Source organism: Shewanella xiamenensis, assembly GCF_024971755.1.
GTDB lineage: Bacteria > Pseudomonadota > Gammaproteobacteria > Enterobacterales > Shewanellaceae > Shewanella > Shewanella xiamenensis.
Genome location: NZ_CP079718.1, coordinates 4,325,359 through 4,382,327, shown reverse-complemented (window position 1 = coordinate 4,382,327; position 56,969 = coordinate 4,325,359). Strand labels below are relative to the sequence as shown.

The following is a 56,969-nucleotide window of genomic DNA, read 5'->3' as shown; positions in this document are numbered from 1 at the left end:
ATGTGATAGTGCTCAGCGCCGAAGAGAGTCCTGTGGGTAGACTTTATGTCTACAAAAACGATCAATTGCTGGTACAGGAGCCTGTGATTAAGGCGCTATAGCTTTATTGGTCATTCGCTTAAGGCAATTCCCTGATGCGAATGCCATCGAGGTTGCCTGTAGCTGTCTTTTATCAACACCGGATTTAGGTTTGTTGTGATGATTAATCCCGCCAAAATCGTCGTTTTCGGCACTGCCATAGTGCTGTTGTTTTTACTCACTGAATGTCGCCAAAAAGAGCAAATTCCCCTGTGCGGCCATGTCGAAGGTACGCCAATCGATACTAGCTTTGATGGCGGCCTAGACAATAACGACCGCACTCTGGCATCAACTAACTGCTTAAAAATAAAAGCACTTTACGATAAAAGTGATCGCCAAACTAAATGGTTTAGCAGTTCGCCTTCTATCGCGGTGATGAACGCCTTGGGTTACTTAAAACAAGATGATGCCGACAACAGTGGCGATTCCTATGCGATGACATTTTATGTAAAGGAGGAATTTGTGTTTGGCCCAAGCCAAGGAGAATATGCGCAGTTTCGTCAAGACGGTAAGGGCGTTATCTTACCCGGCACCGAAGCGGCCAAGGGCAATGAGGCCAAGATTGGTGTTAACGGTCAGTTTGACCGCTGGTGCCAAAAATTGGCTTCACTCGAGTTTGCAGGTAAAGACAATTGGCGCAGGCCAACAGAGCAGGAGTTAAACACTCTCTATGGGTACGGCGAGAGTCGCGCAGCCTATCAACGTGCGCAGTGGAGTTCGACGATTGACTCTTGGTCTAGCACTGTCAATGAGACCCAATTCGTGGCCGGCATTATCTCGGTCGCCCCTAGCGGCTATAGTTCTCGCAGTTATGCCAATAGTGCCAACTATGCCGTTTGTGTCGCCGCATTTTGAATACTAAAGAGAGCTTGAATAAGCTCTCTTCTCGTCTCATTTAATCAGCCTTATTTAATCAACTTAATCAGCGCCTTAAATCGGTCGCCTTGGGCCTCGTGTTGCAGTTCAAATAACAGTGACTCCACATTGGTCAGCGTGGCTCCCTTGGCGGTCATCATTTGAATGCCCAGTTGTTTATTGTCAACGCTGCGGGAAGAAACGGCATCGGCGACGACATGCACTGAGTAGTGCTGATCGAGCAGATCACGGCAAGTCTGGTATACGCAAACATGGGTTTCTATCCCCGCGAGCAACACCTGTTTCCGCCGAGTTTGGGTTAACGCATTAGCAAATTCATCACAATACCAACCACTAAAGTGTTGCTTGGCAATGGGCGAGCCCGTTTTTTCGAGTAAGATTTTTAACTCTTCAGTGGTCGAGCCTAGTTTGGCGGGTAATTGTTCGAGCCAAAGGATAGGAATTTCAAACAGCTGCGCGCCTTGGATGAGTGTACTCAACTGCTGATGAAGCTTGGCTGAGTTGTCCATAATCTGAGCGAGCTTTCCCTGCACATCGACGATAACGAGTACACATTCTTCGGGTTTTAACATCGGGTATTCCTTCTGCGCGGGTGGAATAAAGGCATCGTTTAGCGATTGCTCTGCTTATTTTGTGAATTGTTTGTTTTTTGCACTGTTAGTAAACCCTAATTGAGCAGCCTCACCAATAGGGCAAAAGTCGAATATGCCGTGCACTTAAATTGCTCACTAAAAGAGTGCGCTGCTCCAACGCTTGCACAAGTCTGGTGCATTTTTAATCGGTTAATTCAAGTGTATTCTTTATTATTTCTTTTAAATCAATTGATTAAAATTCTGGCCTAATGATTGAATTATCTTGGCTACAAGTTAATAACAATCGCGTTTTTTTGGAGGTCAGGATGAAACTAGTCAGCGCTATCATCAAGCCATTTAAATTGGATGATGTCCGTGAAGCTATCGCCGGAATTGGTATTGAGGGGATGACGGTGACCGAGGTTAAAGGTTTTGGCCGTCAAAAGGGGCACACAGAGTTGTACCGTGGCGCTGAGTATCAGGTGGATTTTTTGCCAAAAGTAAAACTAGAAATTGCCACTAAAGCAGAAAATCTCGACATGCTGATTGAGGCGATTACCACTGCGGCTCATACGGGAAAAATTGGTGACGGCAAGATTTTCGTTATCGACTTAGAACATGCCATCCGTATTCGTACGGGTGAACTCGACACTGAAGCGCTATAGGGGGCGGAAGATGGAAGAACTAACAAAATTAGGCGTGACAGTCTCTGAACTGCGCTTTGCACTCGACACCTTTTATTTTTTGATTTCTGGCGCCTTAGTTATGTGGATGGCAGCGGGTTTTGCCATGCTCGAAGCTGGCCTAGTACGCTCTAAAAATACCACCGAAATTTTAACTAAAAACGTGGTGTTATATGCGATTGCCTGTGTGATGTACCTATTGGTTGGCTACAACATTATGTATGTCGACAATGCTGAAGGTGGCTGTTTGCCTTCACTCGGTACGCTGATTGGCTCACAAGCTAGCGATGCTAACCATGCCTTGGAATCTGACTTCTTCTTCCAAGTAGTGTTTGTAGCAACGGCGATGTCGATTGTCTCTGGCGCCGTCGCTGAACGGATGAAGTTATGGGCTTTCCTGTTCTTCTCCGTGGTGATGACAGGCATTATCTATCCTGTTGAAGGCTACTGGACTTGGGGTAAAGGCTTTATCTCTAGCTTGGGCTTTGTTGACTTTGCAGGTAGCGGGATTGTGCACATGACAGGTGCTGCGGCGGCTATCGCTGGGGTGTTACTGCTCGGTGCTCGTAAGGGCAAATATGGCCCTAACGGCCAAGTCAACCCAATCCCAGGCTCTAACCTGCCAATGGCGACCTTAGGGATGTTTATTCTGTGGATGGGCTGGTTTGGTTTCAACGGTGGCTCACAATTAATGGTCTCAGATGCGGCCAACGCTAGCTCTGTCGCTAAAGTTTTCGTAAACACCAACACCGCGGCTGCTTTTGGTGCTATTTCTGCCCTCGTTGTGTGCAAAATGATTTGGGGTAAAGCAGATTTGACCATGATCCTCAACGGTATTCTGGCGGGCTTAGTGGCAATTACCGCCGATCCGCTGTCGCCTTCACTGCTGATGGCGGGTGTGATTGGCCTTGTTGCCGGTGGCTTAGTGGTGTTCTCTATCGTCGGTTTGGACAGAATTAAGATTGATGACCCAGTCGGCGCAATCTCTGTACACGGCGTAGCGGGTTTCCTCGGTTTAATGTGTGTGCCGTTATCAAATGCCGACGCTACTATCACGGCGCAATTAACGGGTGCAGCGATTATCTTCGCATGGGTATTTAGCGCGTCGTTTGCGGTGTGGTTTGTACTGAAGATGACCATGGGTATCCGTGTTTCTGAGGAAGAAGAATATAACGGTATGGATGCATCTGACTGTGGTATCGATGCTTACCCAGAGTTTGTAACTGTAAAAAGTGCGGGCTAACTCGCGCTGATACACTTGATGCCTCTAAGGGATAAGAGGATAGTAAAGCAGAGCCAAGTGCTCTGCTTTTTTTATGGGTCTTCGATTCTACTTGCACCGCAACAAGGAGCTAACGATGCGCTTAATCTCGGATCTCACCGCACCACTTAGACGTACCTGTTTGCTCGGGATGATGCTGAGTGCTCTCTTAGCCTTGCCCACTTTTGCGGGGCAAGTTGTGGTGACTCGCTCGGATAAGCCTTTCGATGCTTTTGCTGTTCGCGACCAAGTCCTGAAAGATTATGAATGGCAGGAGTCTTTGAGAAGACAGGAGCAAATTCAAATTCTGCAAGCCTTGCCCCTTGGGTGTATCGTGCAGATGCAGCCATACCGTTACTTTCGCTGTGGCCAAGATAACTATCGTCCTTACCGTTATCAGCAGCAGGATGTGTATATCAAGGTTGACCCTCCGGCGCAGCGTTAACTCTCAAACTGCCGCAATCCTATGCGACAGGTCGTTATTTTTTGTAACCATTTAATGACGTCTTTTTGGCCAAGTGTAATAAGCTCAAATAGGAGCCTTATGGTCTGGGGGACGTATCATGATACAACTGCGCACCATCTCTAGCGGTATATTCTGCTCATTATTAATTTTACTATTATGGGGTTGCAGCTCGACAGCTCCCAAACCTAGTGATAATGAGATAGATGCCCTGTTTGCCGATTCGTTGTTTACACCGGTTAATAATATTCCTCGCGTCGAGGATATTTTTAGTCTTCCGCCCTCTGTTGTAGCTGATGTCCGGCGTGCCTACGATCGCTATAGCTTCTCGACGAAAAATCCCGTCGCGGTGCACGAATGGTTAGCCAGTTATATCAATGCTAACCAAGATGGTGGCCACAGCGACTTTCACTATCAAGATAATCTGACTCAAACCGCCAGCGAAACCTACGCCCAGCGTGCGGGGAATTGCATGTCGTTGGTGGTGATGACATCGGCGCTAGCGGATATTTTTAAGATTGGCACTGAGTTTCAGGATATTGCGATTGAACCCGTATGGGACAAACAGGGCGAGTTTTATCTGATCAATGGCCATGTCAATCTGCGCTTGCTACCCGCTTCAAGCGTGCATGCGGTTTATGTGTCGACCCATGCCATTTTGGTCGACTTTATGCCCGAGCGCGCCCTGCGAGGCTACAACAAAGTGCAAATCAATCGCCAGACCTTAACGACTATGTTTTACAACAATATGGCCGCCGAATCTTTAGTCGAAGGCGATTTAGACCGCGCCTATGCGCTGATTAAAGCGGGCTTAAAATCTGGACACTTTATCTCTGCACTCAACACCTTAGCCGTGATTTATCGCCACAAGGGCGATGAGCAACGTGCAGAGCAAGTTTATCGCTACGCCCTTAAGTTTGATGCTAGCGATATGACGACCCTCTATAACTTAGCGGTGATCTTAGGTGAACAGGGGCGTTTAGATGAGTGGGCACAGATCCATAAAGTGCTTGAATTAGCGCGCATTCGTAACCCTTATTACTACTATGATATGGGCGAGCAGGCCTACGATGAGCATCAATACCGTGAGGCGCTCGCTTGGTATCAAAGGGCGGTTGATAAGGCCGATTATCGCCATGAGTTTTTCTTTGGTCTGTCACGCACCTATTGGGCGCTGGGTGATGAAAAACGCGCTAAACAGAATATGGAAAAGGCGGTGGCACTTAGCCGCGAAGCCACCGATAAGCATCGTTATCAGGCCAAGTTACAGGCCATGCAGCAACACTAAATTCTTAACTCAACCTCCTTTGTTTGTGCTTAATACCTGATAAAGGAGGTTTTTTATTTCCGCTTTCATCACCGCTTGCTTCCAACCCCAACACTTGCTTGGCTTTAGTTTGCATATCACATTGAAATATTTGGATTTGTATTTTTTAAAAATATGTTAAAACAAGATGTTATAGCTGATTTTTTGAAATGGAGACAACTTGGTTGCATTAGCGGCGCAGACTGGATAAATTGAATTCAGTATTGCAGTCGAGATCCCTATTGCAGCGATAAAAATAGCCTAAACACGAGAGTTGGAGCAGTAAATTATGTATTACCAAAATGATGACGTTCGCATTAATGAAGTCAAAGAGTTACTTCCACCGATTGCGATTCTTGAACGATTTCCTGCTTCCGAAAACGCTGCTGCAACTGTGTTTAACGCCCGCCAAAGCATCCATAACATTCTCGCTCGTCAAGATGATCGTTTGTTAGTCGTTATTGGCCCTTGCTCTATTCATGATCCTAAAGCTGCATTGGAATATGGCCAGCGACTGGTTGCGCTCAGAGAACGTTATCAAGATCAGCTCGAAGTGGTGATGCGTGTTTATTTTGAAAAGCCGCGTACCACAGTGGGTTGGAAGGGGCTCATCAACGATCCTTATATGGATAACAGCTTCAAACTGAACGATGGTTTGCGTACCGCGCGTAAACTCTTGGTCGATTTGAATGACTCTGGCATGCCGACCGCGGGTGAGTTTCTCGATATGATTACCCCGCAGTATGTGGCGGATATGATGTGTTGGGGCGCTATTGGTGCTCGCACTACGGAATCACAAGTACATCGCGAGTTGGCCTCGGGGTTATCTTGTCCAGTAGGCTTTAAAAATGGTACCGACGGCACGATTAAGGTGGCGATTGATGCCATTGGCGCCGCGAATGCGCCGCACCACTTTTTATCGGTAACTAAATTTGGCCATTCGGCGATTGTGTCGACCAAAGGTAATCCTGATTGTCATATCATTTTGCGTGGCGGCCGTGAGCCAAATTATAGCGCAGGCCATGTGGCGCAAATCAGCGAGCAGTTGAAAAAGGCTAAGCTAGTCGACAACATCATGATCGACTTTAGCCACGCCAACAGCAGTAAACAATATCAACGTCAAATGCAGGTTGCGAACGAGGTTGCTGAGCAAATAGCGGCGGGTAATAAGGCAATTTTCGGTGTGATGGTTGAAAGTCACTTAGTCGAGGGACGCCAAGATCTGATCGAAGGTCAAGCCTTATGTTATGGTCAGAGTGTCACCGATGCCTGTATTGGCTGGGAAGATACGGAACGTTTGTTAGCGGTGTTAAATCAGAGTGTAATTGAGCGTCGTCAGCGCGATTAATACGCTTAAAGATCAAAAACAAAGGCGCTATCCCAGCGCCTTTATTTTTATTATTTTTTGCTCATTTCGGCTAAATATTCGTTCGCTTTGGCTAAGCTACCAAAAGCGGCAATCAGGTTATTTCGGCCTTTGTCCTGAATTTCTGGATTCCCTGACTCGATCATCATCCACACCCAAGTTTGGATCAGTGGTAACGGCGGGTATTGAACTTTGGCTGAATCCAACATAAAACATCCTTCGATCTTGATTTATTTGAGTTATCTTAGTGTTATCGCAAAACGAGTACAGAGCATATTGCTTCACTCGCCGCTGCGGCCAGAGGTTTGCAAATCCTGCTGCTAGTGAACTTAAGTCCATGGGGCATTTTGGGTAAAACCGACAAAATAATCAACACTCCAATCCATGTTATCGCAGCCTATTTTAGCGTTCATTATTCGGATAAAACCTTGCAACTATGGCATTTCTTATCGTTAATAAGCCCTTAGTGATTTCTCCTAGGGTAAGTCGTTAGTGTGACATTTTTATATCGAGGCACTTCTATGCGGATATCTAATTAAAGACGTCTCATTACTTCAGTACCGGCAGCTGGTATAAGTGGTAATTGTGCCAAGTGATAAGTGGTTTGTCTGTCAGAAAAATCTGATTGATTTTATTAAAACTTTATCCTTTGATTCACTTTATTATTCGCCATGCTGTTACAATTGACCGACTTAGGCAAAGGTTTAGATATATGCGTCCAACACTGTACTTTGAAGGTCCCATCGATAAGCTCAATTGGCATGTGATTAAATTGCTCTGGCCCTATTTGCTTGAATATAAGGGGCGGGTGGCATTGGCTATGTCTTGCCTTATTGTTGCTAAGCTTGCTAGTGTCGGTTTGCCGTTTATTCTCAAAGATATAGTCGATACTTTAGATGTTAATAAAACAGCGCAGGCCTTGAGTGTGCCTATCGGCTTAGTATTGGCCTATGGCGCAGTACGACTGTTAACTGCCATTACAGGGGAAATTCGCGATACCTTATTTGGTCGAGTAACAGAGCGGGCTATTCGGCGTTTAGGCCTTGCGGTGTTTGATCACCTACATCGACTCGATTTGGATTTTCACCTAGAGCGACGCACGGGCGGTTTATCGCGAGACATTGAACGTGGCACCAGTGGCGTGAGCTTTTTGATGCGTTTTATGGTGTTTAACATAGTGCCGACGCTGTTAGAAATTGCCATGGTCATTGGCATTTTCTTTTTTAATTATGGACTTGCCTTTGCCGCTATCACCTTTACCTCCGTGATGGCCTACATTTGGTTTTCGGTCATTGCTACCGAGTGGCGTACCGAATATGTGCGCGATGCCGCCAAGGCCGACTCCCTCTCTAATACCCGCGCTATCGACAGCCTGCTGAATTATGAAACCGTGAAGTATTTTAATAACGAGAAATATGAATCTGATAGATACGATCAGGCTCTAGAACAATGGGAAGTCGCTAAGCGTAAGAATCGTTTATCGCTTTTTGCCCTCAACGGCGGGCAGGCGCTGATTATTGCCTTAGCGATGACGGCGATGATGGCGTTAGCGGCTTATAAAGTGACCAACAATGAAATGACCATAGGTGACTTTGTGCTGATCAATGCTTTTATGATGCAGCTCTTTATGCCGCTAAACTTCTTGGGATTTGTCTACCGTGAGATCCGTGGCGCTTTAGCCAATATCGAGCGGATGTTCAGTTTGCTGGATAAACACCCTAGTATTATAGATAAACCCGATGCATTAGATTTTCACCCTTCCCGTGGCGAGCTCAGTTTTGAGCAGGTCAGTTTTAACTATGATGACAGACCCATACTGCGTAATGTTAGTTTTAAAGTTGCAGCGGGTAAAAAGGTCGCTGTGGTTGGGGATAGCGGTGCGGGAAAATCCACATTAATCAAACTATTGTTCCGCTTTTACGATGTAGAGCAAGGACGTATTTTGATTGATGGACACGACATTCGCCTGTTAACACAAGATGCGCTTCGCAGAGCGATTGCGATAGTGCCACAAGATACAGTGTTATTTAATGATTCTTTAGTTGAGAACATTCGTTATGGTCGCCCTGATGCGAGTGATGATGAAGTGCGCGATGCTATTAAACTCGCTCATTTAGAAGATTTTATTGCTTCACTTTCACAGGGTTGGGATACCAAAGTGGGTGAGCGGGGATTAAAACTTTCAGGTGGCGAGAAACAACGAGTTGCGATTGCTCGCGCGATCTTAAAAGGATCGCCAGTGTTAGTATTTGATGAGGCGACTTCATCCCTCGATAGTCGCTCCGAACAGGCTATTTTAACGGCCCTTCGCGAGGTGGCCAAAGGACACACCAGCTTAGTGGTTGCACATCGATTATCGACTATTGTTGATGCTGATCAGATTGTTGTTTTAAGCAAAGGCGAAATTGTTGAGCAGGGACATCATACAGCATTATTAGCCCAGGACGGCCTTTACGCTAAGTTGTGGCGGATACAAAATGAGCAACAACAGCTCTTGGTGTAATTATCAAAAGCGTTTGCTGTAAGTCTAATAGCGTTGCGACAATTCAGTTTTTATTCAGCTAAGGCTCTCTATACTCGAATCCAAGCAAATAATCATAAGAGGTGCTTGGCATGGAAAATATGGCATTAAGAGTCAATATTGAAGGCAGAGAAGAGAAAGTCAGCACAGACTGGTTTGCGATTATGGCAACGCTTCAAAAGCGCGGTGTAGATTATGATTCGCTACAACGAATTCATGCTGAGCTCAATGCAGGTCTGAAAGTGACAACAAGACGGTTAACGCTGGCCAAACTGAATCTAGATATGGGACTGGCTGGGATTATTCGTGGAACGAATGAATATAACGCTGATATTCATGGTGTTTGTTAAGCAGAATCACGAGAGAAATAATAGGATATATAAAATTATATCCCCTTGGGTTTTCCAGCCTTCCAACCTTCACACAGCAGATTGAATTTATTGGTCGAGTCGTCAATTCGTTTCAGACGAATGACTTGACCTTCACGAAAACACAACAGCTCGCCTTCGATCTCTGTTAAGCGATTACAGCTCTTACAGCTTGTGCTGGCAGTTTTGCTGTCAGACATTTGGCTTACAAAGCTAGATTTCACAGTGTTTCCTTAACAATAAATATAAAATGGTTTAATTCAATGCGTGTATCACGGATTTTACTCCTTTTGTGATACACATTCAAATTAGTTATTGCTGAATTAACTTTAGATGAAAGTCGTATGTTATGCACTGGAAATTTATTAATTATTGATTGATATGGGAATAATATTTATCCAGTGAAACCGACAAGCCACTTTCAAGTACAATCCGCACATGGGAAGGTTTGAGCTGCCTTGGTTCTGTTACCCCACATGCATGGGCTATTAGCGCCAAGTCGTGGTGTAGATTATGGTTATAATTGGCAACTCGGTTAGATTTGTCTTTTGGATCAAGTCCTTGCTGAAGTTTTTTATTGTGTGTGGTAATTCCAGTGGGACAAGTATCCTTGTTGCATTGCAATGCTTGAATACAGCCTAAGGCGAACATATTCCCACGGGCTGAGGCGATAAAGTCAGCGCCTAAGGCGAGCGCCCAAGCGACCCGTGAAGGGACGATGAGTTTACCAGAGGCGATCACTTTGATACGTTTACGCAATCCACGTTGAATCAATACATTAACCAAAATAGGTAGACTTTCTTTTAGCGGTAGGCCAACACAATCCATTAAAGGTTGCGGCGCGGCACCTGTTCCACCATCGGCGCTATCTAAGGTAAAAAAGTCTGGAGCAGATGCTTCTCCACGACGTTCAATTTCATCGCAAAAATCCTCAAGCCATGTTACGTCGCCGAGTACGGCTTTTATTCCTGTGGGTTTACCCGTGACTTCGCGCACTCTGGCAGTCATATCCAGAATATCGCCAACATTTTTAAACTCGATATGACCGTTGGGACTGATGGAATCTTGTCCCTGTGGAATACCGCGAATATGGGCGATTTCCTCTGTCACTTTTACGCCAGGTAGGATGCCACCTTTACCGGGTTTTGCGCCTTGACTCATTTTGATTTCAAACATTTTGACTTGAGGGTGCGCCGCAATTGTTTTGAGTTTGTTATCGTCTAAATGGCCGTGCTCGTTACGAACGCCATATTTGGCGGTGCCGATTTGAAAGACTAAATCACAGCCGCCCTTTAAATGATAAGGGCTTAAACCGCCTTCACCTGTATTTAACCAACAACCTGCCTGCGCCGCACCATGGGATAAGGCGGTGATAGCGGGGCGGGACAGGGCGCCAAAGCTCATGGCAGAGATGTGGCAAATGGTATTAGTGGTGTAAGGTTCGCGGCAATCGGCGCCAATAGTCAGCGGATGAATGGGTGTAATGTCCTCATCTTGGGTCGGAAAGGCGGTATTCATAAACATAATCGTACCAGTCGTGTCCAAGGGCCGGGTCGAGCCAAATGCTATCGTTCTATCGACATTTTTAGCCGCTCTATATACCCAGCTTCGTTCTGCGCGGTTAAAGGGGAGTTCTTCCCTGTCCTGGGCAAAAAAGTATTGTCTGAAAAATTCACCTTGTTTCTCAAATAAATATCTAAAACGACCAATCACAGGATAGTTATGGCGTACTGCCTGTTTGGTTTGCAATTTGTCAGCAAAGTACATGTAGACAATGGCTAGAGCGCCAAAACCGATAATGATTAAAAACAGCCCAGATAAGAGATCTAGTCCCCACATAAACCAATTCAATTCGTGCATCTTGTTATCCTCTATTCATTGCCGTAGCGGGTGGAGATCAAGCTGGCAGGTTGTCCATCATTAATGGAAAGTAAAAACAACTGGCTGTAATCATCTTCACTGATGTTGGTAATTTCAGGGCCACCGAGAGCCTTGATGATAAGTGGCACGGTGTTGGAGTGCCCTGCAATTAAGCTGTTACCTTTAACCGCATGTACTTGTTCCACAATATGTTGGATATGGGTTTCGAGAGGTTTTTTTGCCTCGAGCACAGTAATCGGTAAATGCCGCTCCGTTGAAATCGGTAATAAGGTTTGCTGAGTCCTTTGATATTGGGTCGCAATCAGCTGTGAAATGGGGGTACGTTTTAAGGCGCTGATAAGCGCCTGAGCACGTATATTGCCACTGGCTGAAAGGGGAGGATCGCCTGCGGGCTCATCAGCTTTTTCTGCATGTCTTACGATAATGATTAATCGATTATCGGCAATAGCTTGATTGATCGGACTAAGTCCAATGCTGGCGAAGAATAGCAGACTTATCAGTAATGATTGTATTAGCGTTCCTGAATTGAAACCGATTCTTCGATTATGCCGCAAAAAACCATGTACATACTGGGCGGTTGCCATGCCTTATATCCTTATTTTATGGGCGTGTGCAAGAGTGGGGTTAGGATGGTATTGAATAAACAAACCTATTCTCTATTTGTATCATCGCATTAAGTATGAATGGTACTGCAATTTATAAAATTGCTAAAGTTGCTCAAATTTTGGTCGATAATTAAGTCTCCCCAAGTTGAGTGGACTAGCATCATGGAAATCAATAACCCTGCACAGGTACAGAGTACTTCTTCGACCCACAGTAAATATGCTGAAAACGCGGCAAATAGTGATAAGACGAAAAATGTGGATGCCACCTCTAAACAGACGGCGCAGCAAACCAGTAAGCAGTTAATGAATCAAGCGATTCTATCTGCGCAGGAAGATGTAAGCCTAAAGTCGGGTGATCAATCTATGACTTTGCTTTATCGCGCAGCAATCGAAGCGATAAACAAAGAGTTAGCCCCTTCTATGGGCGAGAACGCGATTCAAACCGCCTATGATAACGGTGTCGATACATCCCCCGAGGCCACTGCCGATCGTATTGTGAGTTTCGCGACGCAATTTTTTAGTGTTCATCAGCAGCAAAATTCGAATATGAGTTTTGACGAACAGCTCGACAGCTTTATGACCATCATTGGTGGCGCTATCGATAATGGCTTTAAAGAGGCGAGGGATATTTTATCTGGTCTTAAAGTGCTGCAGGGCGACATTGCCGATGGTGTGGATAAAACCTATGGGCTTGTCCAAGAAGGATTACAGGCCTTTAGGGACAGTTTTAATAAAAAATCAAATGAGACTCAAGCAACTAACACTTAATTTAATCTTGCATATCTTAACTCTTAAGCCCCTTACGATAAGGGGTTTTTGTTGTGTGAATAACCGTCTATGCTAGGAGCCTATTTAACGTTTTGCTTGAGGGCGAGTTATGTGGACTAGGGGACGCGTTATTGAACGTATTGATTGGAACGACAAGTTATTTTCACTGCGGATAGCGGCCGAGTTAGCTCCCTTTATTCCCGGTCAATTTATTAAACTCAGTCAACTGCAAGATGATAAGCGTATCGCTAGAGCTTATTCCCTTGTTAATTCTCCCGATAAACCCAATGCCGAGATTTTGGCTGTTGCTGTAGAGGATGGCCAGTTATCCCCACAATTACAGAATCTTACCATCGGTGATGAAATAGACATCACTCCAACGGCAACGGGTTTTATGACCTTAGATGAGATCCCAAAGGGAGAATTACAAGGTCGGCATTTATGGTTTTTAGCCACAGGTACGGCCATCGGGCCATTCTTATCCATGCTGGATACCGCCGAACCTTGGCAGCGTTTTGAGAAGATCGTACTTGTCTATGGCGTGCGCGAAGCTAAAGATTTAGCCTACCTCGATAAACTAAAGGCTTATTCGATGCAATATCCAGATCAGTTTATCCTGTGTTTAACTGTGACCCGTGAAAAGCTTGATGACGCATTGCAATGTCGTATCCCCGATGGCTTAGTCTCGGGTGAAATCGAGCGAAAAGTCGGATTAACCTTAAGTGCGGCGGATTCCCAGGTGATGATTTGCGGTAATCCTGGGATGATTAGTGGCGCCCAAGCGGCATTGCTTGATAAGGGGCTCTCGAAAAATTTACGCCGTGCTCCTGGGCAAATTACCGTAGAAAAATATTGGTAATAATGCGAGTGTTTAGTATCCGTTACCAAAGTATTCGTTGCTTTATAGTTGTCATTTAGAAGGATTTTTTGATGAAGTTGCTCTGCTCCCTTGCGTCACCCTATGCTCGCTGTGTTCGTAGCTTAATCAGTTATTTAGGGATTAAAGATATTGAAGAAGTCCTCGTTAATCCAATGGAAAATACGGCACAGTTGCTTGATGTAAATCCGTTAGGTCAAATTCCTTGCCTGATCACGAATGATGGCGTGCCTATTTTCGATAGCGAAGTGATTATGCGTTATCTGGACGCAGAATTAGGTTCACAGGAAATGTTTGGCGGTCAACCTTATAACTGGGTATTGCAGTGCCAGTACTCGATGATCAAGGGATTAATTGATAGCGCGGTGAAGTTGCGCCAAGAGCAAATGCGTGAAGATGAGGGGGTGAGATCAGCTTTTTGGACATCACGTTTTGAGCAGGCTCTGCTGCGTGGGTTGATGCAGATGGAGCATCAGAGCGTGATTACTCAAGCAACCATACAAGCACCACAGTTAGCGTTAATCTGTTTGTTGGATTATATGGATTTCAGACACCCTGAACTCGATTGGCGTAAAGTTGCTCCAGCGACTGCGATCTGGTTTAGCGAAATGCGTGATTTACCTGCGTTTGTAGATACTCGCCCACAATAAATATTGTCAATGGTCGGTTAAGCGCCGGCCTTTAGGCTTATCTCGGCGATTATGTTCACCAAATGCGCCGAAGAGCTCTTTAGTCATGCCGTAGTCAACTCGGCGATCGTTACCAGCTTGGCGCCTATCGTCATAGTGTTTATAGTGGCACTGACATTGGCTTTGGGTGCAGCCTTTCATTGGAATTTCAGGCGCTTCTTTTGACAGGAAGCGTTTTCCTTTAATTGCATCGACCTGTTTGCAGCAATTAGCTTCGTTTTCAATACTCACGCAGTGGAAGGCATTCAATATCGTCGTTCCGTGCTTTGCTTGTTTTGCCGAACTCGTGGTTTTGGCAAACGACTTGTGCTGCTTTTGACTATTTTGGTAGGTCATAAATATCACTAGTCCAAGAATAGTAATGAAGAGTAGTAGCATGCTAAACATAATACCTCCCAACTATTTTTAAAAATTAAGATTCAGTTTAGTTTGGTTTGAGATAATTCGCCTTTTTATATCTTAATTTCATTAAAAACAAAAAGTTATACTAACTATTGCTCTCCTCAAGTCGATCAATTACTCTTGCGAAACTGATAACTATTATCATTTTTAATCTAAGAACGACTCACGTTTGACGTCATCATTTTGAGGAGAAATCGCGAATGAAATGGGTAACTTGTGCCGCTTTAATTGGGTTAATATCGGTTGCACAGTCTGCACATGCGGATGAAAAATTAACGGTTTATTCCTATCGTCAAGCATTTTTGGTTGAGCCCATCTTGAAGCGCTTTACTGAAGAAACAGGCATTGGCGTGAATGTGGTGTTTGCCAAAGACGGGATTGCCGAACGTATCGCCCGTGAAGGTCGCTTATCGCCCGCCGATCTAGTGTTAACTTCAGATTTTTCTCGTTTGGTCGAATTAGTCGAAAAAGATCTGACTTCTCCCGTGAAAAGTGAGCAGCTCAATAGCAATATTCCTGCGCAATACCGCGATCCGGATGGGCAATGGTATGCCTTGACGATGCGTGTTCGTAACCTCTATACGGCAAAAGATCGCTTAGGCCCACAAGCGATTAGTTATGAAGAACTCGCCGATCCTAAATACAAAGGTAAGATTTGTACTCGCAGCGGTAAGCATCCTTACAACATCGCCTTGGTGGCTTCGATGATTGCTCATCACGGTGAGGCGGACACGAAAACGTGGCTACAGGGCGTGAAAACTAACTTAGCCCGCAAGCCTCAAGGTAACGATCGCGGACAGGTTCAAGCGGTAAAAGAAGGCCTATGTGATATCGCGATTGGTAACAGCTACTACTATGGCAATATGCTGCAAGATCCGGAGCAAAAGAGCTGGGCTGAAGCTGTTGTGATTAATTTCCCGAATCAGGCTGACCGCGGTGCCCATGTCAACGTTTCTGGTATGGTGCTTACTCGCCACGCGCCGAATAAAGACAATGCTATCAAGTTGATGGAATTCCTCTCTGGCGATGTGGCGCAAAAAGCCTATGCCGAAGTGAATATGGAATATCCAGTAAAAGCCGATGTTGCACCTTCAACCTTAGTGGCCTCTTGGGGCGAGTTTAAATCTGATAAGTTGCCGATTTTCAAGCTGGCCGAATATCACCAAGCAGCAGTGAAATTGTTAGATGAAGTGCAGTTTGACCTCTAGTTAGGCAGTTAAATCGATAAGTGCGCCATTAATTGGCGCACTTGTTTAAAGGAGCCACATGATTTTAGGATTAGCCAGAAGCTGGTCGCTTACTGGTTATGCCATAGCTGTGCTACTGGTGTTACCCCTCGTTGCGTTATTTCTTCAAGCGGCTCAGCCCGATGAGGCCGTTTTTGGTCATCTACTTTCTACTGTATTACCGACATACATTACTAATAGCTTATGGTTGATTCTGTGGGTGAGTATTGGCTCACTGTTGCTGGCGTTGCCCTGCGCTTGGTTAATGGCGCGCTGTGAATTTGTCTGTAGACGGTATTTGCAATGGGCTTTGTTATTGCCTTTGGCCATGCCAGCCTACATTGTTGCCTACGTGTATACGGATTTATTTGATTACGCCGGCCCAGTACAAAGGAGTTTGCGCGCGCTCTTTGGTTGGAGCTCTCCGCAGGATTACTTTTTCCCTGATATTCGCACCTTAGGTGGCGCTGCGTGTGTGTTATCGCTGGTGTTATTTCCCTATATTTATCTGTTAGCGCGTACCGCGTTTATGGAGCAATCCTTAAGCTTGGCGCATGCATCAAGGATCATGGGCTGCTCGCCGTGGCAGAGTTTTTGGCGCTTATCTTTGCCGATGGCAAGGCCCGCTTTGGCCGTGGGTGTGGCATTAGTGGCGATGGAAACCGCAGCGGATTTTGCAACGGTTAACTATTTTGCCGTGCCAACCTTAACGACAGCCGTATATGACACTTGGTTGGGCTATGGCAATTTAACCGCCGCGGCAAAGCTCTCGGCCATTATCCTGCTGGTGGTGTTTAGCTTGATTGGCGTTGAGCGTTTTGCTCGCCGTAAGCAGCAGTTATTCCAAAAACAGTCCCGCATTCAAGTGAGCGATTTATATCGGCTCTCACCGATGCAAACCCTGTTTGCCCTCGGTTATTGCATCACCTTGTTACTGCTGGCCTTTGTGCTGCCAAGCGGCATTTTACTCTCCTACGCTATCGGTTATTTTGAGCAGAGCTGGGATTCGATTTTCTGGCAATTGAGCGTGAATAGTTTGAGCCTCGCGCTCATTACTAGCCTAGTGTGCTGCGCGATTGCATTGATATTGATGTTTATTCGCCGTGTGAGCCCAAGGACGAGTGATGCATTGCCATCGCGCTTGGCTTCAACTGGCTATGCTTTACCCGGAACGGTACTTGCCATTGGTGTATTGGTGCCATTAACCCTGCTGGACTTTGCGATTAACGACGTCGCCGATTGGTTGGGGATGGCAGGCCCTGGGCTCTTGCTCACTGGCAGTACGGTTGCGCTGGTTTTTGCTTTTTGTGTGCGCTTTGTGGCCATTGCGATTGGCAGTGTTGAGACTAGCTATAAACGCATCTCGCCCTCATTAGACATGGTGAGTCTAACTCTTGGGCAAAGCCCTCGACGTTTGCTCCAAAGAGTGCATTTACCGCTACTCACCAAAGGCTTATTTGCTGGGGCGTTGTTGGTATTTATCGAAAGCATGAAAGAATTACCGGCGGCATTGTTGCTGCGTCCCATAGGTTTTGAGAATCTCGCCACCTATGTCTTCCAGTTTGTCTCAGACGAAAAGCTTGAACATGGCGCCTTGCCTGCCATTGTGATTGTGCTCGTGGGCTTGGTCCCGCTGATTTATTTAAACCGTTCTTTGGAGCAAGATAGCCGATGACCAGTACGCTCAATCTTCATCAAGTCCATAGTGATTATCAGGGCCAACAGATACTCAAAGGCTTAGATTTGACCCTGGCACAGGGGGAAATTCTTGCGCTGCTCGGCCCAAGTGGCTGCGGCAAAACCACCTTGCTGAGGGCAGTGGCAGGATTGCAGGCGATTAGCCAAGGTGAGATCCAAATCAATGGCAAGACGGTCAGCGGCGAAGGGCAATTTGTGCCGAGTGAGCAACGGGGCATAGGGATGATTTTCCAAGACTATGCTTTGTTCCCGCATTTGACCGTCGCCGAGAATATTCTCTTTGGTGTGGCAAAATTAACGCCAGCGCAGCGCAAGGCGCGGTTAGATGACATGCTCGCCCTGGTAAAACTTGAAGGCTTAGCCAAGCGTTATCCCCATGAGTTGTCAGGTGGTCAGCAGCAGCGGGTGTCGATTGCCCGCGCATTAGCCTATGAGCCGCAATTACTGTTACTCGATGAGCCATTTTCGAATATCGATGCACAGGTGCGCCACAGCATGATGGCGGAGATCCGCAGCATTCTAAAGCAGCGTAATGTTAGTGCGGTTTTTGTTACCCATAGCAAAGATGAGGCCTTTGTGTTTGCCGATACCTTGGCCATTTTTAATCAAGGTGTGATAGTACAACATGGCCGAGCGGAAGACTTATATGCCGCACCAAATAGCCGCTATGTGGCTGATTTTCTCGGCAGTGGTAACTATTTACCCGCCGAGGTTGTTGATGGCCACCGTGTTGTCACTCCCATTGGTGAGCTGCGAAGCCTCACGCCCTTGTCAAAGTCTAATGCCTTTAATGGCCAAGTGTTTTTGCGGCCACAGCAATTGGCGCTCAGTGCTGATGATGCAGGCGTTGGGACGATTACCGAGCGGCGCTTCCTCGGCGCATTTTGCCATTATTGGGTGAAAGTGGAGGCGGCATCCCACGCTTATTATGTCGAAGTGCGTAGTCAAATCATGCAGTTCAATGTCGGCCAACGAGTGGGTTTAAGCACTGAGCCGCATTCTCTCGTGTTATTCGAATCTTAGTTTAAGTGCTGTGGCGTCATCGCAATCCGTCAGTTGCGCAAAGACGGTGACATTTTTGCTTACGTTTAACTTGAGCAAAAAATGTCTCGTTTGCTGATATTTTCAACCTTCCTTGTTACCTTAATTCCTCCAGCCTTGGAGGAATTATGATAAAAACAATAAAATCAATTTGTACCTTAGTCACAGTGGCGACAGCAATGTCGTCCTCGGGAGTGTTGGCCATGGATAGGATCACAGGTAAAGCCTTTGCGACGCGCTCAGAAGTGTATGCTACCCAAGGAATGGCGGCCACCAGTCAACCGCTGGCGACACAGGTCGCGATTGATGTATTAAAGCAGGGCGGTAGCGCCGTCGATGCGGCCATTGCAGCTAATGCCATGCTGGGCTTAGTCGAGCCGACTGGTTCAGGTATCGGTGGTGATTTATTTGCCATTGTTTGGAGCGCGAAAGATAAAAAACTGTATGGCCTTAATGCCTCCGGTCGCAGCCCCAAATCCTTAACGCTAGAGAAGCTTAAATCACTCGGATTAGACTATTTACCGCCATTAGGGCCGCTACCCGTATCGGTACCTGGGGCCGTGGATGGTTGGTACGAACTGCACGATAAATTTGGCAAGCTGCCGATGGCCGATAATTTAGCGCCAGCGATTCGTTATGCCCGCGAAGGTTTCCCTGTCTCCGAGTTGATTTCCTATTACCTTGAGGGCAGCAGTAAAAAGCTCGCTCAATTCCCCGGTTTTAAAGAAACCTATATGCCTAATGGCAAAATGCCTGCGGTGGGCGAAATCTTCAAAAATCCTGCACTGGCAAACACCTATGAGAAAATTGCTAAAGGCGGCCGCGATGCCTTCTACAAGGGTGACATTGCCAAAAGTATTGATAAATACATCAAGGCTCAAGGTGGCTATTTAAGTTATGAAGACTTAGCCAGCCATACCAGTGACTGGATTGAACCCGTATCGGTCAACTACCGTGGTTACGATGTGTGGGAGTTGCCGCCAAATGGGCAGGGGATTGCCGCGCTACAGATCTTAAAGACCATGGAACCCTTCGATGTCGCCGCCATGGGCTTTAATAGTCCCGAATATGTGCACTTATTTGTAGAGGCCAAAAAACTCGCCTTTGCCGATCGCGCGAAATTTTATGCCGATATGGCCTTTAACAAGGTGCCTGTAAAAGAGTTGATCTCGCAGCAGTATAATTACGATCGCGCCAAGTTAATTGATTTAAACAAGGCGGCTAAGAGTGTCGATGCGGGCAATCCTGCGCTGCAACATGGGGATACTGTGTACCTCACTACCGCGGATAAAGACGGCAACATGGTGTCGCTGATCCAGAGTAACTACCGCGGCATGGGCTCAGGTATGACGCCGCCGGATCTCGGCTTTGTGCTGCAAGATCGCGGGCAGATGTTCGATCTCACCGAAGGTCGATTTAACACCTATGCGCCGGGTAAGCGGCCCTTCCATACCATTATTCCCGCCTTTGTGACCAAAGACGGTAAACCTTGGCTCAGTTTTGGGGTGATGGGCGGCGCAACACAGCCGCAAATGCATGCGCAGATTATTATCAATCTGATTGATTTTAAAATGAACTTGCAAGAAGCGGGTGATGCCCCCAGAATTTTACACTCAGGTTCGACTGAGCCTACGGGGGAGATAATGAATGACGGTGGCTATGTGAGCCTTGAATCAGGCTTCCCCGTTGAAACTCGCCGTGAGCTGATGAAGAAAGGCCATGTGCTTCGCGATGTTCTCGGTGATTTCGGTGGCTATCAAGCCATTGGCTTTAATGCAGAAACGGGCGTTTACCGCGGTGCATCAGAAAGCCGAAAGGATGGTTATGCCGCAGGATATTAACGCATCACTCGTTTTGCTCTACTGAAGCGAATGCAGAATAGACAAAATTGACGAGGCGTAATGGCCTCGTCAATTTTTATATTTCAGCCTCAAAAGGCCTTTACATCACAAAGACGGACAAACTGTGCGTTACTTAATGTCATTTTCAGGTAAAGTTGCGGATAATATTGCCGAAAATGAATCGACAACAGGGTGATAACCAGATGGATATTCAAAATATGCCGCGTGAACAGTTGGGTGTGTGTGCAGAGGGAAACTTACATAGCGTCTATTTGATGTTTAATGCGAGCGACAACGATAACGTTGAATCGCAATTGCGTCCCTGTATTGCCAACGTTGCGCAGTATATTTATGAGTTGACGGATCAGTATTCCGACAGTGCATTCAATGGTTTTGTGGCCATAGGCGCCAACTATTGGGACAGTCTCTATCCCGATGCTCGCCCCGAAATGCTTAAGCCTTTCCCGGCGATGCAGGCGGGTAACCGCGAGGCGCCTGCGATCGAATACGACCTGTTTGTGCATCTTCGTTGCGATCGTTACGACATTTTGCATTTAGTTGCCAACGAAATCAGCCAAATGTTCGAAGACTTAGTCGAGTTAGTCGAAGAGGAACGCGGCTTTAGATTTATGGATAGTCGCGACTTAACAGGCTTTGTCGATGGCACCGAAAACCCGAAAGGGCGTCATCGCCAAGAGGTCGCCTTGGTTGGGGATGAAGATCCTGAATTTAAGGGCGGCAGCTATATTCACGTACAAAAGTACGCCCACAACTTGAGTAAGTGGCATAGATTACCGCTTAAAAAGCAAGAAGATATTATCGGTCGTACCAAGCAAGACAACATCGAATACGAGTCGGAAGATAAGCCATTAACCAGCCATATCAAGCGGGTAAACCTCAAGGATGAAAACGGCAAGTCCATCGAGATTTTGCGCCAGAGCATGCCTTACGGCTCGCTCAAAGAACAAGGTTTGATGTTTATTTCAACCTGCCGCACGCCGGATCACTTCGAGAAGATGCTCCATAGCATGGTGTTTGGCGATGGTGCGGGTAATCACGACCACTTGATGCACTTCACCAGCGCATTGACGGGTTCTTCTTTCTTCGCCCCAAGCTTAGATTTTTTGATGCAATTCGATAATTAACCCTTAGCAAATCGCGACTAAACGCACTGAGCCTTAAAACCTCAGTGCGTTTTTGTTTGTGGGCTTAGCTCGCCGCTGTCCACTTATTGATATCGAGCTGCCATTGCTGAGCGGTAAAATCGATAAAGGCGCGCACTAGCGCTTGTTGGTAGCTGCGAGATAAGTACACGGCCCAAAGGGTTTGCCCAGGTGCCGTGTATTCGGGGAGCACTTCTTGCAGTTGACCGCTGGCCAGATATTGATTAGCTAAGTCACAGGGCAAGTAGGCAATGCCATGCCCACGCAATGCGGCGCTAACCAGCACTCCCATTTCATTGGCCATCAGATTCCCCATAGGTTTAATCAGCTCACTCTGTTGCTCCTTGAGTAGCTGCCAATGTTGCTGCGAACTATGGATAAGGCAATTATGGCTGATCAGATCGTTAGAGACGGTTAACGGCTCGGCTTGAGCCAAGTAACTGGGCGCGGCGCACAGCACAGCATCTATGCTCATCAATTTACGGGCAATCAAATTCTCATCGGGCTGCTCGGTATAGCGCAGTGCCACGTCCACCCGCTCATCCACTAATTGAGCAAAACTATCCGACATTAACAGCTGAATATTGACCTTAGGGTGCAATTTTATAAAGCGATCGACCACATCAAACAGTCTGTGCTGCCCAAGTCCGACGGGTGTGGCAATACGAATGCTGCCGACTAATTCAGTGTTATGACTATGGGCGCGGCTTTCCATTGCGGCGACTTCACTCAGCACCCGCTGACAATATTGCAGGGCTTCTTCACCCTGTAGAGTGAGGCTAACGCTGCGGGTGGTGCGGTGTAGCAGGCGTAAACTGAGCCACTGCTCAATTTCTTGAATATGGCGAGAAACCTGTAAACGACTGAGATCGAGGTGTTCTGCGGCCTTAGTAAAGCTGCCACAGTTAGCCACTTCGATAAAGCTACGCATAGCGGCGATTTTATCCATATATAATTACACCAATTAGTATCTCAATCTGAAACAATCCTGCTCATTTATCGATATTTATCACGCTAAGTATCGCAAGTAAACTGGTCTCAATTTAAATCAGCAGTGAGACTTATCAAATGAAAATTGCAGTATTAGGTGCATCGGGTTGGATTGGCGGAACCATTTTAAATGAAGCCTTAAGCCGTGGTCATGACGTCGTTGCCTTAGTGCGTGACCCAAGCAAGCTTGGTGAAACGGCGGCAGAAGTGCGTAGTGTTGACCTGATTCAGCCATTAACCGCTGAAACCTTTGCAGGCGTGGATGTGTTAATTGCTTCAGTGGGCGGCCGCGCCGAGCAGAATCACGGCTTAGTGGCGAAAACAGTTAATAATCTATTAGCCGTATTGCCACAGGCTAAAGTGCCACGTTTATTGTGGGTCGGTGGGGCAGGTAGTCTAGAAGTGGCACCGGGAGTAACTTTGGTTTCAAGCCCAGATTTCCCGTCTGCCTATAAGGATGAAGCTCTGGCTCAAGGTGAAGCATTAAAGGCATTTCGCGCCGCCAACACCACTGTTAACTGGACTTTTGTCAGCCCAGCGGCAGAGATCTACCCTGGTGCAAGCGAAGGCTCTTACCGTTTAGGTGGCGATAGTTTCTTTACCGATGCAAATGGCCGTAGCCGGATTTCGGTGAGTGATTACGCCAAAGCCATGCTCGATGAAGCAGAAAAAGCGGCGCATCCCAATCAAAGGATCAGTGTGGCTTACTAAAGCTGAGGAGATTCGGCTAAATACTGTAACGTAAGTGGGACACAAGCCCTGAAATTAGGGTAATCCTGGACTGAAAAGCGTACAGTGGAAATAGAACAGGTCAGCAAGCTGACCTGTTTTTTTATTCTGCGTAGTTGAATAAAGATTTGATGGTTTCCAAGGTATCGGCGATATCTTGAATGCTAGATGGACAAATAAAGATCGTATCGTCACCCGCAATGGTTCCCAAAATCCCTTCAGGTTTACCGATGGAGTCTAACAAACGAGCAATTAATTGTGCGGCGCCTGGGCTAGTGCGGACAACAATCATCGCTTGGTTATGGTCAACATCGAGTACTAAATTCTTTAACGGGCTGCCCGCAGTGGGCACGCCTAATTCGGCAGGTAAGCAATAAACCATCTCCTGCTTAGCGTTGCGAGTGCGCACGGCACCGAACTTGCTGAGCATACGAGACACTTTAGATTGGTTTATATTAGTAAAGCCTTCTGCTTGCAAGGCGGTGACGATTTCACTCTGGGAGCCAAAGCGCTCCTCTTTTAAAATCGCCTTAAAAATTCTAACAAGGTCATCCTGATTCTTGGTCGTTTGCATAGTCTTATTCTTTATTCAAAAAAACAGGCTTATTCTGAATAGTTTTGGTTAAACTGTCAACAAATAACCACAATGACTGAATAAAAATGCAATTAACTCAATTTATGCTAATTCATTTATAAATGTATTTGTTGAACTAGAGTAAATATTCAACATTGCAACGCGCTGTTTTAGTAAATCTTTGAATCAACGACTAAGGGATAATTGAAATTAGCGTGACATTCCAGTAATGTGACGCCAACGCAAATTAGATCCATGTCACAATATCCGAGAAATAACGGAGATAACTATGAAAGTTGCTGTACTTGGTGCTGCTGGTGGTATCGGCCAGGCTCTTGCCCTACTGTTAAAAACTCAATTACCTGCGGGTTCTCAACTGTCTCTATACGATATCGCACCGGTAACTCCGGGTGTTGCGGTTGACTTGAGTCATATCCCAACTGCGGTTGAAATTAAAGGTTTTGCTGGTGAAGATCCAACGCCTGCCCTCGTGGGTGCTGACGTTGTGCTTATCTCTGCTGGTGTTGCACGTAAGCCTGGTATGGATCGTTCAGATCTGTTCAATATCAACGCAGGTATCGTTCGCAACCTGATCGAGAAAGTGGCTGTTACTTGCCCTAAAGCGCTCGTGGGTATTATCACTAACCCAGTAAACACTACAGTTGCTATTGCTGCTGAAGTGCTGAAAAAAGCAGGTGTTTACGATAAGAACCGTTTATTCGGCGTGACCACTCTGGACGTTATCCGTTCTGAGACTTTCATCGCTGAATTAAAAGGCTTAAACGTTGCTGACGTTAAAATCAACGTGATCGGTGGCCACAGTGGCGTGACTATTCTGCCATTACTGTCTCAAGTTGAAGGAGTGACTTTCTCTGATGAAGAAGTAGCTTCTTTAACTAAACGTATTCAAAACGCGGGTACTGAAGTGGTTGAAGCTAAAGCCGGTGGCGGCAGCGCGACGCTCTCTATGGGTCAAGCGGCATGCCGTTTCGGTATGTCTCTGGTTCGTGGTCTGCAAGGCGAAGCTAACATCGTTGAATGTGCTTACGTTGACGGCGGCAGCGAGCACGCTGAATTCTTCGCTCAACCAGTATTGTTAGGCAAAAACGGTATCGAAAAAGTACTGCCTTACGGTGAAGTGAGCGCATTCGAAGCTAACGCCCGTGATTCTATGTTAGATACGCTGAAAGGCGATATCAAACTAGGCGTTGATTTCGTTAAGTAATTCTTCTGAATTATGAGAAAACGGAGCCGAATGGCTCCGTTTTTTTATGCTTTAAACTTTGTTCTCTAAACAGGGGTTCTTAATCTTGAGTCTCGCTATTTAGGCAGTTGGCATTGGCTGTCACAGCGAGCTTTACCCGTCAGTAGATAGGAAATACGGTATCTGTGCTTGGCGAATCTCAGGTAGCACCAATCCGCAATAGGTTTGATAAGCGGTAAGCGTAGCACTTGTACCCAAGGGCGAGTGCCTGTGAGCGCCCATGCTTTGCAAGTGACATCGAGCCCGAGCAGCACTTGGCCGGAGGCGGTTTCGCCATGGAGAATGGTATTGGCGTAGTCTTTATCGATATAGCTGAATCTTGAGCTGAAATTGTCAGCATTAAGATCCACCAGTTCAATTCTGTCGTGGGGATCGCGCGCTTTGAGTTGGCGCATTTCGGCGCTACATAATGGGCAATTGCCATCGTAAAAAATCCGCAGTTCCATTAGGTCTACCTCTTACTGTGTGTCCCTGAGTATACGCAGTTGTCAGGCATTTAGATCGACATGTTTACGGTTTTAATTGTTATACACTCTTGGCTAGAGGCATTAAGCTATTGCGATGAGTGACGTGATTGTGTGATTACGTGATTGTGCGATTAACAATCTGCCAAATGCGTTTGCTTTTAATCAGTGCTTGGCAAATAACAGGATGGATATGACAGCTCCCATTATTATCACTGGCGTGGGTAAACGTATTGGTTACGCCCTCGCGAAACACTTGCTCGCCCAAGGGCACAAGGTGATTGGCACTTACCGCAGCCATTATCCCAGCATTGATGAGTTGCAGTCTTTGGGCACGACCTTAATCCAATGCGATTTTTACGATAATGCGCAGCTCCAAACCCTGATTGAGCAATTGAGCCAATACCCCAAAATCCGCGCCATTATCCATAATGCCTCTGACTGGCTGCCAGACAACAGCCCAAGCCTTGCCCCCCGTGAGGTGATGCAGCGCATGATGCAGGTGCATGTGAGCGTACCCTATCAAATGAACTTGGCGTTAGCCCCGCAGCTACAAGCGGGAGCCGAGGGCGAGATTGGCGCCAGCGATATTATCCATTTCACTGACTATGTGGCCGAAAAGGGCAGTGCCAAGCACATGGCTTATGCGGCCAGTAAAGCAGCACTAGATAATTTAACCTTATCTTTTGCGGCTAAATTAGCGCCCGAGGTCAAAGTGAATGCGATTGCTCCGGCGATGATCCTTTTTAATCCAAGTGATGATGAAGCCTATCGGCAAAAGACCTTAGCCAAGGCCATTTTGCCCAAAGAAGCTGGAAATCAAGAGATTATCGCCTTGGTGGATTATCTATTGGCGAGCCGCTATGTCACTGGGCGTAGCCACAATGTCGATGGTGGGCGGCATTTAAGGTAAAAAAGAATCTAGATTTTAGGTTCTAGGTCCTAGAATCTAGTTATCTAGCACCTAGCACCTTCTTTATTCAAAACTCCCATACTCGACTTGGGGTGATGATAGCGGGCAAGGGCACATCCCAATGTTCGCATGGCAGGCTCGGTACTTGTTGGCAATCATGGGCATACCCCATGGGCAGTGGTTTGCCTTTGCTGTGCCAATTAGCTAGCGTTCTGTCGTAATAGCCGCCGCCCATGCCCATACGATTACCTTGAATATCAAAGGCAACGAGCGGGGTGATCACCACATCGAGTCGCTCAATCGGCATAACGTTACGCACATCTAGCCGTGGCTCTAAAATACCGAATTGATTCGGTAGCATTACCGAGTCGTCGTGGTAATGCAAAAACAATAATTGCCCAGCATTAAAGGGGTGCAGCCGTGGCAAATAGGTTTGAATCCGCTGTTGCCAAAGCGCTTCGATAAGCGGAGCGGTTGCCAGTTCGCCATCGTGGGTGAGGTAAAGCGCGACATGCTGTGCCTTCAGCGCGCTGAGCTTTTCGAGCATTCGCTGACATGCGGCAAGGCTTGCCTCGGTTTGCACCTCTGTCGAAAGCGAGCGGCGGGCTAAACGGATTTGTTTGCGTACTTCGGCGCGGCTGAGAGTTGGGCTTAGATTTATACTTAGTGACTTGGCGTCAATTTCAGGCTGAGTGCCATGTGGCCCCTTGACTGTTGAGGCCGAAGAGTTCGAGACAGGTGAAGTGATAGACATAAATAAGATGCTCCCCAGAATGCCGCTACCGGTGTAGCCCTTGAACCGTAGGTTCAAGGCGGGTAAATGATTACCTCCTAAGGCTTCTCGGTACGAGCCGAGCATGCTCAATGTCAGTAAAGCATTCACCCTGAGATCAAAATTATCGGCACAGGGACATTACCAGTTGGCCTGCATCCCAGGGAGCAAAAACGGTATTGAATCGCTAATCGTTTGGCTTAAAAAAGTATAGGCCAGTTAGCCATTCACTGTGCAACTCTTCTCAGATAGATGGTGCTTGGCACCGAGTGCACAGTCTAAAACTATTTGGTTGAACGCTCAACTAAGGCGTTTTCCAAGGTTGACTGCAACAGGCTGATGCGGTCATCCATTTGTTTCATATAATGCTTATTCTTTTGCTTTTCTTGGTACAACTCGTGGCCAATATTCAGCGCCGCCATAATGGCAATTTCTTCGCGGCTTAAGCTATTAGTGCGATTTTTTAGGGTGGTGAGTTGCTGCTCAACCCCTTGAGCCACAATACGTAGGGCATCTTCCTGACCTTTCGGACAGGCGATAGAGTAGGTGCGCCCCAGCAGGGTGATTTCAACTGCACTGTTACTCATTCGAAGATGATCCTTTCGTTGGCATCGATAGGGCGGACTATATAGGGCTGATATTAAAAGTGCAAGGTAAGCCGCTGATGGATTGCACATTCGCCGTTTTGTTTGCTGCTTGTGTGAGCAGTTGCCGGAATTTTTATCTTCAACCCTAAGAATGCCGGATCAGAGTTGGTTCAAGTCTTTAACTCTGCTAGCATTGCTGCTGGAAAATTCTGATTGGAATCTGATATGGCGACCCCTCCTTCGTTACGTATCGAAAGCTTAAAAATAGCCCTCGATGCGGCTGAAATTGGTCAGCATCCCGTGGAAGTTCACGGTGCTCTTGTGGGTTTAATCTGCGGTGGTGTAGAGCAAACCGGTGATTTGTGGATTAAACCGTTATTTGACCTGATGAACGATGGTCAGCCTTTGCCCGCACCTTTACACCAATTGGTGTGTGAGTTGTTCCAAGACTCGGTTGCCCGTTTGAGTGACTTTGATTTTGGTTTTATGCCATTGCTTCCCGAAGAGGAAGAATCCCTCAGTCACAGAGTTGAGGCGCTATCGCTTTGGACGCAAAGCTTTTTAACGGGCATTGCGATTATCCAGCCTAAGCTCAATAAAGCCTCCGCCGAAGTGCGTGAAGTGATTAAAGATCTGGCCGATATCGCCCAAGTGGAATTCGATGTGACCGACGATGAAGAGTCGGAAACCGCCTATATTGAATTGCTGGAATTTGTGCGCATTGCTGCGATTTTGTGTTACTCCGAGTTTGGCCCAGAGCCGAGCCACGAAGAGAGTGACGATGCCGCGGTGATCCATTAATCCCTAAAAGAGAAAGGCGGAGCGATTCCGCCTTTTATTGTTTTTCAAATCTAACATCCTGATGGCGAAACGCTTTTAGCCATGCCATAGCTTGAATGAGAACCCCATGACGGTAGCAGAGCACATGGATAATTCAGTTCAAAATGTCGATATTGCCATTGTCGGTGGCGCCATGGCGGGTGCGACCCTCGCGTTAGCTTTGGCTCGTTTGTCTGGTACTGAAAAACCGTTATCAATTGCCTTAATCGAGGCGCATCTTCCCGATAACAATCATCCCGGTTTTGACGCCCGTTCTATCGCCATTGCCCATGGTTCCATCTTCGAGTTATCCCGTTTAGGTTTATGGCCGAAATTGGCGCATTTAGGCACGGCGATTAAAGATATCCATGTGTCCGATCGCGGCCACTTTGGCATGACGGAACTCAACGCTAGTCAGTTCCATTTAGATGCGCTGGGGCAAGTGGTCGAGCTGGAAAGGGTCGGCCAAGTGCTGTTTAGCGAGCTTAACAAAACTCAGGTTAAGCTCTATTGCCCAGCCAAACTGTCAGCGTTAATTCCCGATATCGACAGCCACACGTTGGTGCTGGATTCCGGCGAGCGGATTTGCGCCAAGCTGGTGGTCGCCGCCGATGGCTTGCAGTCTAAGGTACGTAGCAGTTTTAATCTGCCCATTACCCAAGTGGCGTTTGAACAAACTGCGATTATCGCCAATCTACAAACCGATAAGCCGCATCAGCACTGGGCCTACGAACGATTTACCGAGACTGGCCCACTGGCGTTATTGCCGATGGCAGATAGCCAAGGTCTACCGCGTTTGTCCCTCGTCTGGGCACTCGATAATCACCGCGCGCAAGGGATGCTCACCGCGCCTAAAGCTGAGTTTTTAGCTGAGTTGCAGCAAGCCTTTGGCTATCGCGCCGGCCAGTTTATCGATGTCAGCGAGCGCCATGCTTATCCGTTAAACCTGTCCTACATGCCAAGGCCGATTCACCATAGATGCGTATTTATTGGTAATGCGGCGCAGACACTACACCCGATTGCGGGGCAGGGATTTAACTTGGGCCTTCGGGATGTCGTCAGTCTGCTCGATGTGCTGCAACTAGCGCTGGCGCAGGGTGAGGATATCGGTGGTGTCGCCGTCACCCATGGCTATTTGCAGGCCCGTGAGGCGGATAGAAACAGCACTATTCGCAATATTGAATTTTTAGTCCGTGGCTTCTCTAACCAATACTGGCCCTTGGCCCTTGGGCGTAATCTGGGATTGCGGCTGTTGTCTTGGTTCCCGCCACTGAAAACCCCCGTCGCTCAAAAAGCGATGGGCTGGAAATAATCATTACTGGTATCGCAACGCGAAAAGGATGTACCCATGTTAAGTTCACAAGCCTATGACATTGCCATTGTGGGTGGCGGCATGGTGGGACTCGCCACCGCGATAGGATTGGCACAGGCCGATCTTAATGTTGTCGTTATCGATGCGGGCCACACAGAAGCCGTGAGCGGTGAGCCAAGGTTGCGTGTCAGTGCCATCAACAAGGCGAGCCAACGTTTGCTGGAGCACCTCGGCGCTTGGCACTATGTCGATGCCAGCCGCGCGACGCCCTATCAAAAAATGGCGGTATGGGATAAAGACGGTTTTGGCAAAATCGCCTTCGATGCCAGTAGCATCAGTGAAGCGAGCCTTGGCGCGATTATCGAAAATGATGCCATCAGCTTTGCCCTCGCCAAGCGTGCCAGTGAATTTGACAATATCACCCATATCGAAAACCAACGCTTAGAGCGTATCGCCTTTGGCGAGCGTGAAGCTTGGTTGACTCTCGCCAATGGTGCTGAAATAGAAAGTGTGAGCGCCGCACTTGTGATTGCCGCCGATGGCGCCAATTCTTGGGTGCGCGAACAATGTAAGATCCCGTTAACCTTCTGGGATTATGGTCACCATGCGATCGTTGCGACCATTCGCAGCGAGATGCCGCACCTTGCCACCGCTCGCCAAGTGTTTTTGCAGGACGGCCCGCTGGCCTTCTTGCCGTTATATGAAGACAACCTCTGCTCCATCGTCTGGTCAGTGCCGCCAGAGCGCGCCACTGAATTACTGGCAATGGACAAAGTGCAATTTGAGCGCAATGTCACCGCCGCCTTCGATGGCCGCCTCGGCATTTGCAAGCTTGAGAGCGAGCGCCAAGCCTTCCCACTGCGGATGCGCTACGCCCGCCATTTTGCCCGCCACCGTTTAGTGCTCGCGGGGGACGCTGCCCACACCATTCATCCATTAGCGGGCCAAGGGGTAAACCTCGGCTTCCTCGATGCCGCCAGCATTATCGAAGTCATCAGCGAATTACAGCAAGCGGGTAAGGATATCGGTGATTATGCCGAGCTGCGCGCCCTAGAGCGTTGGCGCAAGGCGGATGCGATGGAGATGATTGCGGCGATGGAAGGCTTTAAGCGCCTGTTCGAGGGTTCAAACCCAGTTAAAAAAGCCATTCGCGATCTGGGACTCAACCTCGTCGATAATGTCGCTGGGCTGAAAACAGTGTTCATGCAACAGGCCATGGGTAATAAGTCGTCGCTACCCAAGTTATGTCGCTAGCCTCGGTTGCGCTAATGTGATCAGAATTGCTGCTAATATCAGCATATTGGTGGCAAGCTGCGCAAATCTCGCTTTCGCATGTAAAAAAATTACATGTTGAAGATGAGAAAATCTAATGACACTGGCTTCGGATTAGAAAAATCTCCTGTATACAAATTTGTGACGCAAGGTATAATTTCGCCGCATTTTAGACCCTAGTACTTATACCAATCACGATAAATATCTGATTAATTCAGAGCGAATCAGGCGTTGCAGTGACAGACGCATTGAGACCGAAAGAACCCCTTTCAAATTGATGCATCGTGGAAGTGAAATGCCGATTAGCCAGATATTTAGCCGGATTTGTATCACCCTACGCTAGGCAGAGACCTGAAGAAGGCCGCAAAAAAGGGATAACAATGGCTAATAAAACTGTTCTGTTTAACAAGCACTTAGAATCAAACGCTAAGATGGTCGACTTCCACGGTTGGGATATGCCCCTCAACTATGGTTCACAAATCGAAGAACACCACGCCGTGCGTCAAGACGCAGGTATGTTCGACGTGTCCCACATGACTGTGGTTGATGTGACCGGAACCGACGCTTGTGCATTCCTCCGTAAGTTGCTCGCCAACGATGTGGCCAAACTTAAAGTGCCTGGTAAAGCCTTATACGGCGGCATGTTAGATGACAATGCCGGCATCATCGACGACCTAATCACTTACTACCTCACCGACACTTTCTACCGTGTTGTTGTTAACAGCGCGACCCGCGAAAAAGACTTAGCGTGGATCGCCAAACAATCCCAAGGTTTTGATGTCACAGTGACCGAGCGTCCTGAGCTGGCGATGATCGCCGTTCAAGGTCCTAACGCTAAGGCCAAAGCCGCCGCCGTATTCAGTAGCGAGCAAAATGCTGCGATTGAAGGCATGAAGCCTTTCTTCGGTAAGCAAGCGGGTTCTCTGTTTATTGCGACCACAGGTTACACAGGTGAAGCGGGCTACGAGATCATCGTGCCAGAAGCGGAAGCCGAAGCCCTGTGGCAAGCTCTGTTAGATCAAGGCGTTAAACCCTGTGGTTTAGGCGCTCGCGATACATTACGTCTCGAAGCCGGTATGAACCTCTACGGCTTAGATATGGACGAAACCATCAATCCGCTGGCCGCCAACATGGGCTGGACCATCGCATGGGAGCCAACCGACCGTGACTTTATCGGTCGTAAGGCGCTTGAAGCCCTGCGCGATGCGGGAACCGACAAATTAGTCGGTCTAGTGATGGAAGAAAAAGGCGTGTTACGCCATGATATGCCAGTATTTTTCACCGATGCAGCGGGTGTTGAGCAGCAAGGCGTGATCACTAGCGGTACTTTCTCACCTACATTGGGCTATTCTATTGCGATGGCGCGTGTTCCTAGTTCAATTGGGGATACGGCGGAAGTCGAGATGCGTAAAAAGCGCGTGGCTGTTAGAGTAGTAGCGCCAAACTTTGTGCGCAACGGTAAACAAGCATTTTAAAAAAACGGAACAAGGAACAAGAACAATGAGCAATATTCCGACAGAACTGAAATACGCCTCTTCACACGAATGGATCCGCAAGGAAGAAGACGGTAGCTACACTGTGGGTATCACTGAGCACGCTCAAGAGCTGTTAGGTGACATGGTTTTCGTTGAGCTGCCAGAAGTGGGTGACACTGTCACGGCGGGCGACGACTGTGCAGTGGCGGAATCAGTGAAAGCGGCTTCAGACATCTACGCGCCAATCTCTGGTGAAGTGATTGCCGTCAACGAAGCACTGGAAGATTCTCCAGAGCTGGTAAACAGCGACGCTTACGGCGAAGGCTGGTTCTTCCGCGTTATGCCTTCTGATGAATCAGAAGTTGACGCTCTGCTCGATGCAGAAGGTTACCAAGCTGTAATCGACGAAGAATAATCGTCGACGCTAACGAAGCCCTCAGGGGCTTCGTTTGTTTTAGCGCAAGTTTGACATAACAATAGCCCGTTTATCAGTACCCTACAGTCCTGAGCGACGGCAAATCTGGAACAAGGTTTATCATGACCAAGCAAACCCTCACTCAGTTAGAACAGCACGATTTATTCTTACGTCGCCATATCGGCCCAGATAGCAGCCAACAACAAGAAATGTTGAACTACGTTGGTGCTGAGTCTTTGGACGATCTGACCGCGCAAATCGTGCCTGAGTCGATCCGTTTAAGCCAAGAGTTGAGCATTGGTGATTCCTGCGGCGAAGCCGAAGGTTTGGCCTACATTCGTGGTTTAGCCAAACAAAACCAAGTCTTCAAAAGCTACATTGGTATGGGTTACTACGGTACCCAAGTACCTAATGTGATTTTACGTAACGTCTTAGAAAATCCAGGTTGGTACACGGCGTACACACCCTATCAACCAGAGATCGCCCAAGGCCGTTTAGAAGCGATTCTAAACTTCCAACAAGTGTCGATGGATTTAACCGGTTTAGATTTAGCCTCTGCTTCACTGCTGGACGAAGCGACTGCCGCCGCCGAAGCGATGGCGCTGGCTAAGCGTGTGTCTAAAGCCAAAAAAGCCAACATCTTCTTCGTAGCCGATGACGTATTTCCACAAACCTTAGACGTCGTAAAAACTCGCGCTGAGTGTTTTGGTTTTGAAGTGGTGGTAGGTCCTGCCCATGAAGCGGTAAACCACGAGCTGTTTGGTGCTTTGTTCCAGTATTCAAACCGTTTCGGTCAAATCACTGACTTCACCGACTTATTCGCCGAATTACGCGCGAAAAACGTGATTGTGACTGTTGCTGCCGACATCATGGCATTAGTGTTACTCAAGTCACCGGGTGCCATGGGCGCTGACGTGGTCTTCGGTAGCGCGCAGCGTTTCGGTGTGCCGATGGGCTTTGGTGGTCCACACGCAGCCTTCTTCGTGGCCCGTGACGAGCACAAACGCTCTATGCCTGGCCGTATCATCGGTGTGTCAAAGGACACCCGTGGTAACCGCGCACTGCGTATGGCGATGCAAACTCGCGAGCAGCATATCCGCCGCGAAAAAGCCAACTCAAACATTTGTACCGCGCAAATTCTGTTAGCTAACATGGCGTCTTTCTACGCCGTATTCCACGGCCCACAGGGCCTGAAAACCATCGCATCACGCATCAACCGCTTTGCTGATATCTTAGCCGCGGGCTTACAAGCTAAAGGCGTGAGCTTAGTGAACAACACTTGGTTCGATACCATCAGCATCAAAGGCTTAGACGTTGCAGCAGTCAATGCACGCGCGCTGGCTGCTGAAATGAACCTGCGTTTCGATGCTGACGGCATCGTCGGCGTGAGCTTAGATGAAACCACTATCCGCAGCGATATCGAAGCGCTGTTCGATGTGATTTTAGGTGCTGGCCATGGCTTAGACGTTGCCGCATTAGATGCGCAAATCGTGGCGCAAGGTAGCCAATCGATTCCTGCCTCTTTAGTGCGTCAAGATGCCATCCTGAGCCACCCAACCTTCAATCGCTACCAAAGCGAAACCGAGATGATGCGTTATATCAAACGTCTCGAAAGCAAAGACTTAGCACTGAACTACTCAATGATTTCATTGGGTTCATGCACCATGAAGTTAAATGCTGCGGTTGAAATGATCCCAGTCAGCTGGCCAGAATTTGCCAACATGCACCCATTCTGCCCACTGGATCAAGCCAAAGGTTACACTCAACTGATTGAAGAACTGTCTTCATGGTTAGTGAATGTCACAGGTTACGATGCCGTGTGTATCCAACCTAACTCTGGCGCACAGGGTGAATACGCAGGTCTGTTAGCGATTCGTAAATACCACGAGTCTCGCGGGCAGGCCCACAGAAACATCTGCTTAATCCCACAATCTGCCCACGGTACTAACCCAGCATCGGCGCAATTAGCCGGTATGCAAGTGGTTGTGACTGCCTGTGATAAGCAAGGTAACGTGGATTTAGAAGATCTGAAGGCCAAAGCGGCTGAAGTGGCAGAAAACCTGTCATGTATCATGATCACTTACCCATCGACCCACGGTGTGTACGAAGAATCTATCCGCGAAATCTGCAACATTGTGCACCAGCACGGTGGTCAAGTGTACTTGGACGGCGCCAACATGAACGCCCAAGTTGGCTTAACCTCACCAGGCTTTATCGGTGCCGACGTATCGCACCTTAACCTGCACAAAACCTTCGCGATTCCACACGGCGGCGGTGGTCCAGGTATGGGCCCAATCGGCGTGAAAGCGCACTTAGCGCCGTTCGTCGCCGGTCACGTAGTGGTGAAACCAGGCCGCGAAAGCGATAACAACGGTGCGGTATCGGCTGCGCCATACGGCAGTGCTGGCATTCTGCCAATCAGCTGGATGTACATTAAGCTGCTCGGTTCAAACGGCCTGAAAAAGTCGACTCAAACCGCGCTGTTAAACGCTAACTACGTGATGAAGAAGCTGTCTGAACACTACCCAGTACTGTTCCGTGGCCGTAACGATCGCGTCGCGCACGAATGTATTATCGACCTGCGTCCAATCAAAGAAGCCTCTGGCGTGACCGAAATGGATATCGCTAAGCGTCTGAACGACTACGGTTTCCACGCGCCAACCATGAGCTTCCCAGTAGCGGGCACGCTGATGATTGAGCCAACCGAATCTGAGTCTAAGGTTGAACTGGACCGCTTTATCGATGCTATGGTGTCCATCCGCGCCGAAATCGCTAAGGTTGAAGCGGGCGAGTGGCCAGCGGACAACAACCCGCTGCACAACGCGCCACACACTATGGCCGATATTATGGACCCAGCGTTCGATTCACGCCCATACAGCCGTGAAGTGGCCGTGTTCCCAAGTGCCGCAGTGCGTACTAACAAGTTCTGGCCAACCGTGAACCGTATTGATGATGTGTACGGCGACAGGAATTTGTTCTGTGCGTGTGTGCCGTTATCAGACTATGAATAAGGATAATTGCTGCTTAGGCTCGCTACTGCGGCGTTGAATCTCAGCTTTCGTGCTCATTGACAGGAGTCAACTCCGCGCGAAAGCTTTCAATCCGCCTTGCATTAGCTTCGCCAGCAACGCAATTATGGAATAGTTAGCTTCATCTGAATTTGAAGCATTAAAAAGCGACCGAAAGGTCGCTTTTCTATTGCCTGCCGCAGGCTTTTGCATTCTCTTATATTAGCTACACTAGTGACACGCCGCCCATGATGTAAACATTAGTCATCCTTGTAGGCTCTACTAAAACATCCTGTTTTAGAAGAACACTGGTGCAACAATGCCAGTTCTGGTGTAACTGTTGAGTGAAGAGTTATGCCTGTTCTGTTTTTCTGTTTTTCAGTTTTTTACACAATAGTGGGTGACCATTGTTCTATCTTGTTGATTTATATTGGGTGGCAACATTTTTTTGTTGCTTGATATCTACAGTGTAGAAAATCCTCTCTTAACAATTTCGAACACAGTTTTAGCTGATAAAATACATGCAACTCTGTGAAAATTATCACCTTTTAAGTGATTTCCATTATCGACGACAGATTTAGCACTAAAATATTTCGGTTGTATCGTTGACTGACGTGCTGCTTCGTACAATGCATAAGATTCCATCTCAAATGCTGTCATTTTCCGATGTTGTTCAATTACCGTATTGAGTGCTTCTTCAGATGCTATAACTGAGCTGCCGCTTGAAGTGGGGGATAGAATTACATTGAATTGGAGGTTTTCAATATTATCAGGATATTCACTGCGGTTTAATATAACACCCTCTTTGATTTTTTGAGTAAAATCATTATCAGAGATTATTTGCTTAATTGTTTGACTTGTTTTGTGATGTATTTGAACAGAGTAAGGTTCAGATATAAATCCATCTGATGACCATTTTCCTGAATCATGCTGAAAGCACATTTCTGATATTATTACATCGTAAATGTTTGCCTTTCCATCAATTCCTGCACAAATTCCGCTCATACATATTAATTTGGGACTAAATGAGTCTATAGCCTTTGTACATGTTATTGCCGCATTAACTAATCCCATTCTAGGTGGCACGATGATTATACCAAAGTGCTCATCTATCTTTATTGGAGTGCAGTCAATACCATTTATAATAAATTTTTTCCCGATAATACAATCTAACTGATTGAATGCATCTGCTTCCTTTTGTAGTGCACAAAAAATTATGAAATCATATTTTTTTTGAGGAATTGATTTTTTTGCTTTAAATAAAAATGCTCTTTCCCATTCATCTGAGTCTTTATTGTGTTTTATAATATTTATATCAAGTCTGTTATATTTTTCAAAATTATCTGATGCTATATCATCAAAGGATGTGATTGCAATCACTGGTGTGGAAAAATTAGGTGATTCTAAATTGCCTCTAATTGTTTCAATTATTTGTGCAGTGGCATCAATTGGTTCTTCATTGGCATCGGTAAGAGGAACAATTAAATCAGTAATAATTAAGTCATATTTTTTGCTGGATGCATCAGTAACAAATTTGGCTAATGTAGTGCTTCTCTTTACATTGCATTCACTAATTTCTATTTTTAATGCATTTTCAATTTGAAAATGTTTTTCATTATTATCTTCTAAAATTAAAACGTTCATTATTTAAATAACCTTCCGTAATTCTTTTTTCCAACTTGAATCATCTTCAATGTAGTGAATGCATGCTAATACGTCACAGTCAAGAAGTTCCTTGAACTTTAATGGTGCGATGTCTAGTGGATAGTGCTCGCCAGATATTTCAATACTAGGATGTTGAGTTATTACTATACATTTATCTTTTCTTTCAGTTTCACTCAGTTCTATTAAAACATCTATTCCCCCTGTTAAGAATGATATCGCTGTACCTTCACCAGGTTCTGCCTTGTGACTTGGTATTGCCATATCAACAAAAATTAAATCAAAATTAGAGTTGTCAATAGCGTTGATCGCTTCAGATAAGCTAACTGCAACGCTTATAGATATATTATTGTTATTAAATTTTTTCCTTATAAACTTGCTGATGTTCTCTTTCTTATAATCATCATCTTCAATAATAAGTACATTCATTCTAGTATCCTAGTTTGTAAGAAAATGCAGTTTTAACTATTCTATTTTTACATTCGATTATCTCTATATTGAAGTTCTTATCAATTAGTTTAAGATTATGGAGCTTTTTAATTCCACTGCGGTTCTCTATCAGTTGAGCATTATTTAAATCATCATCAGGTTGAATTTTTAATCGCTCGGAAACGTATTCATCATCATCTACATCTGAAATCTCAGACATAATTTCAAAATAAACTTTTTTATCCTGATTTGACTCCTCAATAGTAAATTTCCTTGAAATTTTTCCATTTAACTTACCATGCTTGGCAGCATTAAATATGATTATGTATAGGGCGTCATAGAATATATGGTATACACCGCCATATAATTCAATATCAGTTTTTTCATCAAAGTCTGTATCTGGGTTAAATTGTTCATAGCTTTGTTGTACTTCCGATACTACAGCTTTGTATAGTAGACTGACTGAGGCTTTAGGAGAAACGCTTTGCGGCTTTTTGAACCAACCACATAAAGTTGTTAATTTTTCAGATATACTGCTTTGTAAATCCCTTTCAAATCCTAATATTAAACTTTGCTCTTTTGAGTTTAAACCTTGACTGTTAAAATTTGAAATTTTTTGCCTGTTTATAAGGTTGTTTTTTTGACTAATCATAAATGAGTTGAAAGTCTTTAAGTCAACTTCAGCAAATCTCCAGCATGCGTCAATGATAATACTTTCACATCCATATAAGTTTCCATTTTTTTTATAGTTATCAATTAGGCTGGAAATGCATTTAATAGCTATTACATTTTTCCTTGGATCTTTTAGATTAGGAGTCAAAAATCCATTTTTCATTTTAGGGCTATTAATGTGTAATCTTTCTGTGATAATTGATGTTACCTGTTTTTCATATTCACTTTTCCATTCACTCCAATTTATACATATTTGGTTTTTATTTAATATTTGATCATGTTTCTTTTGGATTTTATTAATCACTTCTGAGTATAGATGGCCCCGAAATGTGCCATGTCTAATCCTTCTGCCTAGATATGAGGCAATACCAAAAAAACTATTTGTACAAAATTCATAAAAACATTTATCAATTAATTCCATTAGTTGTGGGTTATCAACTTGGTCTAAATCACTACTATGCTCTAGTATTAGCATTGTGGATGATATTTGAGAATAAGCATTGTCATTATACCATTCTGTAAATCGAGTAGTGTCTACGTAAATTCTATTGTCATCTATTTCACCTCTTATTTTGTTTATTTGATTATCAATTATTAAATTTCTGGCTCTGTCTAAATATATTTTTTCACCTGAATATTTTCCTCTCCAATTGTGTAGGTTGGCTCTTGTCTCTGTAATTTTTCTTACTGAGTCTGTTACCCTTGTCATTCTTGCTATAAAGTCTTCATTGCATGTTTCATATAAGTAAAATGCAATCGCTTCAGATTTCTTTGATACGCTGTCTACGAATTTAACTAAATCACTGTCATAATCTCTTAATAATATTTTTTCCATTAGACTTTTTAATGCCATTTGTTCAAGCTCACTTTTGCTCTTTTTTGCAATTAATAGCCTTAAAATAAGTTTTGCTTCTAGTGATGTCAGCATGGGTAAAATTAACTTCATTGATTGAACATGAATAGTTCTATCTAAAGAGTTTGTCTTGGTCATCATAGGGTAAAGATCATTTTCCTTTATTGAGAATTCAGAGTTTTTAGTATAAACTAAAAAGTTAAAGATGGCCGTTCTCAGTACGTATCCTTTAAAAGTTATATTTTTTAGTTTGTTTGATTTTGATTTTAATATTTCGGTTTTGTATGCTAAATCTTTAGAGTTATGGCAGTTTATAGTTTTACTTGATCTTTTTATAACATCTTCATTTAACTCAAAGTATTCAGATTCTGGTGAATCATAAAAATGATCTATTAAAAATCTGAATTCTATTATTTCGTTGCTTTCTAGCCATGCAGATGATTGTTTTAGAAATAAGAATTCTCTATCAGATTCATCATGTTCACTGTAGAGTTCAACTATATCGTCTATGTTTGGTGATGCTTTTTCTAATAAATCAAATATATCAATTATATCTTTTGTTAAACTATTTTTGATTAAATTTTTGTTTATTTTTAATATTGTTATTGCATCAATGATTGAAGACTGAAGATTGCTTTGCAGCATCTCCTCTAAATCTTCTATGTTTTTTGCATGAGGATGAAATGGTATTCTAGATATATCTCTTGTAAATTGATTTTGATTACCTTTGTTTGTAAGGTACATAATTGATCGTTTAATTCCCAAATAATCTTGCTCTTCTTGAAAGCAATGCATTAGAGACGCAGTAATTACTTTTGATTTGGAAGTTGAGTTGTTTAATATGTCAACAAGGTAGCTGTCTTGAATATTATTGTTTAGCTCTTTTAGTAGGGTTGCTTTTCTTAAGATATAGTGGCTAAAACCATAATTTCTTATAATTTCTTTTACTACATTCGTTGCTTCATTAAATTTTTTATTAACAATTAGGTCGTTTAAAGTTTTTGCGTCAAACAATAAGTTTAATATTTTTTCTTTATTATTCTTAATTTTAATATTTATTAGTGATATTTGCTTTTCTATTTCTAGTCTTTCTAGTCTTACATAGTTCTCATCAGTCTGTGGTTCGCATGGAAATACATTAGGTAAAATATCTGATTCGTTATGAATAGCAGTAATAGCATTTTCTATATCATAAATTTTTATCGGAGATAGTTCTTTTCTAAGTTTGTTTATGATTTTTACTGACTCATTTTCATTTAATGAATAAATTGCTCTTATTCTATTTCTCGTCTTTGAGTCTAATTTCCCTAGTGCTGCTGATGGTTTGTTTTTATAAACATTGACAAGTAATTTTTTTAAATTTATTTGTTCCATAGTTTTCTACTTTAATTTTATAGAGTTGTTTTTATTTTAATAGTTTCTTAAAATTCATACGTTCATTTGTATGGCATTTAATAATGAGAGTATCAATATTTTCATTTCCTATATCTTCCCTACCTCGCTTTTACTTAGGCATCTTTGGGCGACTTGGTAGATGATGGTGTCTACTTGTTGCTGGGTAAGATCTTGGGTTTTCAGTTTCGGGATCGTTCCGACTAATTGTTTGTGGTTAAGGATCGGGAACGGTGGTTTTGATTGGCTTGTGACATACCAGCCGGGGAATACTAGGGCTGGGGTGGCGGCGACGGGGGAGCCTGTGGCTTTGGTTAACCATTGGCTGACCCATTGAGCTTGGCGCTGCGCTTGTTCGATTGGTTTGGTTTCTGTCCACGAGGGGAAGTTTAAGCACCCGTCTTTGTAAAATACTTCATAGCCTTTCTTACCAGAACTAGAGCCAGAGCCTCCGCCATTGCCATTGGTTTGGCGTAGGTCTTTATTGCGCTTATGGCGGCCTTTGGTTTCAATCGCGAATACACCATTTTTGCCGATAACGAGGTGGTCGATATTAAAGCCGTCGGCTTGTACATCGTGAAACACTTGATAACCCAAGGCTTGTAGGCCGATTAGTTCATTGGCGGTGGCGATTTCGGCCGTATGCCCTAGGCGTAATTTGGTGAGTTTGGAAAAGTTTTTCCACGTTTTAAAGCTGCAATAAGTTAATCCCATTAAACCTGTTAGGGCGTAAACCCAAGGGAATTTCCCGATGGCAATGTGGGCTTGAATACTGCTTACTGCAAAGGGGAAACACACTATCATCAGCCCCATCATCATGCTGCCGATTAAATCTAATTGCAGATCTTGGATTTGCTGTTGTAAGCCATAGGCGGGAATGCGGGTGAGTTGCTCGCGATCAACGGGCAGGGTGACGGTGGCATCACGGTATTTGCGTAACACATACATCACTCCAATTGTGACAAACATGCTGGAGAGGATGATCACTACCGATACAATATTATTCGAAAAATAAGCCATTTACGTCCTTGCAGCAAAAGCGATTAGCGTTAATTCCATTCGGTACACTTGCTTAGCATGTACTGATTTTACGGGGTGACAGAGGTGGCTTTAAGAGGGGGGAGGCGGATAACTGAGTGGCTGCTTCATCCCTAAATAGCGTGCTCGATATGGGTTTTCGAGTGTGGCTCTGCATTTCCCTAAGTGGCCACACTTTAACCTGCACGATACGGTTTAATCAATGGGTTTTATCACAAAAGCTTATTTTAAATAACAACTTGTGAATATTTGGGGAGAGGTATTGGTGGGCGTTTTGGGGTTGTACAGGGCAAATAAAAACGGCCAATTGAATTGGCCGTTGTTATTTTCCGTTAGCAGTGGCTGCTTAACGGTAAAATGCTTCTACTGTGCCTTTGATGGTTAACAGCAGAGGTTGACCGCGACGGTCTAAGGATTTACTTGGTACTTTAACCCAGCCTTCGCTGATGCAGTATTCTTCGACATCGAAACGTTCTTTACCGTTTACGCGAATACCTACATCGTGTTCGAAAATCGCGGCCACATGGTGTGGGCTGCGTGGGTTAACCGAAAGACGATCCGGTAATGCGGGTTGTGAAGTTGTGTCAGTCATGGTCATTATCTGTAGTGAACAAAAAGTGCGTTATTGTAGGCAATCCCGCCGCCTTGCTCAAGGACTGTTGTTGTCAGTCTGTGACGCCTAAGCCGCTATCTTGGGCGAGTGGCACTCAGCGTGAGTTGTAGCATCTGCCTGTATCGTCTTTTGTTCGCACGCCCTGCAAGGTAAACTCTGGCGGCGTTGGCTATAGGTTTCGCGCTAAAGGCATCTTAAGGCTTAGTGCTTAGTGCTTAAGGCACGCGCTTACAACTTATAGCCGCGCTCCGTTATTCACCCACATTCGACCCAAGGCCCGATAGTTAACTTGCCATGCATGATGATATTAGTATTCCCTTGCCATCCCTTATCCATCGCATCGGCCGCGAGGCGGCAAAGCGGGCGCAGGCAATGGCGCTAAAGCACGGCTGCGAGCTAAAGCGGGTGCGCCGCTCCCGTAATTGGAGTATCACAGGGCAGGCTATCGCTATTCAAAGCTGCTGTGCCGAGTTAAAAGTTGAGGGCGAGGTTGCCGAATTTGCCTTTATGATCAAAAAGATCGATACCGCCTTACTGCAACACGCCGATAAGCTTGAACCATTGAGTGCGAAATTAATCCGCCTGATTAACGAAAATCCCGCCATTACCTTAGGTGAGCTTATGCAGCAGACCCAATGCAGCATCAGCGAGGCGCGCCTTGCCCGCTTCGAGGCCGAACTCTAGCGCTTTGCTTGTGGGAGTGAGCCGCCTTTGATTTGCATCAACACAGGCGCCTGTTAAAGCGGTCACTATATTAGCCAAATTTTATGAATGGCGGCGTAAACCATGACGGATGCTAGGCTGATCACCCTCTTAAAAATCTGTATTAGCATCGGGCTGTGCCTGATTGCGCTTGGCATTTATCTGCATAACTTTAATGAAAGTGTCGAAGCCATGGGTGTTAAGGGGATTATTATCAGCGCCGTATGCGTTGCCGTTGGCATGGCGTTATCCCTGCCGACCAAGATGTATCTCACTTTTTTACTGGTGAAACGCGAAGCGGATAAGCAAGGCAGTTCTGAGTAACCTTAGCGAAACCTCAGTGAATGTCGCAATAAATCCCACTTTTTGCTTGTTGCTCAAGGCATAAACTCCCGCTGGTGTTTTTTAACATAATTAACCCAAGACTAATGGTCGAAAAACACCGATAATTCCCCCCAGACGATAGCGCCCAAGGGCAATGCTGTGCGGTAACGGATACGATTACCGCGTTTGAGCATATTGAGTGGAAAAATTCTAATGGAAATCAAAGTTAATTTTCTCGACAACCTGAGACTCGAAGCCAAGTTCGACGATTTTACGGTAACGGCCGATCAGCCCATTCGTTATAAGGGCGATGGCTCGGCGCCGAGCCCTTTCGACTACTTCTTAGCTTCTTCGGCGCTGTGTGCGGCCTACTTTGTGAAGGTATATTGTAAATCCCGCGATATTCCGACGGACAATATCCGCCTGTCGCAAAACAATATTGTCGACCCAGAAGATCGCTATAACCAGATTTTCCAGATCAATGTCGAATTGCCCGATGATATTTCGGATAAAGATCGCGAAGGAATTTTGCGCTCTATCGACCGCTGCACAGTAAAAAAAGTAGTGCAGACTGGCCCAGAGTTTAGAATCGAAACCGTTGAAAACCTCGATGCCGACGCCAATGCCATGTTGATGGGTCATCCCGCGGGTGAGAGCAGCACCTATATTTTGGGCAAAGACTTGCCGCTGGAGCAGACCATTGCCAATATGACGGCGATGCTCGCCGATTTGGGGATGAAGATTGAGATCTCCTCATGGCGCAACATTGTGCCCAATGTGTGGTCACTGCATATCCGCGATGCCGCATCGCCCATGTGTTTTACCAATGGTAAAGGCGCAACCAAAGAGAGCGCGCTGTGCTCGGCCCTCGGTGAATTTATTGAGCGTTTAAACAATAACTTCTTCTATAACGATCAATTCTTTGGGGTTGAGATCGCGAGTAGCGAGTTTGTGCATTACCCGAATGAAAAATGGTTTGCCCTCGAGGAAGATGACGCCCTGCCAGCAGGCCTGTTAGATGACTATTGCCTAGAGATTTACAATCCAGATGAGGAGCTGTGTGGCTCGCATCTTATCGACACTAACTCGGGTAATCGTGAACGTGGTATTTGTGCGATTCCTTATACCCGTAAATCTGATGGCGAGACGGTGTACTTTCCATCAAACCTGATTGAAAACCTGTTCTTAAGCAACGGCATGAGCGCGGGTAATAACCTGAAAGAAGCCGAAGTGCAGTGTCTCTCCGAGATCTTCGAGCGCGCGGTGAAACGCCAAATTATCGAGCAAGAAATCGTCCTGCCAGACGTGCCTATGTCGGTGTTAGAAAAATACCCAAGTATTCTTGCGGGCATTAAGGGTTTAGAAGAACAAGGCTTCCCTGTGGTGGTGAAAGACGCCTCACTAGGCGGCCAATTCCCGGTGATGTGCGTGACGCTGATGAACCCGAAAACCGGCGGGGTATTTGCCTCCTTCGGCGCCCACCCAAGCTTTGAAGTGGCATTGGAGCGCAGCCTGACCGAATTACTCCAAGGTCGCAGTTTTGAAGGCTTAAACGATGTGCCAAAACCGACCTTTAATAGCATGGCGGTGAGCGAGCCAGAAAACTTTGTCGAACACTTTATCGACTCAACGGGCGTGATCTCCTGGCGCTTCTTTAGCAGCAAGCATGACTATGAGTTCTGCGAATGGGATTTCTCCGGCACTAACGAAGAGGAAGCGGACCGCTTATTTGGCATTTTAGAAGATCTCGGTAAAGAGGTGTATGTCGCCGAATTTACCCAGTTAGGCGCATCGGCTTGCCGTATTTTAGTGCCTGATTACTCAGAAGTTTATCCAGTTGAAGACCTGATTTGGGATAACACCAACAAAGCGCTGGATTACCGTGAAGATATTCTGAATCTGCATTCCTTAAGCACTAAGCAATTGGTTAATCTTGTGAATCGCTTAGAAGAAAGTCAGCTGGATAACTACACCGATATTCGTACTCTGATTGGTATCGTCTTCGATGAAAACACCGTCTGGGGCAAGTCGACGATTATCGAGCTTAAAATCCTTATTTATCTTGCACTTGGCGCGCATGAAGAGGCGCTGGAATTAGTCGGTGAGTTTTTGCAATTTAACGACAATACTGTGAAGCGCAATCTGTTCTTCCAAGCCATGAGCGCGGTACTGGAAGTGACGCTGGATGAAGACCTTGAACTCGAAGACTTTAGCCATAACTTTACCCGCATGTTTGGCGCGGAAGTCATGGAACAAGTGGTTGGCAGCGTCACAGGTAAAATCCGCTTTAGCGGTTTAACTAAGACCAGCATGCAACTCGAAGGAATTGAGCCGCATTTACGCTTAATCGAAAGCTATAAAAAACTGCACGCCGCCCGCAAGGCCAAAGCGGCGAACTAATAGCTATAGCTAAGAAGTTGATGTGTAGAAAAGCGAACCTAGGTTCGCTTTTTTAATGGCCGTTTGCCACGGATATACAGCCTTAAGCACTATTGGCGATAACGCGGTTTTTGCCATCCCGCTTGGCTTGGTAGAGCGCGGCATCGGCGCGTTTTAGGGTGTCTTCATAGGATTTATCGCTCGCCTCTATGGTGGCGACACCAATACTGACGGTGGCGAAGAGCCCTTTTACGGCGTGTTTTTGTAGTGCTTTGAAGCAGCAATCGCAGAGAAATTCTGCAAACACTATGGCTTGATCGTATTCAACGCCGGGTAGGGCGATGACAAACTCATCCCCACCAAAACGGTAGGCACTGTCGGTTTTGCGGAATTGCTGCTTGCAGGTATCGGCGACGGTCACAATGACATTGTCGCCCGCATGGTGGCCAAGCTGATCATTGATCTGTTTTAGATGATCGAGATCCAGCATTAAGATGGAGGCAGGCACATGGTAGCGACTATAGGTATCGAATAGGAGGTTTAAGTCACGCTCTAATCGGCGACGGTTAAATAGTCCTGTGAGTTGGTCTGTATCGCTTAATTGCCGTAGCTGGACTTCAAGCTGATGGCGTTTGGACATATTACTTGCAACCCAAAGGACGACAGGTTCGTTATCAACAAGAAAATCCAGCGCTTGAACGCGTCCCTCAAACCAGATGGGTTCGGATGGACCTTGATCGGATAAGCCTTTGACATCCTTTTTACTGAGCTCATATTCTTCAATCTGCAATTTACGGCTGATTAATGCTTGTTCAATAATGCTGAGGTAATAATTGGCTTTTTCTTCGTGTAATACGTCACTGATATATAGGCCGACTAATCCACTACCATCATGGTAATAACGATCATCTTTACCGCCAAACACCGCAATATAACGACCACTTTGGGAAAGGATAAACGCTGGATCGGGTAGGGCGTCCAGCACTAAAGCGATTTGCTCAACATTGATCATCAAATCTACTCCCTGACACATTTTATGTGTTCATTATCCTTGCTACTGCAAATGTCATTATTGGCAGTCATTTGGTTTTGAATTTAGCTTTTTTTTGTGGATATTCAAACCTTAAACTTGGGTTCAGCATTGTTAACAATATGATGAATAGTCGACTAGCTTTATCAGTTTAGGTGGTTTTTGTGGTCAAATCCTCGATCTGCAAACAATTAGGGTTAATCCCATTTAGGTGAGAGTGTAAACTTTGGCGCATTAACATTTAAAACGAGGAAATGCCATGCACACGGCAGATGATTTTATTCAGTATTTAGCGCTTGAGCAGCATGTAGAAGGCGGATATTACCGTTCGTCTTATCGCTCCGATTCGGCCTTCGATCCGAGTCGTCAGCTGTGGAGCAGTATTTATTTCTTACTGCGAACGGGTGAAGTGTCGCATTTTCATCGACTCACGGCGGATGAGATGTGGTATTTCCATGCGGGGCAATCGCTGACAATTTATATGATTTCCCCCGAGGGCGAGCTGACCACGGCGCAGTTAGGGCTCGATTTAGCCGCGGGTGAAAGGCCACAGTTTTTGGTGCCTAAGGGCTGTATTTTTGGTTCGGCCATGAATCAAGATGGATTCTCGCTGGTGGGTTGTATGGTATCACCCGGTTTTACCTTCGATGACTTTGAGTTGTTTAGCCAAGAAGCTTTGCTGGCGATGTATCCGCAGCATAAAGAAGTGATCCAAAAATTGAGTCGACCAGAGTCGAAATAGCGCCGTTAGATCATTGCGTTATCATGCAATAGGTTATTCGTTGAATGGATTTAATCGCCGCATGTCTTTTATCTATACATGCGGCTTAGTAAGGATTAACCACGAATAATGTGGGTTACTTGCACCATGGCATCCCGTGCCGATTGGCTGACGCCAGCGAGTTGGAAGAAGCCGTGGATCACCCCTAAATAGCGGCGGCAATGGGCATCGACGCCTGCATCTAATAGGTTACGGAATAGCTGCTCGCCCTCATCTAACAGTGGATCGAACTCGGCGGTAATAATGTGGGTTTCGGGTAAACCTGCTAAATCCTGGCTACGCAGTGGGCTGGCTTCAACGTCGGTTCTGGGATGCCAGTCGAGGTACATATCAAAGCCTGTGAGCAGTGTGTCGCGGGTGATAATGTACTTGTCGCCATTGTCGATATAACTCTGGCTTTTGGCGGTCGCATCCAACATCGGATAGATAAGCACTTGTTTTTTAGGCAACCATTGCCCTTTGGCTTTTAACCGCAGGCAAGTGACTAAGGCTAAATGGCCGCCGGCACTGTCGCCCATCAAGGTGATATTAGTGTTGTCACCGCCCCATTGCTGGCAATGATGCTGTACGAGATTGGCCGCATTGAAGGCATCGTCATGGGCAGCGGGGTACACATGCTCAGGGGCGAGACGATAGCTAACCGCCACCACTAATGCGCCGGAATCATTGGCAATTTTACGCAGTTGCTGATTATGAGTAGCGATGCCACCGCTGACAAAACAACCACCGTGATAGTAAATGACCACGGGTAAATTGTTATCCGCCGAGGGCTTAAACAGGGTTAATTCTATACCCTCAAGGGATAAGGTTTTAACTTCAAACACAGCCTCCGGCTCGCCCGCCAATACTGTGCTGGCAATATAACCTTGGCGACGCTCCTCAAGGCTTTGCTCGCGCACCGAAGGGCAACCTGCGGCGATAAACTCGCTCACTAATTGTTTAATTCCGTCTTCTAAATAGCGTTGGCTCATGTGCAGTTTCCCTGAATATATTCGGTGAGCGTTTATCGCCCCTTGTGGTCGGCAAAGTGTATCGACTCAATCTAGAAAAGGGTAGTGTGTCATGGGTGATTTGCAATTAACGCCATCTATTTCAGTTGATTAGCAGTTATTGATTAACGCTTATTGATTTGTCATTGCTGATGTATTGCGACTCCTATGTATTGAGCTTCGCCCAATGAATACGGTTGCAGGGGCAGGTTTTAGGTTTGATGAAGGATTGAGCACAATCTAAAAATGTAAGAAAATTACCGCTCGCCAGCCTTGGCGTGTTATTGCTATTTCACTTGTCTTCCAGCGGTAAGGATTGGACGTGGCCACATCAGCTAAAACCCTGCAACAACGCATGGGCATTGTCGCCCTCACTTGGCCGATTTTTATCGAAACCTTGCTGCAATCCTTACTCGGGATCAGCGATATTTTTATGCTGAGCCATTATTCCGATAATGCGGTTGCGGCGGTCGGACTCACCACCCAATTGATGTTTTTTATGATGGTGATGTCCATGATGGTCAGCACGGGCGCTAGCATTCTGATCAGCCAAAATAACGGTGCGGGGCGAACCCAACAGGCGACCGATATTGGTGTCGCCAGCGTGGCCTTAAGTTTAGGTTTAGCAGTGGTGATGGGCGCTGCGATGTTTTTCAGTGCCCACGGCATTATCGGTTTATTTGCGCTAGAGCCTAAGGTTGCGGGCTATGGTTACGATTATCTGCTGATCTGCGGCAGTTTAAGTATCGGGCTGGTGATGAACATTGCCTTTGCCGCCATCTTACGTAGTTACGGTTTTACCCGCTCGGCTATGTTGGTCACATTGAGCACGGGATTGATGAATGTGCTCGGTAACTATATTGCCCTCTATTCTCCCTTTGGTTTGCCAGTTTATGGGGTAACTGGGGTGGCGATTTCGACTGTGACCAGCCAGATGATCGGTGCCTTGATTATGCGGGCGGTGATCCGCAGTAAGCGTATTCCGCTACCAATGCAACGACTTAAGTTATTGCCGCGCAGCACCTATTGGAGCGTTATGCGCATTGGTTTGCTTAATGCGGGCGAAATGCTGTCCTACAATGTGGCGCAGATGACCATCATCTATTTTATCAGCCAGATGGGCACCTTATCGTTAACGGCTTATACCTATGGCTTGAATATCAGTCGCTTTATTTACTGTTTTTCGGTGGCATTGGGGCAGGCGGCGCAAATCCAAACCGGTTACTACGTCGGTAAACAATGGTTTGATGAGATCACTGTGCGGGTGCAAAAGTATTGCTTAGTAGGCTTTATAGTCTCCCTTGCCATAGTGTTAACCTTTTATTGGCAGCGTTTTACCATTGTGGGTTGGTTGAGTGAAAATCCTGAAGTGATTGAACTTACTGCACTTCTGCTATTGGGCTCTATCGCGCTGGAAACCGGCCGAGTCTTCAATCTGGTGATTATTTCGGCATTAAAAGGCGCGGGGGATGTGGCGTTTCCGGTGCGCGTGGGCCTGTTTAGCATGTGGGGCATTGGCGTACTGTTAGCTTGGTTCTTTGGGCTGCATTTAGGTTATGGCGTACTTGCCGCTTGGCTTGCCGTTGCGGCCGACGAGTGGGTGCGAGGCTTGATTATGGTACACCGTTGGCGCTCGGGTCGCTGGCAGCGTTTTACGCGTATTCCGCCAGCAACCTCAGCTTAAATCGTTCTGATAATAAAAGGTCAACCCTTATTGGTTGCCCCATTTGCCCGATTTCAGCAGTTCATTTTTAAATTGCAGATACCTTGGGTGCCCTGCATCGGTTTCGATTTCCATTGTGCTGTAGGAGGCAAAAAGCGCACCGGGAATTTGGTAACCTCGCGTCAACACATCCTCTAATGAGGGCATAAAACATTCTTTAATCGGGTCAAAATGGATTTTATAACTGGCATAGCCGCGCTTAACAAAACGCTCGGTGGTATCTGTAAATAGCTGTCCAAATGGAGTGTCGAGCGTCTCCGGTGTGGAGTAATAAAAGCCTTGTCCGTACCAGTAGAGTAATAAGGCGGTACCTGCATCGCAGAGTGGATGTTCGATAATCGCTCTGATCATATCGGGATCATGGTCATCCCAATTCAAGTTGCCCGCGACAAAATGCAATTCCTCCATACTTTGTAAGTCACTGATACAGGTGATTTGTGGCGCCGCTTTGCCAAAGTAGGCGCTGTATTCATGTAAAGCGTCATAATCGGGATCGGCAAGCAATTTGGCGAGTTGTTGCTGATTGGCAATACAGCCTAATTCGGCGCATTCATAGGCGCGAATAAATTGTTCTTGGGTTAATAACTTGGCCACGTGCTTCCTTAGGAATGTTGAAATAACCGCACTCGCCAGCTCTGCGAGAGCTGGCGAGGAATTGGAGAGTCTTAGGCGTTAAGCTTGCTGTTGCAGCAGGGTACGGCACAGCTTGATAAAGTCAGAAGAAGTCACAATCCCCAATACTTTCTTATCGTTATCGACTACGGGTAAGCAACCGAGTTTATTATCGATAAAGTATTCTACCACCACGGTTAAGGGTTCATCCGCAGTTAACTGCTGGCAGTCTTTGTCCATCACAGTCGCTATGGGGGTATAGCGTTCTTTGCGATCGAGCGCGCCTTGGCCGTATTTATTCAACATAGACAATACGCTGGCGATCATCTTTTTGTGGGTAAGAATACCGACTAAGGTGCCGTCGGTTTCAGAAATAACAGGTAAATGGCGCACGCTGCGGGTTTGCATTAAATGGTGGGCATCTTTAAGGCTCGCACCATCGCTGATGCAGATGACCTCTGTGCTCATAATATCGCTGACTTTCATCCTAAATTCCTTTTTTAACAATGCTCTGGTTTGACTCAGCATGAGCCAAAATCTGAGCGATTTGCCTCTTATTCGATGTTAGCAGCTTCATTGCGCCTTATGCCAGTATTGTACAAATAAAGTACGCTATTCAGTATAAGGCTATGAATTAAAAGAAATCATAAAAGGCTGACAAAGATGTCACAAATGTGTAACAGTGATGTCTCACAATCGGGGCCTCATTAGACCTCATACCAGTGAACCCTCATCTTAGAAAGGAATAATAATAATGAAACGAACCGTGACTCGTCGTGATTTTTTAGCCATGTCAGCCAAAGGTATTGGTGCCGCAGTGATTTCCTACGGCCTAATGGGGTGTAGTGACAGTAATGATGATAACTCTGTGCCCGCACAGTTTTTACATGGGGTTGCCAGTGGTGACCCCGCGCAGGATGCGGTGATCCTTTGGACCCGCGTGACGCCGGATTCTGCGGGGGATGTTAAAGTCAGCTGGCAAGTCGCCAGTGATGCAGCGTTCTCCCAATTAGTGACCACGGGGGAGATGGTCACTAATGCTAATCGTGATTACACCGTTAAAGTTGATGCCCGTGGTTTACGTGCGGGACAAACCTATTTCTACCGCTTTATGACGGCTGATAAAACCTCTGTCGTGGGCAAAACCCGCACTTTACCCGAGGGAGAGGTGAGTTCAGTCAAGTTAGCCGTGATGTCCTGCGCTAACTTTCCTGCGGGTTATTTTAACGTGTATGAACTGGCAGCGGCGCAGGATGACCTCGATGCCGTGGTGCATCTTGGGGATTATATTTACGAATATGCCCGTGGTGGTTATGCCAGCGAACATGCGGCAGAGCTTGGCCGTGAAGTGTTACCCGCCAATGAGCTACTAACACTTAGCGATTATCGTACCCGTTACGCCCAATACCATACCGATGCCAGCCTGCAAAAACTGCATGCTAAAGTGCCTTTTATTACGGTATGGGACGACCACGAAGTAGCAAACGATACTTGGCGTGATGGCGCTGAGAATCATAACGAAGGCGAAGGAACTTTTGCGGCACGCAAAGAAGCGGCGTTGCAGGCTTATTTTGAATGGCTGCCGATTCGCCCATGGCGTGAGGGTAACCATGAGGAGATTTACCGTAGCTTTAGTTACGGTAATCTAGTCGACTTACATATGCTCGATACGCGTGTGTTAGCCCGTGATAAGCAGCTCGACTATGCCGACTATATGGATGCCAGCACGGGCGCCTTCGATGGCGAGCGTTTCCGCGCCGATGTGACATCGACCTCTCGCACCATGTTGGGTTTAACCCAATTACTCTGGTTACAGGGCACCTTATTGCAAGCCACGGGTACTTGGCAGGTGTTGGGTCAGCAGATCCTCATGGGCAAAATGTCTCTACCTGCCGCGATTGCCACCCAGCAAATGAGCATTCCACAATACGCCATGCTTGGTGCGCTGGCGAAGTTAGCGGCCCGCGCAGCGGCAAATGATCCAACCTTAACGGCGGCAGAATTACAGTATTTACAGGCCAACCAAGCTTTGTTAACGCCAGAGGTGATTGCCCTGCTGCAACTGCCATCTATTCCTTATAATTTGGATGCATGGGACGGTTATGCCTATGAAAGAGAAGTGATTTTAGGCACGGCTAAATCGAAAAATCACAACCTAGTGGTGATCGCCGGTGACACCCATAACGCGTGGGCGAATGAGCTTAAAGACGTTAACGGTAATAGTGTTGGGGTGGAGTTTGCCACAAGCTCAGTATCATCCCCTGGATTGGAATACTATTTAAATCTGCCTGTGGAGCAGATCCCCGCAACCGAGGCGGCAATTGTCGAGTTGGTGCCGGATCTGAAATACACCAACCTCAAAGATCGCGGTTTTATGACCTTAACCTTCACTAAGGAAGCGGTGCGTAGCGACTGGCATTATGTCAGCACGATTCTGGCGAAGGAGTTTGAAGAGTCGACCAGCCGTAGCTACAGCGCCATGACTAAGGTCGGTGAACATATTATCAACCCAGTGAGCTAACTTAAGCGCCAAACTTAAGCTCCATCCTTTGCGCTGAGCTTGTGCTCGTTCCTTGTTGGCCACCTTTGGGTGGCCTTTTTTTTGCGCGTTTTTGTTAGTTCTGTCCTAAAAATGCAAAATAAACCGCAGTTAATCTACAACTTATTACTATTACTGCAGCACGGTGGTTTTTTTTGGTATAAAATTCGCTCCCAAAATTCGGCGGCTGCCTACACTTGCTAGGACTCTTATAAAGAGAATGCTGTTCTCGTGTTTTGGACGCCGAACAGACCTTACTAGGTAAAAAGCTACGCTTTGCCGCCTAAAATCAATAATTAAGATGGGGATCGGTGTCATGTCAGAAAAATATTTCGTTACCGCACAGCAACTGCTCGAAGATTCATTTCTATTAGCTTCACAGGTTTATGAGAGTGGATTCCGTCCGCAGTTTATCGTGGGTATTTGGCGTGGCGGTGCTCCAATCGGGATCGCGGTACAAGAGTTTTTCGACTTTAAGAAGGTTGAAACCGACCATATCGCTGTGCGTACCTCGTCTTACTACGGTATTGGTACCGACAAGCAAAGCAAAGAAATCAAAGTACATGGTCTGCATTACATTGTTGAAAATGCCAATGCTAGCGATAGCTTACTGATTGTGGACGATGTGTTTGACTCTGGCCGCAGTATCCATGCGCTGAAGGAAAAGTTAAGCCAACTGATGCGTTTAAACATGCCGCAGGACATTCGTATCGCTTGCCCTTATTACAAGCCAAAGAATACCGCTGTGCCTTTAAAGCCTGATTACTATATCCATGCCTCTGAAGACTGGTTAGTGTTCCCACATGAAGTGACGGGTTTAACGCCGGAAGAAATTGCCGAAGGTAAGGGCGATTTAAAAAATATTCAGCATCTTTTTAAGTAAAAAGAATCTGTTAATAAAAAGCGTTAGCAGTTTTTGCTAACGCTTTTTTGTTTCTCGGTTTTGAAATAGCGCCTATTGTTTTGGCCTATAAATCCATGCAGTTGGCATAGTAAGTCACAGTCGCTGGCCAGTCCGAAAACACGCCAATCACGCCCACATCTTTAGCTAACACATCGAGTAGTTCGTAGGTATCGCCCTCATTATCAATGGCATCGGTAATACTTTGATAATAAAAGCCGCCACCATTTTTTAATAAACCAGAACGTTCCAGCGACCATGTGGTGATCTTAAGTCCCGAGGCTTTCGCAGCCTTAGCGTATTCCGATGGAATGATTTTTTTATCCGCATCTAAGGCGACTAAAACCCAGAGTGGCGGCGCGATAATTTCGACGCCTTGGGTCTTTAAATCCGCCATTGAGGGTGACCAAGTCGCTGGATTTTGCGGATCGAAGGCGTTGTTATAATCGTACCTGTCATCGAGAAATACTGCCTGTTTAGCAAATTCAGGCGCGTTGGCGACCCAATATTTAATGTCATCCAAAATAAAGGATTGAGGAAAAACCTGTGAGGCATCGACGCCTGCTGCTGTATATTCATCGAGCATTTTCTGGGCGTACTGCTGCTGAGTAAAACCATCGAAGGGCATAGCTACGCTCGCGGCTTTTAGCTCGGGCGTCATTTTTACACCAGCTTTTTTAAACATCTCAATGCTTTCGGCGTGGGTCATTAGGGTGCCATTGCCAGCATATAAATCCGTGCGCCACTTAGGCGTACCATTCATAAACTCCTCGACAGTGGTGGCCTTGGGATTCTCGCCCTCCATCTTACCCTTTAAGGTTTTAAACTCGGCAAGGGTGATATCACTGGTACAGCAGGTTGCTGTGGCGGCAATGCCATTGGACGGATCGGCGGGCGTAAAAGGCACAGAGCATTTATTGGCAAGTTCGGGAATGGCCAAAATATTGGTCGTGCTGGCGAGATCGCACTGAGAGTGGCGGCAGACTAAGGCTTTATCGGCGGTAAAGGTCACATCACACTCGACGATACCCGCGCCGGAATCAATAGCCGCTTGGTAGGATTCTTTGGTGTGTTCAGGAAACTGCATCGCCGCGCCGCGATGACCGATGGAAAAATCACTACGGTAGAAATGATCGGTTTCGCACTGGGCTAAGCGGGTCTTTAAGCTGCTGTCTTGCATCTGGCGCACCAGAAACAGCGGCCGCTCACCCACTTGGGCCGCAACCATTTGAGTGGTGGGTGCTGTGGTCTCGTTATCTTTAGTATCACTGTTGCAGCCAGCAAGCAGAGCTGTTGTGGCAAATAGCATGTAGCGTGTTATTGGAGAGGTTTTCATCATCTTTCCTAGATTGAGTTTTTGTGAATGGATTCACCTCACACTCTAAAATGGCTAGATGACTAAATATGTTCAGTTTTATGATCAAAACAAGAAAAGTTACCGTTTGCCCGCCGCTTTTACGCTAGCTTGATACTGAGCTTAGGACTAAGATTAGGGCGAAAAATCATCTAGCATGTCGCGTTACTTTTGGGATTATTACGGCTATTTGAAAGTGCTAAGCATGAAAATTTTCTCGCAAGCGATCTTTCTGTGCCGAAATCAAGTAAACTGCGCTCCTTTTGTTTTATGATGGCGTTTGTATCGCTTGATAAGACAAACGTGGCAAGCATCATTTAGGAAATAGAGCAGAATGAGCAAGGGTAAAAAATACGATTTTCGCGTCACTCAAGCTGAAAATGGTTGGAAGACGGAAATCACTCGTCGTATGACGTCGACTAAGACGGTTGTGTCGAAAAGCCATGATGGTTTTGCGACTGAGGCCGAGGCACAAGCTTGGGGTCAAGCCGAGCTGCAAGTGTTTTTAGGCACACTGGTTGAGCGTAATAAGCGTCGCTCAGAGAAACAAGCTAAGGCTAAATTAGCGGCTGCATTAGCAGCGGAAGCGGCAACTGACGCCGATGATTTTGATGATGAAGACGAGTTCGGCGAAGAATAAATCGCAGAAGAAATCTCGGAACAAAAGTCTCGAAGGCAAGCTGGCTTGTGAGCCAAT

At 46.1% G+C, this 56,969-nt stretch carries 55 protein-coding genes and 1 other RNA gene (1 of these 56 running past the window's edge); 34 read left to right on the top strand and 22 right to left on the bottom strand.

Annotation, left to right across the window (positions count from 1 at the left end; genetic code table 11):
* Positions 1-101, top strand: partial view of a hypothetical protein gene (locus KXJ80_RS20325; RefSeq protein WP_218737453.1) — the end only. The gene continues 709 nt to the left of window position 1, outside the view; the window shows 101 of its 810 coding nt (coding positions 710-810); its start codon lies off the left edge, out of view; its stop codon occupies positions 99-101.
* 97 nt (positions 102-198) lie between these two features.
* The gene (locus tag KXJ80_RS20320; protein WP_218737452.1) at positions 199-933 is read left to right on the top strand and encodes an Lcl domain-containing protein; all 735 of its coding nucleotides are present in this window, start codon (positions 199-201) and stop codon (positions 931-933) included.
* Positions 934-983: 50 nt separating this feature from the next.
* Here the strand turns inward: KXJ80_RS20320 and KXJ80_RS20315 are convergent, their stop codons facing one another.
* A complete protein-coding gene (locus KXJ80_RS20315) occupies positions 984-1,526 on the bottom strand; it encodes a hydrolase (protein WP_218737451.1) in 543 nt (180 codons plus the stop codon).
* A gap of 326 nt (positions 1,527-1,852) precedes the next feature.
* On the opposite strand from KXJ80_RS20315, the gene KXJ80_RS20310 reads away from it, so the two are divergent.
* The 5 genes from KXJ80_RS20310 (at position 1,853) to aroG (ending at position 6,587) form a co-directional block, all read left to right on the top strand.
* Positions 1,853-2,191 carry a P-II family nitrogen regulator gene (locus tag KXJ80_RS20310; RefSeq protein ID WP_011071066.1) on the top strand — a complete coding sequence of 113 codons (339 nt, stop codon included), beginning with the start codon at positions 1,853-1,855 and terminating at the stop codon, positions 2,189-2,191.
* A 10-nt stretch (positions 2,192-2,201) separates the two neighbouring features.
* Entirely contained in the window at positions 2,202-3,452 is a 1,251-nt protein-coding gene (gene amtB, locus KXJ80_RS20305; protein ID WP_218737450.1) for an ammonium transporter AmtB, read from the top strand.
* A gap of 115 nt (positions 3,453-3,567) precedes the next feature.
* On the top strand, positions 3,568-3,915 hold the full coding sequence (locus KXJ80_RS20300; RefSeq protein WP_218737449.1) for a hypothetical protein: 348 nt from the start codon (positions 3,568-3,570) through the stop codon (positions 3,913-3,915).
* A 118-nt stretch (positions 3,916-4,033) separates the two neighbouring features.
* Positions 4,034-5,221 (top strand): tetratricopeptide repeat protein, encoded by a 1,188-nt coding sequence (locus tag KXJ80_RS20295; RefSeq protein WP_218737448.1) that lies wholly within the window; start codon positions 4,034-4,036, stop codon positions 5,219-5,221.
* A gap of 307 nt (positions 5,222-5,528) precedes the next feature.
* Positions 5,529-6,587 carry a 3-deoxy-7-phosphoheptulonate synthase AroG gene (gene aroG, locus KXJ80_RS20290; protein WP_037414295.1) on the top strand — a complete coding sequence of 353 codons (1,059 nt, stop codon included), beginning with the start codon at positions 5,529-5,531 and terminating at the stop codon, positions 6,585-6,587.
* A gap of 50 nt (positions 6,588-6,637) precedes the next feature.
* On the opposite strand, the gene KXJ80_RS20285 is transcribed toward aroG, so the two are convergent.
* The gene (locus KXJ80_RS20285) at positions 6,638-6,814 is read right to left on the bottom strand and encodes a hypothetical protein (protein ID WP_011624090.1); all 177 of its coding nucleotides are present in this window, start codon (positions 6,812-6,814) and stop codon (positions 6,638-6,640) included.
* 503 nt (positions 6,815-7,317) lie between these two features.
* Between KXJ80_RS20285 and KXJ80_RS20280 the strand changes: the two genes are divergently transcribed.
* Both KXJ80_RS20280 and KXJ80_RS20275 read left to right on the top strand, forming a co-directional pair.
* Positions 7,318-9,108, top strand: coding sequence for an ABCB family ABC transporter ATP-binding protein/permease (locus KXJ80_RS20280; RefSeq protein WP_218737447.1), 1,791 nt, complete (start codon positions 7,318-7,320; stop codon positions 9,106-9,108).
* A 110-nt stretch (positions 9,109-9,218) separates the two neighbouring features.
* Positions 9,219-9,476, top strand: coding sequence for a hypothetical protein (locus tag KXJ80_RS20275; protein ID WP_037414299.1), 258 nt, complete (start codon positions 9,219-9,221; stop codon positions 9,474-9,476).
* Between the two features lie 35 nt (positions 9,477-9,511).
* Here KXJ80_RS20275 and KXJ80_RS20270 read toward each other — a convergent pair whose 3' ends face one another.
* The 3 genes from KXJ80_RS20270 to KXJ80_RS20260 all read right to left on the bottom strand — a co-directional run bounded on the left by KXJ80_RS20270 (position 9,512) and on the right by KXJ80_RS20260 (position 11,959).
* Entirely contained in the window at positions 9,512-9,718 is a 207-nt protein-coding gene (locus KXJ80_RS20270) for a hypothetical protein (protein ID WP_037414301.1), read from the bottom strand.
* A 145-nt stretch (positions 9,719-9,863) separates the two neighbouring features.
* Positions 9,864-11,354 carry an FMN-binding glutamate synthase family protein gene (locus tag KXJ80_RS20265; protein ID WP_218737446.1) on the bottom strand — a complete coding sequence of 497 codons (1,491 nt, stop codon included), beginning with the start codon at positions 11,352-11,354 and terminating at the stop codon, positions 9,864-9,866.
* Between the two features lie 11 nt (positions 11,355-11,365).
* Positions 11,366-11,959, bottom strand: coding sequence for a histidine phosphatase family protein (locus KXJ80_RS20260; protein ID WP_218737445.1), 594 nt, complete (start codon positions 11,957-11,959; stop codon positions 11,366-11,368).
* Between the two features lie 183 nt (positions 11,960-12,142).
* Between KXJ80_RS20260 and KXJ80_RS20255 the strand changes: the two genes are divergently transcribed.
* The 3 genes from KXJ80_RS20255 to KXJ80_RS20245 all read left to right on the top strand — a co-directional run bounded on the left by KXJ80_RS20255 (position 12,143) and on the right by KXJ80_RS20245 (position 14,275).
* On the top strand, positions 12,143-12,748 hold the full coding sequence (locus KXJ80_RS20255; protein ID WP_037414307.1) for a DUF5610 domain-containing protein: 606 nt from the start codon (positions 12,143-12,145) through the stop codon (positions 12,746-12,748).
* Between the two features lie 109 nt (positions 12,749-12,857).
* Complete coding sequence (locus KXJ80_RS20250; protein WP_218737444.1) at positions 12,858-13,607, top strand: ferredoxin--NADP reductase; 750 nt, start codon at positions 12,858-12,860, stop codon at positions 13,605-13,607.
* A gap of 71 nt (positions 13,608-13,678) precedes the next feature.
* Positions 13,679-14,275, top strand: coding sequence for a glutathione S-transferase N-terminal domain-containing protein (locus tag KXJ80_RS20245; RefSeq protein ID WP_218737443.1), 597 nt, complete (start codon positions 13,679-13,681; stop codon positions 14,273-14,275).
* A gap of 6 nt (positions 14,276-14,281) precedes the next feature.
* On the opposite strand, the gene KXJ80_RS20240 is transcribed toward KXJ80_RS20245, so the two are convergent.
* A complete protein-coding gene (locus KXJ80_RS20240) occupies positions 14,282-14,701 on the bottom strand; it encodes a hypothetical protein (RefSeq protein WP_218737442.1) in 420 nt (139 codons plus the stop codon).
* A gap of 215 nt (positions 14,702-14,916) precedes the next feature.
* On the opposite strand from KXJ80_RS20240, the gene KXJ80_RS20235 reads away from it, so the two are divergent.
* The 5 genes from KXJ80_RS20235 (at position 14,917) to KXJ80_RS20215 (ending at position 21,667) form a co-directional block, all read left to right on the top strand.
* Positions 14,917-15,924, top strand: coding sequence for a Fe(3+) ABC transporter substrate-binding protein (locus KXJ80_RS20235; protein ID WP_088586139.1), 1,008 nt, complete (start codon positions 14,917-14,919; stop codon positions 15,922-15,924).
* 58 nt (positions 15,925-15,982) lie between these two features.
* Complete coding sequence (locus KXJ80_RS20230; RefSeq protein WP_218737441.1) at positions 15,983-17,617, top strand: ABC transporter permease; 1,635 nt, start codon at positions 15,983-15,985, stop codon at positions 17,615-17,617.
* Entirely contained in the window at positions 17,614-18,663 is a 1,050-nt protein-coding gene (locus KXJ80_RS20225; RefSeq protein ID WP_218737440.1) for an ABC transporter ATP-binding protein, read from the top strand. Before KXJ80_RS20230 ends, KXJ80_RS20225 begins: the two co-directional genes overlap by 4 nt.
* A gap of 146 nt (positions 18,664-18,809) precedes the next feature.
* Positions 18,810-20,522 carry a gamma-glutamyltransferase gene (gene ggt, locus KXJ80_RS20220; protein ID WP_218737439.1) on the top strand — a complete coding sequence of 571 codons (1,713 nt, stop codon included), beginning with the start codon at positions 18,810-18,812 and terminating at the stop codon, positions 20,520-20,522.
* A gap of 203 nt (positions 20,523-20,725) precedes the next feature.
* Positions 20,726-21,667 carry a Dyp-type peroxidase gene (locus KXJ80_RS20215; protein WP_037414323.1) on the top strand — a complete coding sequence of 314 codons (942 nt, stop codon included), beginning with the start codon at positions 20,726-20,728 and terminating at the stop codon, positions 21,665-21,667.
* 64 nt (positions 21,668-21,731) lie between these two features.
* Here KXJ80_RS20215 and KXJ80_RS20210 read toward each other — a convergent pair whose 3' ends face one another.
* Positions 21,732-22,634 carry a LysR family transcriptional regulator gene (locus KXJ80_RS20210; RefSeq protein ID WP_218737438.1) on the bottom strand — a complete coding sequence of 301 codons (903 nt, stop codon included), beginning with the start codon at positions 22,632-22,634 and terminating at the stop codon, positions 21,732-21,734.
* Between the two features lie 119 nt (positions 22,635-22,753).
* Between KXJ80_RS20210 and KXJ80_RS20205 the strand changes: the two genes are divergently transcribed.
* A complete protein-coding gene (locus KXJ80_RS20205; RefSeq protein WP_088210151.1) occupies positions 22,754-23,386 on the top strand; it encodes an NAD(P)-dependent oxidoreductase in 633 nt (210 codons plus the stop codon).
* Between the two features lie 121 nt (positions 23,387-23,507).
* Here KXJ80_RS20205 and argR read toward each other — a convergent pair whose 3' ends face one another.
* Positions 23,508-23,978, bottom strand: coding sequence for a transcriptional regulator ArgR (argR, locus tag KXJ80_RS20200; RefSeq protein ID WP_011071072.1), 471 nt, complete (start codon positions 23,976-23,978; stop codon positions 23,508-23,510).
* A gap of 289 nt (positions 23,979-24,267) precedes the next feature.
* On the opposite strand from argR, the gene mdh reads away from it, so the two are divergent.
* Positions 24,268-25,203, top strand: a complete 936-nt coding sequence (mdh, locus tag KXJ80_RS20195; RefSeq protein ID WP_037414331.1) for a malate dehydrogenase — start codon at positions 24,268-24,270, stop codon at positions 25,201-25,203.
* A 95-nt stretch (positions 25,204-25,298) separates the two neighbouring features.
* On the opposite strand, the gene KXJ80_RS20190 is transcribed toward mdh, so the two are convergent.
* Positions 25,299-25,688, bottom strand: coding sequence for a thiol-disulfide oxidoreductase DCC family protein (locus KXJ80_RS20190; RefSeq protein WP_144345383.1), 390 nt, complete (start codon positions 25,686-25,688; stop codon positions 25,299-25,301).
* A 211-nt stretch (positions 25,689-25,899) separates the two neighbouring features.
* Here KXJ80_RS20190 and folM point away from each other — a divergent pair, with 211 nt between their 5' ends.
* A complete protein-coding gene (gene folM, locus KXJ80_RS20185; RefSeq protein ID WP_218737437.1) occupies positions 25,900-26,619 on the top strand; it encodes a dihydromonapterin reductase in 720 nt (239 codons plus the stop codon).
* Between the two features lie 67 nt (positions 26,620-26,686).
* On the opposite strand, the gene KXJ80_RS20180 is transcribed toward folM, so the two are convergent.
* The 3 genes from KXJ80_RS20180 to KXJ80_RS20170 all read right to left on the bottom strand — a co-directional run bounded on the left by KXJ80_RS20180 (position 26,687) and on the right by KXJ80_RS20170 (position 27,978).
* A complete protein-coding gene (locus KXJ80_RS20180) occupies positions 26,687-27,373 on the bottom strand; it encodes a 5-formyltetrahydrofolate cyclo-ligase (RefSeq protein ID WP_218737436.1) in 687 nt (228 codons plus the stop codon).
* A gap of 7 nt (positions 27,374-27,380) precedes the next feature.
* Positions 27,381-27,561: non-coding RNA, 6S RNA (gene ssrS / locus KXJ80_RS20175), on the bottom strand.
* A 114-nt stretch (positions 27,562-27,675) separates the two neighbouring features.
* Positions 27,676-27,978 carry a cell division protein ZapA gene (locus KXJ80_RS20170; RefSeq protein WP_037414335.1) on the bottom strand — a complete coding sequence of 101 codons (303 nt, stop codon included), beginning with the start codon at positions 27,976-27,978 and terminating at the stop codon, positions 27,676-27,678.
* Positions 27,979-28,203: 225 nt separating this feature from the next.
* On the opposite strand from KXJ80_RS20170, the gene KXJ80_RS20165 reads away from it, so the two are divergent.
* The 6 genes from KXJ80_RS20165 to gcvP all read left to right on the top strand — a co-directional run bounded on the left by KXJ80_RS20165 (position 28,204) and on the right by gcvP (position 36,282).
* Entirely contained in the window at positions 28,204-28,779 is a 576-nt protein-coding gene (locus KXJ80_RS20165) for a UPF0149 family protein (protein ID WP_218737435.1), read from the top strand.
* 106 nt (positions 28,780-28,885) lie between these two features.
* A complete protein-coding gene (gene ubiH, locus KXJ80_RS20160) occupies positions 28,886-30,109 on the top strand; it encodes a 2-octaprenyl-6-methoxyphenyl hydroxylase (protein WP_218737434.1) in 1,224 nt (407 codons plus the stop codon).
* 36 nt (positions 30,110-30,145) lie between these two features.
* The gene (locus KXJ80_RS20155; protein ID WP_218737433.1) at positions 30,146-31,363 is read left to right on the top strand and encodes an FAD-dependent monooxygenase; all 1,218 of its coding nucleotides are present in this window, start codon (positions 30,146-30,148) and stop codon (positions 31,361-31,363) included.
* 398 nt (positions 31,364-31,761) lie between these two features.
* Positions 31,762-32,856, top strand: coding sequence for a glycine cleavage system aminomethyltransferase GcvT (gene gcvT / locus KXJ80_RS20150; RefSeq protein WP_037428462.1), 1,095 nt, complete (start codon positions 31,762-31,764; stop codon positions 32,854-32,856).
* Between the two features lie 25 nt (positions 32,857-32,881).
* Entirely contained in the window at positions 32,882-33,271 is a 390-nt protein-coding gene (gene gcvH, locus KXJ80_RS20145) for a glycine cleavage system protein GcvH (protein WP_011071083.1), read from the top strand.
* 122 nt (positions 33,272-33,393) lie between these two features.
* Complete coding sequence (gcvP, locus tag KXJ80_RS20140; protein ID WP_218737432.1) at positions 33,394-36,282, top strand: aminomethyl-transferring glycine dehydrogenase; 2,889 nt, start codon at positions 33,394-33,396, stop codon at positions 36,280-36,282.
* Between the two features lie 459 nt (positions 36,283-36,741).
* Here the strand turns inward: gcvP and KXJ80_RS20135 are convergent, their stop codons facing one another.
* The 5 genes from KXJ80_RS20135 to KXJ80_RS20115 all read right to left on the bottom strand — a co-directional run bounded on the left by KXJ80_RS20135 (position 36,742) and on the right by KXJ80_RS20115 (position 42,917).
* Complete coding sequence (locus tag KXJ80_RS20135; protein WP_218737431.1) at positions 36,742-37,923, bottom strand: phosphorylase family protein; 1,182 nt, start codon at positions 37,921-37,923, stop codon at positions 36,742-36,744.
* 3 nt (positions 37,924-37,926) lie between these two features.
* Positions 37,927-38,370 (bottom strand): response regulator, encoded by a 444-nt coding sequence (locus KXJ80_RS20130; RefSeq protein WP_218737430.1) that lies wholly within the window; start codon positions 38,368-38,370, stop codon positions 37,927-37,929.
* Between the two features lies 1 nt (position 38,371).
* Positions 38,372-41,269: a hypothetical protein gene (locus tag KXJ80_RS20125; protein ID WP_218737429.1), complete on the bottom strand. Its 2,898-nt coding sequence runs from the start codon at positions 41,267-41,269 to the stop codon at positions 38,372-38,374.
* Between the two features lie 108 nt (positions 41,270-41,377).
* Positions 41,378-42,307, bottom strand: coding sequence for a nuclease-related domain-containing protein (locus tag KXJ80_RS20120; RefSeq protein ID WP_218737428.1), 930 nt, complete (start codon positions 42,305-42,307; stop codon positions 41,378-41,380).
* Between the two features lie 364 nt (positions 42,308-42,671).
* Positions 42,672-42,917 (bottom strand): DUF3297 family protein, encoded by a 246-nt coding sequence (locus KXJ80_RS20115; protein ID WP_069453553.1) that lies wholly within the window; start codon positions 42,915-42,917, stop codon positions 42,672-42,674.
* A 315-nt stretch (positions 42,918-43,232) separates the two neighbouring features.
* Here KXJ80_RS20115 and KXJ80_RS20110 point away from each other — a divergent pair, with 315 nt between their 5' ends.
* The 3 genes from KXJ80_RS20110 to KXJ80_RS20100 all read left to right on the top strand — a co-directional run bounded on the left by KXJ80_RS20110 (position 43,233) and on the right by KXJ80_RS20100 (position 46,364).
* On the top strand, positions 43,233-43,622 hold the full coding sequence (locus KXJ80_RS20110) for a ribosome recycling factor family protein (protein ID WP_218737427.1): 390 nt from the start codon (positions 43,233-43,235) through the stop codon (positions 43,620-43,622).
* A gap of 102 nt (positions 43,623-43,724) precedes the next feature.
* Positions 43,725-43,964: a hypothetical protein gene (locus KXJ80_RS20105; protein ID WP_172588978.1), complete on the top strand. Its 240-nt coding sequence runs from the start codon at positions 43,725-43,727 to the stop codon at positions 43,962-43,964.
* 213 nt (positions 43,965-44,177) lie between these two features.
* A complete protein-coding gene (locus KXJ80_RS20100; RefSeq protein WP_218737426.1) occupies positions 44,178-46,364 on the top strand; it encodes an OsmC domain/YcaO domain-containing protein in 2,187 nt (728 codons plus the stop codon).
* A gap of 82 nt (positions 46,365-46,446) precedes the next feature.
* Here KXJ80_RS20100 and KXJ80_RS20095 read toward each other — a convergent pair whose 3' ends face one another.
* Positions 46,447-47,355, bottom strand: coding sequence for a sensor domain-containing diguanylate cyclase (locus tag KXJ80_RS20095; RefSeq protein ID WP_218737945.1), 909 nt, complete (start codon positions 47,353-47,355; stop codon positions 46,447-46,449).
* A 277-nt stretch (positions 47,356-47,632) separates the two neighbouring features.
* On the opposite strand from KXJ80_RS20095, the gene KXJ80_RS20090 reads away from it, so the two are divergent.
* Positions 47,633-48,115, top strand: a complete 483-nt coding sequence (locus tag KXJ80_RS20090) for a cupin domain-containing protein (protein ID WP_218737425.1) — start codon at positions 47,633-47,635, stop codon at positions 48,113-48,115.
* Positions 48,116-48,210: 95 nt separating this feature from the next.
* Here KXJ80_RS20090 and KXJ80_RS20085 read toward each other — a convergent pair whose 3' ends face one another.
* Complete coding sequence (locus tag KXJ80_RS20085; RefSeq protein WP_037414376.1) at positions 48,211-49,125, bottom strand: alpha/beta hydrolase; 915 nt, start codon at positions 49,123-49,125, stop codon at positions 48,211-48,213.
* A gap of 340 nt (positions 49,126-49,465) precedes the next feature.
* On the opposite strand from KXJ80_RS20085, the gene KXJ80_RS20080 reads away from it, so the two are divergent.
* On the top strand, positions 49,466-50,827 hold the full coding sequence (locus tag KXJ80_RS20080) for an MATE family efflux transporter (protein WP_037414378.1): 1,362 nt from the start codon (positions 49,466-49,468) through the stop codon (positions 50,825-50,827).
* A gap of 27 nt (positions 50,828-50,854) precedes the next feature.
* Here KXJ80_RS20080 and KXJ80_RS20075 read toward each other — a convergent pair whose 3' ends face one another.
* Entirely contained in the window at positions 50,855-51,460 is a 606-nt protein-coding gene (locus tag KXJ80_RS20075) for a DUF4274 domain-containing protein (protein ID WP_037414380.1), read from the bottom strand.
* Between the two features lie 78 nt (positions 51,461-51,538).
* The gene (locus KXJ80_RS20070) at positions 51,539-51,964 is read right to left on the bottom strand and encodes a CBS domain-containing protein (protein WP_099456992.1); all 426 of its coding nucleotides are present in this window, start codon (positions 51,962-51,964) and stop codon (positions 51,539-51,541) included.
* A 268-nt stretch (positions 51,965-52,232) separates the two neighbouring features.
* Between KXJ80_RS20070 and KXJ80_RS20065 the strand changes: the two genes are divergently transcribed.
* Both KXJ80_RS20065 and KXJ80_RS20060 read left to right on the top strand, forming a co-directional pair.
* On the top strand, positions 52,233-53,999 hold the full coding sequence (locus KXJ80_RS20065; RefSeq protein WP_037414384.1) for an alkaline phosphatase D family protein: 1,767 nt from the start codon (positions 52,233-52,235) through the stop codon (positions 53,997-53,999).
* A gap of 334 nt (positions 54,000-54,333) precedes the next feature.
* A complete protein-coding gene (locus KXJ80_RS20060; protein ID WP_011624046.1) occupies positions 54,334-54,900 on the top strand; it encodes a phosphoribosyltransferase in 567 nt (188 codons plus the stop codon).
* Positions 54,901-54,985: 85 nt separating this feature from the next.
* Here the strand turns inward: KXJ80_RS20060 and KXJ80_RS20055 are convergent, their stop codons facing one another.
* Positions 54,986-56,254 (bottom strand): glycerophosphodiester phosphodiesterase family protein, encoded by a 1,269-nt coding sequence (locus KXJ80_RS20055; protein ID WP_099456991.1) that lies wholly within the window; start codon positions 56,252-56,254, stop codon positions 54,986-54,988.
* A 352-nt stretch (positions 56,255-56,606) separates the two neighbouring features.
* On the opposite strand from KXJ80_RS20055, the gene KXJ80_RS20050 reads away from it, so the two are divergent.
* On the top strand, positions 56,607-56,912 hold the full coding sequence (locus KXJ80_RS20050) for a DUF3622 domain-containing protein (protein WP_037414426.1): 306 nt from the start codon (positions 56,607-56,609) through the stop codon (positions 56,910-56,912).
* Positions 56,913-56,969 lie beyond the last annotated feature (57 nt).

Coding starts and splice junctions, on each gene's coding strand:
- KXJ80_RS20320 (WP_218737452.1), top strand. CDS start 199: ATGATTAATCCCGCCAAAATCGTCGTTTTCGGCACTGCCATAGTGCTG.
- KXJ80_RS20315 (WP_218737451.1), bottom strand. CDS start 1,526: ATGTTAAAACCCGAAGAATGTGTACTCGTTATCGTCGATGTGCAGGGA.
- KXJ80_RS20310 (WP_011071066.1), top strand. CDS start 1,853: ATGAAACTAGTCAGCGCTATCATCAAGCCATTTAAATTGGATGATGTC.
- amtB (WP_218737450.1), top strand. CDS start 2,202: ATGGAAGAACTAACAAAATTAGGCGTGACAGTCTCTGAACTGCGCTTT.
- KXJ80_RS20300 (WP_218737449.1), top strand. CDS start 3,568: ATGCGCTTAATCTCGGATCTCACCGCACCACTTAGACGTACCTGTTTG.
- KXJ80_RS20295 (WP_218737448.1), top strand. CDS start 4,034: ATGATACAACTGCGCACCATCTCTAGCGGTATATTCTGCTCATTATTA.
- aroG (WP_037414295.1), top strand. CDS start 5,529: ATGTATTACCAAAATGATGACGTTCGCATTAATGAAGTCAAAGAGTTA.
- KXJ80_RS20285 (WP_011624090.1), bottom strand. CDS start 6,814: ATGTTGGATTCAGCCAAAGTTCAATACCCGCCGTTACCACTGATCCAA.
- KXJ80_RS20280 (WP_218737447.1), top strand. CDS start 7,318: ATGCGTCCAACACTGTACTTTGAAGGTCCCATCGATAAGCTCAATTGG.
- KXJ80_RS20275 (WP_037414299.1), top strand. CDS start 9,219: ATGGAAAATATGGCATTAAGAGTCAATATTGAAGGCAGAGAAGAGAAA.
- KXJ80_RS20265 (WP_218737446.1), bottom strand. CDS start 11,354: ATGCACGAATTGAATTGGTTTATGTGGGGACTAGATCTCTTATCTGGG.
- KXJ80_RS20260 (WP_218737445.1), bottom strand. CDS start 11,959: ATGGCAACCGCCCAGTATGTACATGGTTTTTTGCGGCATAATCGAAGA.
- KXJ80_RS20255 (WP_037414307.1), top strand. CDS start 12,143: ATGGAAATCAATAACCCTGCACAGGTACAGAGTACTTCTTCGACCCAC.
- KXJ80_RS20250 (WP_218737444.1), top strand. CDS start 12,858: ATGTGGACTAGGGGACGCGTTATTGAACGTATTGATTGGAACGACAAG.
- KXJ80_RS20245 (WP_218737443.1), top strand. CDS start 13,679: ATGAAGTTGCTCTGCTCCCTTGCGTCACCCTATGCTCGCTGTGTTCGT.
- KXJ80_RS20240 (WP_218737442.1), bottom strand. CDS start 14,701: ATGTTTAGCATGCTACTACTCTTCATTACTATTCTTGGACTAGTGATA.
- KXJ80_RS20235 (WP_088586139.1), top strand. CDS start 14,917: ATGAAATGGGTAACTTGTGCCGCTTTAATTGGGTTAATATCGGTTGCA.
- KXJ80_RS20230 (WP_218737441.1), top strand. CDS start 15,983: ATGATTTTAGGATTAGCCAGAAGCTGGTCGCTTACTGGTTATGCCATA.
- KXJ80_RS20225 (WP_218737440.1), top strand. CDS start 17,614: ATGACCAGTACGCTCAATCTTCATCAAGTCCATAGTGATTATCAGGGC.
- ggt (WP_218737439.1), top strand. CDS start 18,810: ATGATAAAAACAATAAAATCAATTTGTACCTTAGTCACAGTGGCGACA.
- KXJ80_RS20215 (WP_037414323.1), top strand. CDS start 20,726: ATGGATATTCAAAATATGCCGCGTGAACAGTTGGGTGTGTGTGCAGAG.
- KXJ80_RS20210 (WP_218737438.1), bottom strand. CDS start 22,634: ATGGATAAAATCGCCGCTATGCGTAGCTTTATCGAAGTGGCTAACTGT.
- KXJ80_RS20205 (WP_088210151.1), top strand. CDS start 22,754: ATGAAAATTGCAGTATTAGGTGCATCGGGTTGGATTGGCGGAACCATT.
- argR (WP_011071072.1), bottom strand. CDS start 23,978: ATGCAAACGACCAAGAATCAGGATGACCTTGTTAGAATTTTTAAGGCG.
- mdh (WP_037414331.1), top strand. CDS start 24,268: ATGAAAGTTGCTGTACTTGGTGCTGCTGGTGGTATCGGCCAGGCTCTT.
- KXJ80_RS20190 (WP_144345383.1), bottom strand. CDS start 25,688: ATGGAACTGCGGATTTTTTACGATGGCAATTGCCCATTATGTAGCGCC.
- folM (WP_218737437.1), top strand. CDS start 25,900: ATGACAGCTCCCATTATTATCACTGGCGTGGGTAAACGTATTGGTTAC.
- KXJ80_RS20180 (WP_218737436.1), bottom strand. CDS start 27,373: ATGTCTATCACTTCACCTGTCTCGAACTCTTCGGCCTCAACAGTCAAG.
- KXJ80_RS20170 (WP_037414335.1), bottom strand. CDS start 27,978: ATGAGTAACAGTGCAGTTGAAATCACCCTGCTGGGGCGCACCTACTCT.
- KXJ80_RS20165 (WP_218737435.1), top strand. CDS start 28,204: ATGGCGACCCCTCCTTCGTTACGTATCGAAAGCTTAAAAATAGCCCTC.
- ubiH (WP_218737434.1), top strand. CDS start 28,886: ATGACGGTAGCAGAGCACATGGATAATTCAGTTCAAAATGTCGATATT.
- KXJ80_RS20155 (WP_218737433.1), top strand. CDS start 30,146: ATGTTAAGTTCACAAGCCTATGACATTGCCATTGTGGGTGGCGGCATG.
- gcvT (WP_037428462.1), top strand. CDS start 31,762: ATGGCTAATAAAACTGTTCTGTTTAACAAGCACTTAGAATCAAACGCT.
- gcvH (WP_011071083.1), top strand. CDS start 32,882: ATGAGCAATATTCCGACAGAACTGAAATACGCCTCTTCACACGAATGG.
- gcvP (WP_218737432.1), top strand. CDS start 33,394: ATGACCAAGCAAACCCTCACTCAGTTAGAACAGCACGATTTATTCTTA.
- KXJ80_RS20135 (WP_218737431.1), bottom strand. CDS start 37,923: ATGAACGTTTTAATTTTAGAAGATAATAATGAAAAACATTTTCAAATT.
- KXJ80_RS20130 (WP_218737430.1), bottom strand. CDS start 38,370: ATGAATGTACTTATTATTGAAGATGATGATTATAAGAAAGAGAACATC.
- KXJ80_RS20125 (WP_218737429.1), bottom strand. CDS start 41,269: ATGGAACAAATAAATTTAAAAAAATTACTTGTCAATGTTTATAAAAAC.
- KXJ80_RS20120 (WP_218737428.1), bottom strand. CDS start 42,307: ATGGCTTATTTTTCGAATAATATTGTATCGGTAGTGATCATCCTCTCC.
- KXJ80_RS20115 (WP_069453553.1), bottom strand. CDS start 42,917: ATGACTGACACAACTTCACAACCCGCATTACCGGATCGTCTTTCGGTT.
- KXJ80_RS20110 (WP_218737427.1), top strand. CDS start 43,233: ATGCATGATGATATTAGTATTCCCTTGCCATCCCTTATCCATCGCATC.
- KXJ80_RS20105 (WP_172588978.1), top strand. CDS start 43,725: ATGACGGATGCTAGGCTGATCACCCTCTTAAAAATCTGTATTAGCATC.
- KXJ80_RS20100 (WP_218737426.1), top strand. CDS start 44,178: ATGGAAATCAAAGTTAATTTTCTCGACAACCTGAGACTCGAAGCCAAG.
- KXJ80_RS20095 (WP_218737945.1), bottom strand. CDS start 47,355: ATGATCAATGTTGAGCAAATCGCTTTAGTGCTGGACGCCCTACCCGAT.
- KXJ80_RS20090 (WP_218737425.1), top strand. CDS start 47,633: ATGCACACGGCAGATGATTTTATTCAGTATTTAGCGCTTGAGCAGCAT.
- KXJ80_RS20085 (WP_037414376.1), bottom strand. CDS start 49,125: ATGAGCCAACGCTATTTAGAAGACGGAATTAAACAATTAGTGAGCGAG.
- KXJ80_RS20070 (WP_099456992.1), bottom strand. CDS start 51,964: ATGAAAGTCAGCGATATTATGAGCACAGAGGTCATCTGCATCAGCGAT.
- KXJ80_RS20065 (WP_037414384.1), top strand. CDS start 52,233: ATGAAACGAACCGTGACTCGTCGTGATTTTTTAGCCATGTCAGCCAAA.
- KXJ80_RS20060 (WP_011624046.1), top strand. CDS start 54,334: ATGTCAGAAAAATATTTCGTTACCGCACAGCAACTGCTCGAAGATTCA.
- KXJ80_RS20055 (WP_099456991.1), bottom strand. CDS start 56,254: ATGAAAACCTCTCCAATAACACGCTACATGCTATTTGCCACAACAGCT.
- KXJ80_RS20050 (WP_037414426.1), top strand. CDS start 56,607: ATGAGCAAGGGTAAAAAATACGATTTTCGCGTCACTCAAGCTGAAAAT.